General features: G+C 57.4%; 55 protein-coding genes and 1 pseudogene. 26 read left to right on the top strand and 30 right to left on the bottom strand.

Annotation, left to right across the window (positions count from 1 at the left end; translation table 11 throughout):
• Window positions 1-118: 118 nt before the first annotated feature.
• The 3 genes from AC2FFB_RS15070 (at window position 119) to msrA (ending at window position 2,542) form a co-directional block, all read left to right on the top strand.
• Complete coding sequence (locus AC2FFB_RS15070; protein ID WP_142637390.1) at window positions 119-1,345, top strand: argininosuccinate synthase; 1,227 nt, start codon at window positions 119-121, stop codon at window positions 1,343-1,345.
• Between the two features lie 147 nt (window positions 1,346-1,492).
• On the top strand, window positions 1,493-1,774 hold the full coding sequence (locus AC2FFB_RS15065) for an SCP2 sterol-binding domain-containing protein (RefSeq protein ID WP_142637392.1): 282 nt from the start codon (window positions 1,493-1,495) through the stop codon (window positions 1,772-1,774).
• 96 nt (window positions 1,775-1,870) lie between these two features.
• Complete coding sequence (gene msrA, locus AC2FFB_RS15060) at window positions 1,871-2,542, top strand: peptide-methionine (S)-S-oxide reductase MsrA (RefSeq protein WP_496678658.1); 672 nt, start codon at window positions 1,871-1,873, stop codon at window positions 2,540-2,542.
• On the opposite strand, the gene AC2FFB_RS15055 is transcribed toward msrA, so the two are convergent.
• A complete protein-coding gene (locus tag AC2FFB_RS15055; RefSeq protein WP_496875115.1) occupies window positions 2,539-3,408 on the bottom strand; it encodes a ribokinase in 870 nt (289 codons plus the stop codon). The genes msrA and AC2FFB_RS15055 overlap by 4 nt on opposite strands.
• Window positions 3,409-3,411: 3 nt before the next feature.
• Complete coding sequence (locus AC2FFB_RS15050) at window positions 3,412-5,667, bottom strand: NADP-dependent malic enzyme (RefSeq protein WP_142637398.1); 2,256 nt, start codon at window positions 5,665-5,667, stop codon at window positions 3,412-3,414.
• Window positions 5,668-5,827: 160 nt separating this feature from the next.
• Here AC2FFB_RS15050 and mutS point away from each other — a divergent pair, with 160 nt between their 5' ends.
• Window positions 5,828-8,440: a DNA mismatch repair protein MutS gene (gene mutS, locus AC2FFB_RS15045; RefSeq protein WP_496875135.1), complete on the top strand. Its 2,613-nt coding sequence runs from the start codon at window positions 5,828-5,830 to the stop codon at window positions 8,438-8,440.
• 32 nt (window positions 8,441-8,472) lie between these two features.
• Here the strand turns inward: mutS and AC2FFB_RS15040 are convergent, their stop codons facing one another.
• A complete protein-coding gene (locus AC2FFB_RS15040) occupies window positions 8,473-9,036 on the bottom strand; it encodes a nucleotide exchange factor GrpE (RefSeq protein WP_142637400.1) in 564 nt (187 codons plus the stop codon).
• A gap of 10 nt (window positions 9,037-9,046) precedes the next feature.
• A complete protein-coding gene (gene hrcA / locus AC2FFB_RS15035) occupies window positions 9,047-10,111 on the bottom strand; it encodes a heat-inducible transcriptional repressor HrcA (protein ID WP_281995819.1) in 1,065 nt (354 codons plus the stop codon).
• Between the two features lie 112 nt (window positions 10,112-10,223).
• On the opposite strand from hrcA, the gene rph reads away from it, so the two are divergent.
• Genes rph through AC2FFB_RS15015 form a run of 4 tightly spaced genes read left to right on the top strand, consistent with a single transcriptional unit; the run spans window position 10,224 to window position 13,049 of the window.
• Complete coding sequence (gene rph / locus AC2FFB_RS15030) at window positions 10,224-10,937, top strand: ribonuclease PH (protein WP_496692602.1); 714 nt, start codon at window positions 10,224-10,226, stop codon at window positions 10,935-10,937.
• Window positions 10,934-11,548 carry an RdgB/HAM1 family non-canonical purine NTP pyrophosphatase gene (rdgB, locus tag AC2FFB_RS15025; RefSeq protein ID WP_496875114.1) on the top strand — a complete coding sequence of 205 codons (615 nt, stop codon included), beginning with the start codon at window positions 10,934-10,936 and terminating at the stop codon, window positions 11,546-11,548. The genes rph and rdgB overlap by 4 nt, the downstream gene beginning before the upstream one ends.
• Window positions 11,538-12,692: a radical SAM family heme chaperone HemW gene (gene hemW, locus AC2FFB_RS15020; RefSeq protein ID WP_496875113.1), complete on the top strand. Its 1,155-nt coding sequence runs from the start codon at window positions 11,538-11,540 to the stop codon at window positions 12,690-12,692. The genes rdgB and hemW overlap by 11 nt, the downstream gene beginning before the upstream one ends.
• A 3-nt stretch (window positions 12,693-12,695) precedes the next feature.
• Window positions 12,696-13,049 carry a YbaN family protein gene (locus tag AC2FFB_RS15015; RefSeq protein ID WP_142637410.1) on the top strand — a complete coding sequence of 118 codons (354 nt, stop codon included), beginning with the start codon at window positions 12,696-12,698 and terminating at the stop codon, window positions 13,047-13,049.
• Here AC2FFB_RS15015 and AC2FFB_RS15010 read toward each other — a convergent pair.
• The 7 genes from AC2FFB_RS15010 to AC2FFB_RS14980 form a co-directional block, all read right to left on the bottom strand.
• Window positions 13,039-13,935, bottom strand: coding sequence for a ParB/RepB/Spo0J family partition protein (locus AC2FFB_RS15010; RefSeq protein ID WP_142637412.1), 897 nt, complete (start codon window positions 13,933-13,935; stop codon window positions 13,039-13,041). The genes AC2FFB_RS15015 and AC2FFB_RS15010 overlap by 11 nt on opposite strands.
• Before the next feature lie 19 nt (window positions 13,936-13,954).
• Window positions 13,955-14,758: a ParA family protein gene (locus AC2FFB_RS15005; RefSeq protein WP_142637414.1), complete on the bottom strand. Its 804-nt coding sequence runs from the start codon at window positions 14,756-14,758 to the stop codon at window positions 13,955-13,957.
• Window positions 14,751-15,365, bottom strand: a complete 615-nt coding sequence (gene rsmG, locus AC2FFB_RS15000; RefSeq protein WP_496875112.1) for a 16S rRNA (guanine(527)-N(7))-methyltransferase RsmG — start codon at window positions 15,363-15,365, stop codon at window positions 14,751-14,753. Before rsmG ends, AC2FFB_RS15005 begins: the two co-directional genes overlap by 8 nt.
• Window positions 15,362-17,230, bottom strand: coding sequence for a tRNA uridine-5-carboxymethylaminomethyl(34) synthesis enzyme MnmG (gene mnmG, locus AC2FFB_RS14995; RefSeq protein ID WP_281973387.1), 1,869 nt, complete (start codon window positions 17,228-17,230; stop codon window positions 15,362-15,364). The genes rsmG and mnmG overlap by 4 nt, the downstream gene beginning before the upstream one ends.
• A 12-nt stretch (window positions 17,231-17,242) precedes the next feature.
• Window positions 17,243-18,529, bottom strand: coding sequence for a tRNA uridine-5-carboxymethylaminomethyl(34) synthesis GTPase MnmE (gene mnmE, locus AC2FFB_RS14990; RefSeq protein ID WP_496875111.1), 1,287 nt, complete (start codon window positions 18,527-18,529; stop codon window positions 17,243-17,245).
• A gap of 31 nt (window positions 18,530-18,560) precedes the next feature.
• Complete coding sequence (rho, locus tag AC2FFB_RS14985) at window positions 18,561-19,832, bottom strand: transcription termination factor Rho (RefSeq protein WP_142637421.1); 1,272 nt, start codon at window positions 19,830-19,832, stop codon at window positions 18,561-18,563.
• A gap of 124 nt (window positions 19,833-19,956) precedes the next feature.
• The gene (locus AC2FFB_RS14980) at window positions 19,957-20,406 is read right to left on the bottom strand and encodes a CopD family protein (RefSeq protein WP_496690201.1); all 450 of its coding nucleotides are present in this window, start codon (window positions 20,404-20,406) and stop codon (window positions 19,957-19,959) included.
• 404 nt (window positions 20,407-20,810) lie between these two features.
• Here AC2FFB_RS14980 and AC2FFB_RS14975 point away from each other — a divergent pair, with 404 nt between their 5' ends.
• From AC2FFB_RS14975 to dnaQ, 4 genes are read left to right on the top strand one after another with little or no spacing between them, the layout of a single operon-like run.
• Window positions 20,811-21,410: a Maf family protein gene (locus AC2FFB_RS14975; protein WP_142637605.1), complete on the top strand. Its 600-nt coding sequence runs from the start codon at window positions 20,811-20,813 to the stop codon at window positions 21,408-21,410.
• A complete protein-coding gene (locus tag AC2FFB_RS14970; protein WP_271950622.1) occupies window positions 21,407-22,240 on the top strand; it encodes a shikimate dehydrogenase in 834 nt (277 codons plus the stop codon). The genes AC2FFB_RS14975 and AC2FFB_RS14970 overlap by 4 nt, the downstream gene beginning before the upstream one ends.
• On the top strand, window positions 22,237-22,830 hold the full coding sequence (gene coaE / locus AC2FFB_RS14965) for a dephospho-CoA kinase (RefSeq protein WP_496875110.1): 594 nt from the start codon (window positions 22,237-22,239) through the stop codon (window positions 22,828-22,830). Before AC2FFB_RS14970 ends, coaE begins: the two co-directional genes overlap by 4 nt.
• Window positions 22,823-23,545, top strand: a complete 723-nt coding sequence (gene dnaQ, locus AC2FFB_RS14960) for a DNA polymerase III subunit epsilon (RefSeq protein WP_496875109.1) — start codon at window positions 22,823-22,825, stop codon at window positions 23,543-23,545. Before coaE ends, dnaQ begins: the two co-directional genes overlap by 8 nt.
• A gap of 26 nt (window positions 23,546-23,571) precedes the next feature.
• On the opposite strand, the gene secB is transcribed toward dnaQ, so the two are convergent.
• Together secB and AC2FFB_RS14950 are read right to left on the bottom strand one after the other, a co-directional pair.
• The gene (gene secB / locus AC2FFB_RS14955) at window positions 23,572-24,069 is read right to left on the bottom strand and encodes a protein-export chaperone SecB (protein WP_142637430.1); all 498 of its coding nucleotides are present in this window, start codon (window positions 24,067-24,069) and stop codon (window positions 23,572-23,574) included.
• Between the two features lie 54 nt (window positions 24,070-24,123).
• Window positions 24,124-24,624, bottom strand: a complete 501-nt coding sequence (locus AC2FFB_RS14950; RefSeq protein ID WP_496690198.1) for an FxsA family protein — start codon at window positions 24,622-24,624, stop codon at window positions 24,124-24,126.
• Between the two features lie 108 nt (window positions 24,625-24,732).
• Here AC2FFB_RS14950 and AC2FFB_RS14945 point away from each other — a divergent pair, with 108 nt between their 5' ends.
• From AC2FFB_RS14945 to AC2FFB_RS14935, 3 genes are read left to right on the top strand one after another with little or no spacing between them, the layout of a single operon-like run.
• Window positions 24,733-25,392: a Tim44/TimA family putative adaptor protein gene (locus AC2FFB_RS14945; protein ID WP_142637434.1), complete on the top strand. Its 660-nt coding sequence runs from the start codon at window positions 24,733-24,735 to the stop codon at window positions 25,390-25,392.
• Complete coding sequence (mltA, locus tag AC2FFB_RS14940) at window positions 25,389-26,423, top strand: murein transglycosylase A (protein ID WP_496875108.1); 1,035 nt, start codon at window positions 25,389-25,391, stop codon at window positions 26,421-26,423. Before AC2FFB_RS14945 ends, mltA begins: the two co-directional genes overlap by 4 nt.
• Window positions 26,423-27,010 carry a Smr/MutS family protein gene (locus AC2FFB_RS14935; protein WP_271950630.1) on the top strand — a complete coding sequence of 196 codons (588 nt, stop codon included), beginning with the start codon at window positions 26,423-26,425 and terminating at the stop codon, window positions 27,008-27,010. The genes mltA and AC2FFB_RS14935 overlap by 1 nt, the downstream gene beginning before the upstream one ends.
• Here the strand turns inward: AC2FFB_RS14935 and AC2FFB_RS14930 are convergent.
• The 3 genes from AC2FFB_RS14930 to hslU form a co-directional block, all read right to left on the bottom strand.
• Window positions 27,007-28,224 carry an MFS transporter gene (locus AC2FFB_RS14930; RefSeq protein ID WP_496875107.1) on the bottom strand — a complete coding sequence of 406 codons (1,218 nt, stop codon included), beginning with the start codon at window positions 28,222-28,224 and terminating at the stop codon, window positions 27,007-27,009. The genes AC2FFB_RS14935 and AC2FFB_RS14930 overlap by 4 nt on opposite strands.
• Window positions 28,224-29,318 carry an alpha/beta hydrolase gene (locus AC2FFB_RS14925; RefSeq protein WP_142637442.1) on the bottom strand — a complete coding sequence of 365 codons (1,095 nt, stop codon included), beginning with the start codon at window positions 29,316-29,318 and terminating at the stop codon, window positions 28,224-28,226. The genes AC2FFB_RS14930 and AC2FFB_RS14925 overlap by 1 nt, the downstream gene beginning before the upstream one ends.
• Window positions 29,319-29,415: 97 nt before the next feature.
• Window positions 29,416-30,723: an ATP-dependent protease ATPase subunit HslU gene (gene hslU, locus AC2FFB_RS14920; protein WP_142637444.1), complete on the bottom strand. Its 1,308-nt coding sequence runs from the start codon at window positions 30,721-30,723 to the stop codon at window positions 29,416-29,418.
• Between the two features lie 180 nt (window positions 30,724-30,903).
• Here hslU and AC2FFB_RS14915 point away from each other — a divergent pair, with 180 nt between their 5' ends.
• On the top strand, window positions 30,904-32,145 hold the full coding sequence (locus AC2FFB_RS14915) for an MFS transporter (protein ID WP_496690194.1): 1,242 nt from the start codon (window positions 30,904-30,906) through the stop codon (window positions 32,143-32,145).
• Between the two features lie 14 nt (window positions 32,146-32,159).
• On the opposite strand, the gene hslV is transcribed toward AC2FFB_RS14915, so the two are convergent.
• Complete coding sequence (gene hslV, locus AC2FFB_RS14910; RefSeq protein ID WP_142637447.1) at window positions 32,160-32,711, bottom strand: ATP-dependent protease subunit HslV; 552 nt, start codon at window positions 32,709-32,711, stop codon at window positions 32,160-32,162.
• Window positions 32,712-32,909: 198 nt separating this feature from the next.
• On the opposite strand from hslV, the gene AC2FFB_RS14905 reads away from it, so the two are divergent.
• Window positions 32,910-33,104 carry a DUF1127 domain-containing protein gene (locus tag AC2FFB_RS14905; RefSeq protein ID WP_496875106.1) on the top strand — a complete coding sequence of 65 codons (195 nt, stop codon included), beginning with the start codon at window positions 32,910-32,912 and terminating at the stop codon, window positions 33,102-33,104.
• A 166-nt stretch (window positions 33,105-33,270) separates the two neighbouring features.
• On the opposite strand, the gene trxA is transcribed toward AC2FFB_RS14905, so the two are convergent.
• The 8 genes from trxA to regB all read right to left on the bottom strand — a co-directional run bounded on the left by trxA (window position 33,271) and on the right by regB (window position 45,090).
• Window positions 33,271-33,591 (bottom strand): thioredoxin, encoded by a 321-nt coding sequence (trxA, locus tag AC2FFB_RS14900; protein WP_271950641.1) that lies wholly within the window; start codon window positions 33,589-33,591, stop codon window positions 33,271-33,273.
• A 60-nt stretch (window positions 33,592-33,651) separates the two neighbouring features.
• Window positions 33,652-37,011 (bottom strand): double-strand break repair helicase AddA, encoded by a 3,360-nt coding sequence (gene addA, locus AC2FFB_RS14895; RefSeq protein WP_496875105.1) that lies wholly within the window; start codon window positions 37,009-37,011, stop codon window positions 33,652-33,654.
• Complete coding sequence (gene addB / locus AC2FFB_RS14890) at window positions 37,008-39,935, bottom strand: double-strand break repair protein AddB (protein WP_496875104.1); 2,928 nt, start codon at window positions 39,933-39,935, stop codon at window positions 37,008-37,010. The genes addA and addB overlap by 4 nt, the downstream gene beginning before the upstream one ends.
• Window positions 39,928-40,614, bottom strand: a complete 687-nt coding sequence (locus AC2FFB_RS14885; RefSeq protein ID WP_496875103.1) for a nucleotidyltransferase family protein — start codon at window positions 40,612-40,614, stop codon at window positions 39,928-39,930. Before AC2FFB_RS14885 ends, addB begins: the two co-directional genes overlap by 8 nt.
• Window positions 40,611-41,615: an aminoglycoside phosphotransferase family protein gene (locus tag AC2FFB_RS14880; RefSeq protein WP_496694375.1), complete on the bottom strand. Its 1,005-nt coding sequence runs from the start codon at window positions 41,613-41,615 to the stop codon at window positions 40,611-40,613. Before AC2FFB_RS14880 ends, AC2FFB_RS14885 begins: the two co-directional genes overlap by 4 nt.
• Complete coding sequence (gene tsaE / locus AC2FFB_RS14875) at window positions 41,612-42,085, bottom strand: tRNA (adenosine(37)-N6)-threonylcarbamoyltransferase complex ATPase subunit type 1 TsaE (protein WP_496690190.1); 474 nt, start codon at window positions 42,083-42,085, stop codon at window positions 41,612-41,614. Before tsaE ends, AC2FFB_RS14880 begins: the two co-directional genes overlap by 4 nt.
• A 41-nt stretch (window positions 42,086-42,126) precedes the next feature.
• On the bottom strand, window positions 42,127-43,632 hold the full coding sequence (locus tag AC2FFB_RS14870) for a PAS-domain containing protein (RefSeq protein ID WP_496690189.1): 1,506 nt from the start codon (window positions 43,630-43,632) through the stop codon (window positions 42,127-42,129).
• 63 nt (window positions 43,633-43,695) lie between these two features.
• A complete protein-coding gene (regB, locus tag AC2FFB_RS14865) occupies window positions 43,696-45,090 on the bottom strand; it encodes a sensor histidine kinase RegB (protein WP_496690188.1) in 1,395 nt (464 codons plus the stop codon).
• Window positions 45,091-45,182: 92 nt separating this feature from the next.
• On the opposite strand from regB, the gene AC2FFB_RS14860 reads away from it, so the two are divergent.
• The 3 genes from AC2FFB_RS14860 to AC2FFB_RS14850 all read left to right on the top strand — a co-directional run bounded on the left by AC2FFB_RS14860 (window position 45,183) and on the right by AC2FFB_RS14850 (window position 47,879).
• The gene (locus tag AC2FFB_RS14860; RefSeq protein ID WP_496694377.1) at window positions 45,183-45,803 is read left to right on the top strand and encodes an SCO family protein; all 621 of its coding nucleotides are present in this window, start codon (window positions 45,183-45,185) and stop codon (window positions 45,801-45,803) included.
• A gap of 86 nt (window positions 45,804-45,889) precedes the next feature.
• Window positions 45,890-46,444, top strand: coding sequence for an ActR/PrrA/RegA family redox response regulator transcription factor (locus tag AC2FFB_RS14855; RefSeq protein WP_142637470.1), 555 nt, complete (start codon window positions 45,890-45,892; stop codon window positions 46,442-46,444).
• 358 nt (window positions 46,445-46,802) lie between these two features.
• On the top strand, window positions 46,803-47,879 hold the full coding sequence (locus AC2FFB_RS14850) for a CapA family protein (RefSeq protein ID WP_496694378.1): 1,077 nt from the start codon (window positions 46,803-46,805) through the stop codon (window positions 47,877-47,879).
• A gap of 6 nt (window positions 47,880-47,885) precedes the next feature.
• Here the strand turns inward: AC2FFB_RS14850 and AC2FFB_RS14845 are convergent, their stop codons facing one another.
• Complete coding sequence (locus tag AC2FFB_RS14845; RefSeq protein ID WP_496694379.1) at window positions 47,886-48,485, bottom strand: HD domain-containing protein; 600 nt, start codon at window positions 48,483-48,485, stop codon at window positions 47,886-47,888.
• Window positions 48,486-48,689: 204 nt separating this feature from the next.
• Between AC2FFB_RS14845 and AC2FFB_RS14840 the strand changes: the two genes are divergently transcribed.
• The 4 genes from AC2FFB_RS14840 (at window position 48,690) to AC2FFB_RS14825 (ending at window position 51,873) form a co-directional block, all read left to right on the top strand.
• Window positions 48,690-49,007: a hypothetical protein gene (locus AC2FFB_RS14840; protein WP_142637476.1), complete on the top strand. Its 318-nt coding sequence runs from the start codon at window positions 48,690-48,692 to the stop codon at window positions 49,005-49,007.
• Window positions 49,008-49,108: 101 nt separating this feature from the next.
• Complete coding sequence (ahcY, locus tag AC2FFB_RS14835) at window positions 49,109-50,497, top strand: adenosylhomocysteinase (RefSeq protein WP_281995843.1); 1,389 nt, start codon at window positions 49,109-49,111, stop codon at window positions 50,495-50,497.
• Between the two features lie 13 nt (window positions 50,498-50,510).
• Complete coding sequence (locus AC2FFB_RS14830; RefSeq protein WP_496875102.1) at window positions 50,511-51,260, top strand: extensin-like domain-containing protein; 750 nt, start codon at window positions 50,511-50,513, stop codon at window positions 51,258-51,260.
• Between the two features lie 271 nt (window positions 51,261-51,531).
• A complete protein-coding gene (locus tag AC2FFB_RS14825; protein ID WP_271950663.1) occupies window positions 51,532-51,873 on the top strand; it encodes a DUF2853 family protein in 342 nt (113 codons plus the stop codon).
• A 204-nt stretch (window positions 51,874-52,077) separates the two neighbouring features.
• Here the strand turns inward: AC2FFB_RS14825 and AC2FFB_RS14820 are convergent, their stop codons facing one another.
• The 4 genes from AC2FFB_RS14820 to tsaD are packed head-to-tail and all read right to left on the bottom strand — an operon-like array spanning window position 52,078 to window position 54,827.
• The gene (locus tag AC2FFB_RS14820; RefSeq protein WP_496713954.1) at window positions 52,078-52,500 is read right to left on the bottom strand and encodes an EVE domain-containing protein; all 423 of its coding nucleotides are present in this window, start codon (window positions 52,498-52,500) and stop codon (window positions 52,078-52,080) included.
• A complete protein-coding gene (locus AC2FFB_RS14815) occupies window positions 52,500-52,769 on the bottom strand; it encodes a YciI family protein (RefSeq protein WP_142637484.1) in 270 nt (89 codons plus the stop codon). The genes AC2FFB_RS14820 and AC2FFB_RS14815 overlap by 1 nt, the downstream gene beginning before the upstream one ends.
• Window position 52,770: 1 nt before the next feature.
• On the bottom strand, window positions 52,771-53,733 hold the full coding sequence (locus AC2FFB_RS14810; RefSeq protein ID WP_142637486.1) for an NAD(P)H-dependent glycerol-3-phosphate dehydrogenase: 963 nt from the start codon (window positions 53,731-53,733) through the stop codon (window positions 52,771-52,773).
• Window positions 53,730-54,827 carry a tRNA (adenosine(37)-N6)-threonylcarbamoyltransferase complex transferase subunit TsaD gene (gene tsaD, locus AC2FFB_RS14805; protein ID WP_496713953.1) on the bottom strand — a complete coding sequence of 366 codons (1,098 nt, stop codon included), beginning with the start codon at window positions 54,825-54,827 and terminating at the stop codon, window positions 53,730-53,732. Before tsaD ends, AC2FFB_RS14810 begins: the two co-directional genes overlap by 4 nt.
• Window positions 54,828-54,924: 97 nt before the next feature.
• Between tsaD and AC2FFB_RS14800 the strand changes: the two genes are divergently transcribed.
• Together AC2FFB_RS14800 and AC2FFB_RS14795 are read left to right on the top strand one after the other, a co-directional pair.
• Window positions 54,925-55,638, top strand: coding sequence for a uroporphyrinogen-III synthase (locus AC2FFB_RS14800; RefSeq protein ID WP_496694383.1), 714 nt, complete (start codon window positions 54,925-54,927; stop codon window positions 55,636-55,638).
• A 54-nt stretch (window positions 55,639-55,692) separates the two neighbouring features.
• A pseudogene (locus AC2FFB_RS14795) lies at window positions 55,693-55,903 on the top strand (hypothetical protein); the annotation flags it as partial.

The raw sequence follows: 55,903 nt of genomic DNA, 5'->3' as shown, positions 1-55,903 counted from the left end.
TCCTTGTTTTCTTTCCTTCTGTTTCACCCCAAATCCCGACCTGCGTCAACGCAGATAACTTGCCCCCGCGTTCAAAACCCGCTAGGGGCCAGTCGTTCTACGCATAAAGGGAAGTCAGATGTCCGCGCCCAAGAAAGTTGTTCTGGCCTATTCCGGTGGCCTTGATACCTCGATCATCCTGAAATGGCTGCAGACCGAGTATGGTTGTGAGGTCGTAACCTTCACCGCCGACCTGGGTCAGGGCGAGGAGTTGGAGCCCGCCCGCAAGAAGGCCGAGCTGCTGGGGATCAAGCCCGAAAACATCTATATTGAGGACATCCGCGAAGAATTCGTTCGCGATTTCGTCTTTCCGATGTTCCGTGCGAATGCGCAGTATGAGGGCCTGTACCTGCTGGGCACCTCGATTGCGCGCCCGTTGATCTCGAAACGTCTGGTCGAGATTGCCGAGGCGACCGGAGCGGATGCCGTATCTCATGGCGCGACCGGTAAGGGCAACGATCAGGTGCGGTTCGAACTGGCCGCTTACGCGCTGAACCCTGACATCAAGGTGATTGCCCCGTGGCGCGAGTGGGACTTGTCCAGCCGCACCAAGCTGCTGGAATTTGCCGAGGCCAACCAGATTCCGATCGCCAAGGACAAGCGGGGCGAGGCACCGTTCTCGGTTGATGCCAACCTGCTGCACACCTCATCCGAAGGCAAGGTTCTGGAAGACCCCGCCGATATGGCGCCCGATTACGTCTATCAGCGCACGGTCCACCCCGAGGACGCGCCGAATAAACCTGAATTCATCGAGATCGGGTTCGAAAAAGGTGACGCGGTCAGCATCAACGGCGAGGCGATGAGCCCCGCGACCATCTTGACCAAGCTGAACGAATATGGCGGCAAGCACGGCATTGGGCGTCTCGATCTGGTCGAAGGTCGCTTTGTTGGCATGAAATCGCGCGGCATCTATGAAACACCGGGCGGCACTATCCTGTTGGAAGCACACCGTGGCATCGAGTCCATCACCATGGATCGGGGCGCGATGCATCTGAAAGACCAGCTGATGCCTCAATATGCAGAGCTGATCTATAACGGCTTCTGGTACTCGCCCGAGCGCGAGATGCTGCAGGCCGCGATCGACAAATCTCAGGATCATGTCACCGGCACCGTGCGCGTGAAGCTGTACAAAGGTCTGGCATCGACCGTGGGCCGCTGGTCGGAACACTCGCTGTATTCCGAGGCGCACGTGACCTTCGAAGAGGATGCTGGTGCCTACGATCAGAAAGACGCTGCGGGATTCATCCAACTGAACGCCCTACGCCTGAAACTGCTGGCAGCACGCGACAAACGGCTGTCAAAGTAAGACAGCTGAGATTTTGACCTGAAGACCCGGCAGCCCCTCAGGATGCCGGGTTTTTTATGCGCCCATTTTTGCCACCTCCCGTCAGGTCACTCTTGCTCCACCGCAGGATATGTCTTTACCCAAGTCACAACACTGAAAGGAGGGGGCATGTTGCAGGATATCGCAGAAGGTATTCAGAGCGGTCTGAATGGCAAAAACTTCGATGGGTCGTTGAAATTCGATTGCGGTGATGCCGGTGTGATTGTTCTGGCCGACAATCAGGCGACGACGCAGGATCGGGACACTGATTGCACCATTCGTATCTCACAAGAGAACCTAACCAAGCTGCTGACCGGCAAGCTGAACCCGATGACCGGTATTGCCATGGGCAAGCTCAAGATCTCGGGCAATATGGGTGTGGCGATGAAACTGGGGCAGTTGCTGGGCTAAGGCGATAAACTCGTCTCACCAGCGCGTGAGAACAGATGTCAGCGCGTTGCGCCCGGGGGTTTCCCAAGGCAGTCTGATCATGGAAGGAGACCCACCATGATCCGAACCACATACATTGACGCTGTCAAACCTTGGCTTCTGTTTGCGCTGATCCTCATCGTCGCAATGCTGCGCGCCGCGCCTGCACCGGCTGCCGGAACCGAGACGCTGACCGTGGCCGGGGGGTGTTTCTGGTGCGTTGAATCCGATTTCGAATCCGTGCCGGGCGTGGTTCAGGCGGTCTCGGGCTATACCGGGGGCGCAACGGCGGACCCGACCTATGGCGAGGTAACCAAAGGCGGCACCGGCCATTATGAGGCTGTTCAGATCACCTTTGATCCGGACCGTGTTTCCCGTGAAACCTTGCTGAGCCTGTTTTTCCGCTCGGTCGATCCCACGGATGCGGGCGGCCAGTTCTGCGACCGGGGCGAGAGTTACCGGACCGCGGTATTTGTCTCTAACACAGGCGAAAAGGCGTTAGCCGAGGCTGCAAAATCCAAAGCACAGAACGTCCTGCGTCAAACGATTGTCACCCCGATCCTGCAACAGGACCGGTTTTACCCGGCCGAAGCCTATCATCAGGATTACTATAAGGGCGAAAAACTGGTCTTTACGCGGTTCGGTCCCAAACGCCAGCGCAACGCCTATAAGGCCTATCGCAAAGCATGCGGTCGCGACGCCCGCGTCAAACAGCTGTGGGGCAGTGACGCGCCCTTTGCCGGGTCTTAATCAAAGCGCGCTTCGCGCACTTCTTTCAGATCAGGAATGACATCCGCCGTACCGTGCCGTGTCACCATCAACGCGGCAGCCCGGTTTGCCTGCAATATTGCCTGCTCCATCGGCATGCCACGATCCATTCCTGCCAGAACGTAACCAGTGAACGTATCGCCCGCACCAGTTGTGTCCACCGCCTGAACCTTGTGAGCCAAAAAATCCGAGGTCGTCCCCTTATGATGATATCGCGCGCCCTTTGATCCGAGGGTCACAATGACATGCTCTATCCCCAACTCGGACAGGCCCTGCCCGGTTGCCCGCCGCAGCTGCTCGGCCTCGACCTCATTTAGGATCAGGAAATCCAGATACGGAAGAACCGCCCGCACTGCATCGGCTTGAAAAGGGGCCGCCGCGTAACAGACAGTCAGCCCCATTTCGCGGCCCATTTTTGCGGCTTCGACCTGCAAGTTGGTTTCGTTTTGCGTCACAATCAGATCACCCTGATCCGCCGATGACAGCGCCTGGCCCAGTTGATCTGACGTAATTGCATGATTTGCGCCTTGAAACAGGATGATATTGTTTTCACCCTCGGCGTCTACGGCGATAATGGCGTGCCCGGTAGGATCTGAAACCTCGGCAATCCACCGGGTATCGACGCCATATTCGGTCAGCCTGTCACGCGCCCAGCGCCCGTCGGGCCCTATGGCCCCAATATGCGCCACCCGTGCGCCGGCCCGCGCGCCGGCGACGGACATATTCGCGCCCTTGCCGCCCAGAAACCGATCCAAACGGTTGGCCGAAAGCGTCTCACCCGCGCCCGGCAGGTGTGGCACATCATAAATCATGTCTGCGTTGATCGAGCCTAGATTCCAGATTGTCATGGCTTAACCAATATCGCAGGAGGCCAGAATGGCCATGTTCAGAATGTCATTGGCCGTCGATATGGTCGAACAGATCTGAATCGGCTTGTCGATGCCCGACAAGATCGGGCCGATCACCGTGGCCCCACCCATTTCCTGCATCAACTTGGTCGAGATCGAGGCCGAATGCCGTGCTGGGACAATCAGGATATTCGCCGGTCCGGTCAGGCGCTGGAACGGATAGTTTGCCTGCTGGTCGACATTCAGCGCCACGTCCACCGTCATTTCACCTTCGTATTCGAAATCTACGCCACGCTGATCCAGAACGGCAGGAGCGCGGTGCATCTTTTCGGCCCGCTCCGACACCGGGTAGCCAAACGTCGAAAAGCTGACAAAGGCAACGCGCGGCTCCAGCCCCATATGGCGGGCAACGGCTGCTGAGCGCTCGGCGATATTGGCCAGATCGTTTTCGTCCGGCCATTCATGGACTAGAGTGTCGCCGATCAGCACGATCCGCCCCTTGTGCAACAGCGCCGTCACACCGGCCGCGCCACGGGCCGCATCTGCATCGAACACATGGTTGATCCGATCCAGCACATGCGCCGATTTACGCGTCGCGCCCGAGACCAAACCGTCGCCATGCCCATGTGCCAGCATCAGCGATGAAAACACATGCCGGTCGCGCGCGGCAAGTCGATGAATATCCTTTCGATCAAAGCCTTTACGCTGCAGGCGATCGTACAAAAAATCAGAATAGGTATCGAGATGCGCAGTGTTGGCGGCATTCACGACCTCCAGCTCACGCACAGCATCGCCCAGCCCGGCCTCTTCCAGCTTTTGCTTGACGTCATCCGGGCGGCCTACGACCAGCGCCTTACCAAAGCCCGAGCGTTGATACATCACCGCAGCCCGCAGCACACGCGGATCGTCGCCCTCGGCAAAGATCATTCGGCTTTGCGCCTGACGGGCCCGCGCGTTCAGGCCGCGCAGAATGCTGGCGGTCGGATCCATGCGGGATTTCAAGCTCAGCTCATACGCGTCCATGTCGATAATCGGGCGCCGCGCCGCGCCGGTATCCATCCCGGCCCGCGCAACGGCGGGCGGAATGCGGTGAATCAGGCGCGGATCGAAAGGTGTCGGGATAATATAATCGCGCCCAAAGGTCAGCGACTTACCATAGGCCATCGCGACCTCATCAGGGACATCTTCGCGCGCGAGGTTGGCCAGGGCGTGGGCACAGGCAATTTTCATCTCGTCATTGATGGCGCGGGCGTGGATATCCAGCGCACCGCGGAACAGGTAGGGAAAGCCCAACACGTTGTTGACCTGGTTCGGATAATCGCTGCGCCCTGTGGCGACGATGGCATCAACGCGCACTTCGTGGGCCTCTTCCGGCGTAATTTCCGGATCGGGGTTTGCCATCGCAAAAATCACCGGGTTATCGGCCATGCTGGCGACCATATCCTGCGTCACAGCCCCTTTGACCGACACGCCCAGAAAGACGTCTGCGCCTTTCATGGCGTCTTCCAGCGTACGCAGATCTGTGGTGATCGCATGGGCCGATTTCCACTGGTTCATGCCCTCGGTCCGGCCCTGATAGATCACGCCTTTGGTGTCACACACGATGCAGTTCTCATGCCGCGCGCCCATCGACTTGAGCAGTTCGATACACGCTATCCCAGCAGCCCCGGCACCGTTCAGAACAATCTTCACATCTTCGATCTTCTTGCCCGAGATACGCAGCGCATTCAGCAGGCCCGCCGCACAGATCACCGCCGTGCCATGCTGATCATCGTGGAAGACGGGGATATCCATTTCTTCCTTCAGGCGCTGTTCGATGATGAAACACTCGGGCGCCTTGATGTCTTCCAGATTGATGCCGCCAAAGGTTGGCCCCATCAGTCGCACGGCGCGGCAGAACTCATCCGGGTCTTCGGTGTCCAGCTCGATATCGATCGAGTTTACGTCAGCGAAACGCTTGAACAGGACTGACTTGCCCTCCATCACCGGTTTTGAGCCCAGCGCGCCCAGATTACCAAGACCCAAAACCGCCGTCCCATTCGAAATCACGGCGACCAGATTTCCCTTGTTGGTATAGTCATAGGCCGTTTCTGGATTTTCCGCGATTGCTTCACATGGAACAGCCACGCCGGGGCTGTAGGCCAGCGACAGGTCGCGCTGCGTCGTCATGGGAACGGTGGCTTGTACCTCCCACTTGCCAGGAGTTGGGTCCAGGTGAAAGGCCAGCGCCTCTTCGTTGGTGATCTTCGCTTTGGGCATTTGATACGTCGTTTCTCTGCAACTTCGGGGCTTCTGCCTCATAGCGCAGGCACGCGCGCGCCTCAACGAGAATACTTTTGCCTTTCGCACCAGATGGCGGATTTGTAAGGTCGCGACCGAACGCCGTCAAAAGGGATCAGCCTTGTCCACAGTCACGCCGATGATGGCGCAATATCTCGAAATCAAAGAGGCCCATGCCGACGCCCTTCTGTTTTACCGGATGGGCGATTTCTACGAGATGTTTTTCGAGGATGCCGTCAACGCCGCCGAGGCGCTGGACATCGCCCTGACCAAACGCGGCAAGCACAACGACGCCGACATTCCGATGTGCGGTGTGCCGGTCCATGCCGCCGAAGGGTACCTGCTGACGCTGATCCGAAAAGGCTTTCGCGTGGCCGTTTGCGAACAGATGGAAAGCCCGGTTGAGGCAAAGAAGAGAGGCTCTAAATCAGTTGTAAAGCGCGGTGTTGTCCGGCTGGTGACACCCGGAACACTGACCGAGGACGCGCTGCTAGAGGCGCGCCGCCACAACTTTCTGGCCTGTTATGCCGAGGTGAGGGATGAAGCGGCGCTTGCCTGGGCCGATATCTCAACCGGGGCGTTTCACGTGATGCCTTTGACCTCTGTGCGCCTAAGCCCTGAACTGGCCCGGCTGGCCCCGTCGGAGCTGATCGTGGCTGACGGGGCCGAACAGGTCCTGCACGAACCTGCCCGCGATCTGGGCATCTCGCTGACGCCCATTGGCCGCGCCAGTTTCGACAGCACGGCGGCTGAAAAGCGCATCTGCGCTTTGTTTCACGTGGGCGCGCTGGACGCGTTTGGAAATTTTGGCCGGGCCGAAGTGTCCGCTATGGGCGCATTGATTGACTATTTGGAGATCACGCAAAAAGGCAAATTGCCCCTGCTGCAAACGCCGCTGAAAGAATCCGAGGACCGCGTGGTGCAGATCGACGCCGCAACGCGCCGCAATCTGGAGCTGACCCGGTCGCTGTCTGGCGGGCGCGCCGGATCGCTTTTGTCGGTGGTTGACCGTACAGTCACGCCGGGCGGCGCGCGGTTGTTGGAACAGCGCCTGTCCAGCCCCTCGCGCAATCTGGATGTGATCCACGGGCGGTTGGATGCGGTAAGTTTTGCAGCCGATGACAGCCTGATCGCCCAAGATCTGCGCGATGCCTTGCGCAAAACCCCCGATTTGGACCGCGCCTTGTCGCGCCTGTCGCTGGAACGCGGCGGTCCTCGCGATCTGGCCGCCATCCGCAACGGGCTGGCGCAGGCTGCAACCATAGCCGAACTGTGCAATGCCGGAGATCTGCCGGTATTGCTGGCCACTGCGGTGCAAAACCTGACAGGGTTTGATGATCTGCTGACCCTGCTGGATGAGGCGCTTGTGGCCGAGCCGCCTCTGATGGCGCGCGACGGCGGCTTCATTGCCCCCGGCTATGACGCGGAACTGGATGAGGCGCGCACCCTGCGGGACGAAGGCCGCTCGGTCATCGCCGGGTTTCAGCAGAAATATTCCCAGCACACCGGCATCACCTCGCTGAAGATCAAGCATAACAACGTGCTGGGCTATTTCATCGAAACCACGGCCACACATGCCGAAAAGATGTTGAACCCGCCGTTCTCCGAAACCTATATCCACCGGCAAACCACGGCCAATCAGGTGCGGTTCACGACAGTAGAACTGTCCGAGATCGAAACCCGTATCCTGAACGCCGGAAATCATGCTTTGGAGATCGAAAAGCGGCTCTATCAAAGGCTTTCTAATGAGATTCTTACCCGTGCTGCGCAACTGAACCAAGCCGCGCGCGGGCTGGCAGAGCTGGACCTAACCACTGCGCTGGCCGATCTGGCACGGGGCGAGAACTGGTGTCGCCCGCAGGTCGATGCCTCTCGTGCCTTTGATATTCAGGGCGGGCGGCATCCGGTTGTTGAACATGCGCTGCGCCAACAAAGCGGTGACGCGTTTATCGCCAATGATTGTGATCTCAGCGCCGAAGATGGTGCTGCAATCTGGTTGCTGACCGGCCCCAACATGGCGGGTAAATCAACCTTCCTGCGGCAGAATGCGCTGATCGCCCTGCTTGCACAGATGGGCAGCTATGTTCCAGCCGAACAAGCCTATATCGGTGTAGTCAGCCAGCTGTTCAGCCGTGTCGGGGCATCTGACGATCTGGCCAGGGGTCGGTCGACCTTTATGGTTGAAATGGTCGAAACCGCCGCCATCCTCAATCAAGCCGACGATCATGCGCTGGTCATTCTGGATGAAATCGGACGCGGGACGGCCACCTATGACGGGCTTTCCATCGCCTGGGCCACGCTCGAACATCTGCACGCCGCCAATAAATGTCGCGCGCTGTTTGCAACGCATTATCACGAGCTGACCGCGCTGGCCGGAAATCTGGAAGGTGTCGACAACGCCACCGTTGCGGTCAAGGAATGGGAGGGCGAAGTGATCTTTTTGCACGAGGTTCACAAAGGCGCCGCAGACCGGTCCTATGGTGTCCAGGTGGCGCAACTGGCTGGCCTGCCGGCATCCGTTGTCGAACGTGCCCGCGTTGTGCTGGACCAGCTGGAGAAAACCGAACGCGAAGGCGGCAAGCAAAAGGCTTTGATCGACGATCTGCCGCTGTTCTCGGCTGCCCCGCCGCCACCGCCTCCCCCAAAAGCTTCACCCGTTGCGGATATGTTGGGTGAGATCTTGCCGGATGAGCTAAGCCCGCGCGAGGCATTGGACCTGATCTATAAATTGAAAGAGGCGGCCAGATCCTGACCGCCTCAATAATTGAATGATATCTTAAGCGCTTAGCTTGCCGGCGTGGACGACACACCCACCTGCGCGGGGCGCAAGAGCCGGTCGTACAGCATAAAGCCTTCTGCAGATACCTGGATGATGTCACCGGCGCGTGTTCCGGGCACGGGGGCCTCGAACATCGCCTCATGCACATTGGGGTCAAACCGATCGCCAACTTCTGGCGTGATCACCTGAATCCCGTGTTTCTGAAACACGTCCTTCAGCGCGCGCATGGTCAGTTCAACACCTTCCAGCAAAGCGCCTGCGACCTCTTTCTGCTCGTCGGTTGCGGCCTCAAGCGCGCGTTTCATATTGTCATAGACCGGCAGCATGTCACGGGCCAGTTTCGAGCCGCCATACTGTTCGGCATCGCGCCGTGCCTTGTCGCCGCGCTTGCGCGCGTTTTCCGCATCGGCCAATGCACGCATGAATTTGTCTTTGTAGTCGTCGCGCTCGGCGCGCAGCTCATCCAGCTCCAGCGCTTCTTCGCTGATCTCAGCAAATTCATCTGCCAGCTCTTCGGCCTCGGCCGTTGCGATATCGTCCAGAAAATCTTCGTTCTTGGGCTCTGCCATCTCTTACCCTCTAGCTCCGGTCGGATATCAGTTTGCCGACCAGTTGCGCCGTATAATCCACGATCGGCACGATCCGTCCATAATTCAGACGTGTGGGCCCGATGACCCCAACCGCACCGATTATCTTACGATCAGCGTTCATATATGGAGACACCACCAAAGAGGAACCCGAAAGTGAGAAAAGTTTGTTCTCAGACCCGATAAAAATGCGCACACCTTCGCCTTCTTCGGTCAATTCCAGAAATTCGGCGATGTCGCGCTTGCGTTCGAGGTCGTCAAACAGGGTGCGAATGCGCTCCAACTCATCTGCTTCGCCACGTTCACCCAGCAGATTCGCCCGCCCTCGGACGATCAAACGAGCCGAGTCGCCATCATCCCCGTCCCATGCGGCCATGCCGCTGTCGACCATTTCACGGGCCAGCACGTCAATTTCCTGTTTCCGCGCATCGATCTGGGTCAGCATCTGACGGCGAACCTCGCTGATTGTGCGGCCCTCGATCAGGGCGTTCAGAAAATTCGCCGCTTCCCGCATCGAGCTGGGCGTTTGCCCGGGTGGCGGCTTGAACAGCCGGTTTTCCACCTGACCGTCGGAAAAGACCAAAACCACCAGGGCCCTGTCATGCCCAAGCGACACAAATTCGATATGTTTGATTTCCGCTTCGTGTTTCGGCGTCAAAACCAGTGAGGCCCCTTGTGTCACGTGTGACAAGGCCGCACCGACACGGTCAAGCATCCCGCCGACATCCCCCGAGTTAGCGCCCAGTGTGTCGTCCAGCTTCTGCCGGTCATCCGCGCCCAGATCACCGACCTCCAGCAATCCGTCCACGAACATCCGTAACCCGTGTTGCGTCGGAATCCGCCCCGCACTGACATGAGGGCTGTCGAGCAGGCCCAGAAACTCAAGATCCTGCATCACATTGCGAACCGTCGCCGCACTGACTTTTTCCGACAAAGTGCGCGTCAGGGTACGGCTGCCGACAGGCTCACCGCTATCCAGATAGCTTTCGACAATCAGCCGAAACACCTCGCGCGACCGGTCATTCATCTCGTTCAGAATTTTGCTAGCGTCACTCATCGGCAATCCTCTGCTGGATGGCCATTAAATAGCAGGTAGGCGAAAGGTCAATCAGGGTTGCATCCTGACGCTGCGGGGCGGTATCCCCAAACCAGCAAACAAAGGAATTCCCATGCGACCCTCAGGACGTGATCTAAACGAAATGCGCGCCGTTTCAATCGAAACGGGATTTACCAAACATGCCGAAGGTTCCTGCCTGATTAAGATGGGCGATACCCATGTGTTGTGCACTGCCACGATCGAAGATCGCGTGCCACCGTTCATCAAGGGTTCGGGCCTGGGCTGGGTTACCGCTGAATACGGCATGCTGCCCCGTGCGACCAATACACGGATGCGGCGCGAGGCTGCCAGCGGTAAGCAGGGTGGTCGTACCGTGGAAATCCAGCGTTTGATCGGCCGTGCCCTGCGTGCAGGTGTCGATCGAGTTGCCTTGGGTGAACGCCAGATCACCGTCGACTGCGATGTGATCCAGGCCGATGGTGGCACCCGATGTGCCTCGATCACAGGCGGTTGGGTTGCGCTGCGTCTTGCGGTCAACAAGCTAATGAAAACGGGTGACGTGATCTCGGACCCGCTGGTTGACCCGGTTGCGGCCGTGTCCTGCGGTATTTACGCCGGTCAACCGGTGCTGGATCTGGATTACCCCGAAGACAGCGAAGCCGGCGTGGACGGCAACTTTATCATGACCGGGTCCGGCAAATTGATCGAAGTTCAAATGAGCGCCGAAGGCTCGGTCTTTAGCCGCGTTCAGATGGATCAACTAATGGATCTGGCTGAACAGGGCGTTAGTGAACTGGCTGCTGCGCAAAAAGCCGCCACCGCATGACCCGCAAGTTCGACGGCGACAGGTTGCTGGTGGCCACGCATAACAAAGGCAAGCTTGAGGAGATGGCACATCTGCTTGAACCCTTTGGTGTCACCGTTATCGGCGCCGCCGACATGGACCTGCCTGAACCGGAAGAGACCGAGGATACATTCGTCGGCAATGCCCGGATCAAGGCCCATGCCGCCGCCAAAGCCACCGGCCTTCCTGCCCTGTCGGACGATTCCGGGATCACCATCGACGCGCTTGACGGGGCGCCGGGCGTCTACACCGCCGATTGGGCAGAAACCGGCAATGGCCGCGATTTCCTGATGGCCATGACCCGCGCACATGAGGAGCTTGATGCGAAGAACGCCGCCCATCCCCGCACCGCGCAATTCCGTTGCACTCTGGTTTTGGCCTGGCCCGACGGCCATGACGAGGTGTTCGAGGGTATCGCCCCTGGCCATCTGGTCTGGCCAATCCGTGGCGCGGACGGCTTTGGTTATGACCCGATGTTTGTGCCCGAGGGCCATGACATCACCTTTGCGCAGATGGATCGCTGGGAAAAGAACAAGATCAGCCATCGCGGTCGCGCGGTTGAGATGTTCGTGAAAGGCTGTTTTGGCGGATGATTGGCGCAACGGGGGCTTTGGCCTGTATGTGCATTGGCCCTTTTGCGAGGCCAAATGCCCCTATTGCGATTTCAACAGCCATGTTTCCCGTGAAATCGATCAAAAACAATGGCTTGAGGCCTATCTGACCGAGCTGCACCGCTGCGCCGCCGAGACCCCCAACCGTGTTCTGAACACGATCTTTTTTGGCGGCGGCACCCCGTCTCTGATGGATCCCGAAACCGTCGCCGCAGTGATTGATACCGCCCGCGCCCTTTGGCACCCCGCCAATGACATGGAAATCACACTTGAAGCCAATCCCAGCTCGGTCGAGGCGGGACGGTTCGCAGCCTACCGGGAAGCAGGCGTCAACCGTATCTCAATGGGGGTTCAGGCGCTGAATGATGACGATCTGCGCCGGTTGGGCCGCATTCACAGCGTGGCCGAAGCGCGGGCTGCTTATGACATAGCCCGTCATTGTTTTGAACGGGTCAGCTTTGACCTGATCTATGCGCGGCAACATCAAACCCTTGATGCCTGGCGCGCAGAGTTGACCGAAGCCCTGTCGATGGCGGTCGATCACCTGTCGCTGTACCAACTGACCATAGAAGACGGAACCGCCTTTGGTGATCGCTATGCCGTGGGCAAGCTACGCGGCCTGCCCTTGGATGATAGCGCCGCCGATATGTATCTGGCCACGCAAAAGATCTGCGAGGCTCATGGTCTGCCCGCCTATGAGGTATCGAACCACGCCCGCCCCGGCGCGGAATCACAGCACAATCTGATCTATTGGCGCTATGGTGACTATGTCGGCATTGGCCCCGGCGCCCATGGACGGATCACCCAGAATGGCCAGAAATACGCGACTGAAACCTATCTGAATCCGCAGCGGTGGTTGGATGCGGCTTCCTGTGGTAGCGGAGAGAAAGAACGCGCCGCATTGTCGCGTGAAGATCAGGCAAGTGAATACCTTATGATGGGTCTTAGAGTTTCCGACGGGCTAGATATAGATAGATATATGGGAATATCAGGCCACCCCTTACCACAAGACCCATTGGGCCATCTTCAGGATATCGGCATGGTTCAAATGCTGGATGGTAGACTGATGGCTACAACCGACGGGCGGGCCGTCTTGAACGCCGTGATCCGCGAACTTTTGGGATAGACCATGCAATATCTGTGGGCAGGGCTTGGATTGTTATGCGTCGGGCTGGCCGCTGTTGGGGTGGTACTTCCCCTACTACCAACGGTTCCATTTCTGCTTCTCGCCGCCTTCTTCTTTGCCCGCTCGTCTTCACGGCTGCATAGCTGGCTGATAACGCACCGACTGTTTGGCCCAATGATCGTCGATTGGCAGAGTTCAGGCGCGATTCGTCCGGCCGCAAAAAAGGCGGCCACCCTGTCGGTCACCGCCGTATTTGGACTATCGGTCATGATGTCTGCGCCGTCTCATGTCCTGATCATCCAGGCGATTGTACTAGGCGGCGTGATGTTCTTTATCTGGACCCGCCCTAGCGGCTGAGCTTGGAACAAAGATCATCCAGTTGATCCAGGTTCTCATAGGTCAGGACCACCTGCCCCGTTTCCGAGCCCGCTTTGTGATTGATCGCCACTTTCATCGCCAGAATCGCGGAAAGATCCTTTTCCAGCGCCCGGGTATCCGCATCTTTACCCGCATTCAGATCCCGAGACCTTGGTGCCGGTCGGGCCGCATCCCCCTGCTGTTGCTTCTTCACCAGCGCTTCCGTTGCCCGCACCGACAGCCCGTCTTTGACAATTTGCTTTGCAAGATCCGAGGCATTCTCGGCCGTGATCAGCGTTCGTGCATGGCCAGCCGATAATTTTCCTTCTATTACAAGGGTTTGTACATCCATTGGCAGGGACAACAGGCGCAGCAAATTGGCAATATGACTGCGGCTTTTGCCCAATGCTTCAGCCAGCTTTTCTTGCGTATGACCAAAGCGGTCCATCAGCTGCTTATAGCCGGCCGCCTCTTCCACCGCATTCAAATCCGCGCGCTGAATGTTTTCGATAATGGCGACTTCCAGAACCTCAGTGTCATCAAAATCGCGAACGATAACGGGGATATCATGCAACTGCGCCATTTGCGCCGCGCGCCAGCGGCGTTCACCCGCGACGATTTCATAATCGCCTTCGGCAATCTCGCGGACGATCAGCGGCTGAATGATCCCCTTCTCTTTGACCGAAGCGGCAAGCTCATCCAGATGCTCCCGGGCAAAGGTGCGGCGCGGCTGATTTGGGTTTGCGTGAAGCTTTTCGATTGGAATCGTCAGGTCCGGCCGCCGTGAATCAGTTGGCACGCGTCCCTGGGGCTCTTGTGTGACATCTGCCATCAACGCCGAAAGCCCGCGACCCAACCCTCTTGGTTTTGATTTTCTGGCTGTCACAGGGTCCTCCTAGTACCGCTCAGACTGCGGTTTTATTGTTCTTATGCATGACTTCCCGGGCCAAATGCCGATAGGCCATCGCGCCCAGAGACCCCGAGTCATATTGCAAAACCGGCAACGCGTATGACGGAGCCTCACTGACCCGCACATTTCTGGGTATTTTGGTTTTAAATACCATCTCGCCCAGATTGTCACGTGCGTCTTTTTCGACCTGACGGGACAAGTTGTTGCGGTTGTCATACATAGTCAGCACAACACCTTCGATTCTGAGGTCTGGGTTCGCAGTCTGTCGCACCTCGCGAATGGTCAGCATGAGCTGGGACAAACCCTCTAATGCGAAGAACTCGCTTTGCAATGGCACCAGTACGGAATGCGCTGCGACCATCGCGTTTACCGTCAGAAGATTCAGCGATGGCGGACAGTCAATCAGGACGAAATCCAGATCGTACTTATCAATAGCAGTCTGGCGCAACGCGTCATGCAGTAAATAGCTGCGTTTTTCGTTCGAAATCAGTTCGATATCGGCGGAACTGAGATCTACCGTAGCGGGGACAACGAGAATACCTTCAATCTCCGAGTCCTGAACGACCGCATCCAAAGGCGCATCATCCAGAATCAGATCATAAGTTGTCCAATCTCGATCCTCGACGCCTAAACCGGTTGAAGCATTTCCCTGTGGATCCAGATCAACCACTAAAACCCTGCATCCGGCCTCGGCCAAGCCTGCTGCCAAGTTTATGGCTGTTGTCGTCTTCCCAACTCCGCCCTTCTGGTTGGCTACCGCTATGATCCGGGGGCCTGAGGGACGAGATAGATCAACCACGTGATACTCCTTTGACCTTGAGGATGACGGCTTGGGGTTCTGTTAAACTTGTAATCGGATCACAGGTGAAATTCCATTCTTCCTGCGCATCCTGTACCTCTTTTTTCCAGCTTACACCTTTCGGCAACAAAGCGACGCCAGAATCGCCTAAATGTCTGTCACAAAAAGATAATAATACCCCGAGATCTGCCAAGGCGCGGGCAGACAAAACATCTGCATTCAGGGGGTCCACCGCTTCAATGCGTTTCGCCACCACTTTACAGTTTGCGCCACATTCCCGGGATACATTGCGTAAAAACGCAGATTTTCGCTGATCGCTTTCAACAAAGGTAAATTTTGCGTCTGGCGCTTCTTCAATCGCCATGATTACACAGACCATACCAGGAAACCCGCCACCACTTCCAATATCAACCCAATGCGAAAAGTTCTCGGCACATCGAAAAACCTGAACGGAATCCAAAATGTGCCGTGTCCAGATTTCGGACAAGCTTTTGCGCGATACGAGGTTGATTTTCGGGTTCCAGCGCTCGACAAGGGCAACATATGTTGCCAGTCGATCAAATGTTTCACGTGAAACATTCAGACCGTCAAACAGCTCTTCCTTCATGCTTTGCGCACCCTCTGATCTCGGCGAAGCTTGGCCAACACCAAAGTCAGCGCTGCCGGCGTCACACCCTCTATCCGGCTTGCCTGCGCTACATTCTCGGGACGGGCGTTGGACAACTTCTGCTTCATCTCTGACGACAGCCCATCCAATGCGAAGAAGTCAAAATCACGCGGAATCTCATAGGCTTCATCGCGTTTCATCGCTTCGACATCACGTCTTTGCCGCTCGATATAATTCGCATACAGCGCATCGCGTTCCACTTGCTGCCGAATGCCTGATTCAACGTCCTGCAACTCAGGAATCAAGGGAACAAGGTCCTCAAAGCTCACATCAGGAAAGGCCAAAATCGCCATACCATCGCGGCGATTGCCATCCTGATTGACCTTGATACCAGCTTCTCGCACTTCTTTCGGAGTATAGGTATGATCTGTGAGCTTCTTTTTTGCAGCCTCCAACTTCTCCATTTTTTCAGAGAAGTGCTTGCGGCGCGTCTCGCTTACGCAACCTAGGCGTATGCCAATAGGTGTCAGTCGTTGGTCGGCATTATCGGCGCGCAAAGACAATCTAAACTCTGCCCGTGAGGTAAACATCCGATAAGGTTCCGCCACTCCGCGAGTAGTCAGGTCATCGACCATGACGCCAATATAACTGTCGGAACGCGTGAAATGGATTGGATCCCGACCCGAGACCTGAAGGGCAGCATTGAGGCCAGCCACCATTCCCTGAGCTGCAGCTTCCTCATATCCTGTGGTGCCGTTAATCTGACCCGCAAGATATAGTCCTGGCGCCTCAGGCAACGACAGTGATGATGTCAGAACGCGAGGATCTACGTAGTCATATTCGATGGCGTAGCCAGGTTGGAGGATCTCTGCCTTTTCCAGCCCCTTAATGGATCTGACATAATCGACCTGAACATCCTGTGGCAGTGAGGTAGAAATTCCATTCGGATAGATTGTGTGATCATTCACACCTTCTGGCTCGAGGAAAATCTGATGAGATTCCTTATCCGCAAACCGCACAATCTTATCTTCGATCGAAGGGCAATATCTGGGGCCTATACCGTCAATATGTCCCCCATACATCGCCGATCTGGAAAGATTCTTTTCAATGATCTCATGTGTTCTGGCATTGGTATGCGTAATCCCGCAAGAAATCTGTGGTGCCACCACCCCCATCGAAAGGAATGAGAACAGCGTAGGTTCATCATCGCCGTCCTGACGTTCGAGACCTGACCAATCAATCGTCCGACCATCCAGCCGGGGCGGTGTCCCCGTTTTCAAGCGTCCTAGCGGCAGGTTAAGGCGATCCAAACGCTCGGCCAGCTTTACCGAGGGACGGTCCCCCATACGCCCGCCAGGGCGCGATACGTCACCAATGTGAATAACGCCTCTCAAAAATGTCCCAGACGTCAGGATCACAGCGCCGGCCCGTATTTCAGACTCATCCGCCAATCGAATTCCGGTAACAGCAGGTCCATTCACCAGGAAATCTGTCACCTCGCCGACTACGACGCTGAGGTTCGGCTGTGCCGTGGTTTCTCGCTGCATCGCAGCTCGGTACAAAGCCCGGTCTGCCTGCGTTCTGGGCCCCTGAACTGCGGGGCCTTTACGGCGATTCAGCAAACGAAACTGAATTCCCGCCTGGTCTGCGACGCGCCCCATCACCCCGTCCAACGCGTCAATTTCGCGAACAAGATGCCCTTTGCCGAGGCCCCCAATAGCGGGGTTACAGGACATTACGCCGATATCAGTGGCCGACAGAGTCACAAGGGCGGTAGTCGCACCCATCCGGGCGGCCGCATGGGCCGCTTCTGTTCCGGCGTGGCCCGCTCCGATAACGACGACGTCAAAATCCGAATGTTTCACGTGAAACACTCCTTACTTTCCCAGGCAGAAGCTTGAGAATATTTCATCCAACAAGTCTTCTACACCAATTCTGCCAACCAGAGCTTCCAAAGCGCGGATCGCGGTTCTCAGTTCCTCGGCTGCGATATCATACAGGTCGGGACCTGATTCCAGAACAGCGATTGCAGCACTAAGTGCATCGCGCGCTGTGATCAGCGCTATACGATGCCTTTCACGCGTAGCGATACCATGGGTAGTAGTACGATCACCTAAAACACGCGATATGTTGGAAATCAACCGATCCACACCCTGCCCGGTTTTCCCTGAGATTCCTTCATCAGAACTGTTTCTCAGATCGGATTTCGGAAGAACCTGAATATCTCCCTCCAACAGCTGAACGCCCAGCTCTTTTGGATCATCAGTCAGAAATACGCGCAGATCGGCGGCCTCGGCGCGCTTTTTGGCCCGCTCAATTCCCAGGCTTTCGACGTGATCGTCGGTTTCCCGCAAGCCCGCTGTATCCAACAAAGTAACGGGAAGTCCCTCAAGGTCCATTCGAACTTCAATCACATCGCGCGTAGTGCCGGCATGTTCCGACGTGATCGCTGCTTCGCGACCGGCCAGAGCATTCAGCAATGTCGACTTTCCAGCATTTGGCAAGCCAACAATCGCAACCTCGAACCCGGTTCGAATGCGTTCCGCAATACGAACCCCTTCAGCTTCACTTTGTAGATCTGCAATGACATCTGTGATCAACTGGCGCACTTCAGGGGTAACATCGGTTGGCACCTCTTCATCGGCAAAATCAATCACTGCCTCAAGCAGGGATGCGGCGCGAATCAAATCGCGCCGCCAGCGTTCAGCCAAATTCCCAAGCTCTCCGGCCAGAATGATCTGTGCTTGCTTGCGTTGAGCTTCTGTCTCAGCGTCGATCAGATCGGCAAGGCCCTCGACCTGTGTCAAATCCATTTTGCCGTTTTCCAAGGCACGGCGGGTGAATTCCCCGGGATCGGCCAGGCGCAAACCGTCCATGTCCGCAAGGCAGCGCATGACGGCGTTGACCGCCGCTGTACTGCCGTGAATCTGTAGCTCTGCCACGTCCTCGCCAGTAAAGCTGGCCGGGGCCTGGAAGGTCAGAACTACCCCATCATCCAGGCGCGATCCGTCTTTGCCATACAGGCTGCGCACCCGCATCCCGCGGGAGGGCAAAGCAGCACCGGAAAGAGCAGCCGCGGCAGGATGCGCCAAGGGGCCCGAGAGACGGATGACCGCCACCCCTGCCTTGCCTTGCGCGCTGGCCAAGGCGAATATCGTATCCATTCGACCGCCTCGCTTGCGTCCAGGACCTGTGTCAGGTGTTCATCGAATCGAAGAACTCGCCATTTGTCTTGGTCTGTTTCAACTTGGACAACAGGAACTCGATCGCATCGGTAGTGCCCATCGGGTTCAGGATACGGCGCAGAACAAAGGTCTTGGCCAGATCACCCTTATCGACCAGCAAATCCTCTTTCCGCGTACCGGATTTGAGGATGTCGATAGCCGGGAACACGCGCTTATCTGCGATCTTACGATCCAGAACAATTTCCGAGTTACCGGTGCCTTTGAATTCTTCGAAGATGACTTCGTCCATCCGGCTGCCGGTATCAATCAGCGCAGTGGCGATGATGGTCAGCGAGCCGCCTTCTTCGATATTCCGTGCCGCACCAAAGAATCGCTTAGGTCGTTGCAGAGCGTTTGCATCCACACCGCCGGTCAGAACCTTACCCGAGGATGGAACCACGGTGTTAAATGCCCTACCAAGTCTTGTGATCGAGTCGAGAAGAATAACAACATCTCGTTTATGCTCGACCAAACGCTTGGCTTTTTCGATAACCATCTCAGATACGGCAACGTGGCGGGTGGCGGGTTCGTCAAAGGTCGACGACACGACCTCGCCCTTCACCGAACGCTGCATGTCGGTCACCTCTTCCGGCCGCTCGTCGATCAGTAGGACGATCAGATAGCACTCAGGGTGGTTCTTTTCGATCGAGTTCGCAATATTCTGCAGGATCACCGTCTTACCGGTCCGTGGCGGTGCCACAATCAACGACCGCTGACCTTTACCGATCGGCGAAACCAGATCGATGACACGGGCGGACTTGTCCTTGATGGTTGGGTCTTCGACCTCCATCTTCAGGCGCTCATCCGGATAAAGCGGTGTCAGGTTGTCGAAAGCAACTTTATGCCTGGCTTTCTCGGGATCTTCGAAATTGATTTTGGTGACCTTGATCAGTGCGAAATACCGTTCGTTCTCGTCCGGCGCCTTGATATCACCTTCGACCGTATCACCGGTGCGCAACGAATGCTGGCGGATCATTTCTGGCGAGACATAGATATCATCAGGACCGGGCAAATAGTTCGCCTCGGGCGAACGCAGGAACCCGAACCCATCTTGCAGAACTTCAAGTACGCCATCGCCGCCCACGGTCCAGCCTTCATCTGCGCGTTCGCGCAGAATCTGGAACATCATCTCGCCTTTTCGCATGGTCGAGGCGTTTTCGATCTCAAGCTCTTCGGCCATCGCCAAAAGGTCTTTGGGGCTTTTGGCTTTCAGATCGGCCAGATTGAGGGATTCATTAGACATGATGATGAGAACCTTGGCCGCATGGATGCGGCTCGGACTGGAATTTCAATACGGAAGATACGCCGCCCGGACGGGCGTGTTACGCGATAAATAAGCGCTTACCTACAAAGAGTCAAATAGCTGCTCAGAACTTCAGAACGACCGCCAGAACGATGATAACCATCAAAATGGTAGGCACCTCGTTCATCATGCGATACTGCCGCCCAGTGAGCGTATTTCGGCCCTCTAAGAAGTCCTTTCGACGTACCATCAGCCAGTAGTGGAACCAAGTCATCGCAATCACTGCTGCGCCTTTGACCCAGGGCCAGGCAAAATCCCAGCCGACTATGCCTGGAGTGAATACCATGATCAGGCCGCAGGTCCAGGCCATGTACATCGCCGGGCGCATGATCACCCGCAGCAGCTTTTCTTCCATTTCAAAGAAGATCTCCTGCGCCCCGTCAACGCCTTGGGCTTTTTCTACGTGATAGACGTACAATCTAGGCAGATAGAACAAACCGGCCATCCAAGAGATCACGGCCATGATGTGCAGGGACTTCACCCAAGGGTAGATGGTGAAAAGAAGATCAGTCATTCCAGCTCCGGGCGTGGTTTGGATCTCTCCCTATAAAAAAAATAGGAAAAGAGAAAGGATGATGGTTTTGTAGGGAGATCAAATTCCGTGGATTACTTATTTACCCATCTGTTTTCCCCAGGTGGATAGTTTCACCCGAGAACTGGGTAATACTGTTGATTTCATAAAAAACAACAATAAAACAATATGTTATGATTATATAGGACGTAGAATTCAGGGGATAACTTGATGAATAAGCTGGGATATCCCGCTTGTCCCGATGTTCAAAGTTATCCTTGTCCAGACTGGACAGGGTTCGGGCGACTCATAGAAGTTTTCCGCGAAAACACCGGGCTTGCGTGTCAACAGGAAAACCATACAAACCATCCTTGAACGATCAACCATTTGCTCAGGGGGTTTTCCACATTTCTGTCCCCATCATATTGGCCTCGGGGTCATCCATTCGCGCGCAGTTGCTAGAGAATGCGGGCGTGCGGTTTACCGTTCAAACTGCACGCGTGGACGAAGAGACCGCCAAACGGGCTTTGCTGGCCGAAGAGGCATCTCCACGTGATATTGCCGATACTCTGGCAGAGATGAAAGCCCGCAAGGTCAGCGACAAGGTGCCGGGGCCGATGGTTCTGGGATGTGATCAGGTGCTGGATTTCGAAGGTCAGCTTTTGTCCAAACCGCAATCGCCCGAGGATGCGCTGGCGCAGCTCAAAGCGATGCGGGGCAAGCGGCATATGCTGTTATCCGCAGCCGTCATCTATCAGAATGGCGAGCCGATCTGGCGACATGTAGGCCAGGTGCGCCTGCGGATGAGGATGAGTTCGGACGCCTATCTACGCGACTATGTTGCGCGCAACTGGGACAGCATCCGCCACGCAGTCGGGGCCTATAAGCTTGAGGAAGAAGGCGTGCGGCTGTTCGCAACCATTGACGGTGACTATTTTAACGTTTTGGGTATGCCCCTATTGGAGCTGTTGAATTTTCTGGCGGTCAAAGGGGTGATTGATCAATGAGTGGCAAGCAGATCCCGCTGGCGGGTGTGATCGGGCATCCGATTTCCCATTCGAAATCCCCAATACTGCATGGCCATTGGCTGAAAACTTATGGCCTGGCCGGTCACTATATCCCCATGGATGTCGCACCGGATGATCTTGAGGCTGTTCTACGAACCTTGCCCAAAGCCGGATTTGTCGGGGCCAACATCACAGTGCCCCATAAAGAGGTGGCCTTGGATCTGGCGGATACGGCTTCGGACCGGGCCAGGCAGATCGGGGCTGCTAATACGCTTGTGTTTCAGCCCGACGGTTCGATCCATGCGGATAACACCGATGGGTACGGGTTCATGCAGAACCTGCGCAGCGGCGCCCCAGATTGGATTCCAGCGGATGGCCCCGCGGTTGTCTTTGGTGCCGGGGGCGCGGCGCGTGCGGTTCTTCAAGCGTTGGTCGATGCCGGTGTGCCCGAGATTTTGTTGACCAATCGGACGCGCTCACGTGCAGATCGCCTGAAGGAAGAGTTTGGCACGACCATAACGGTGGTGGATTGGTTGAAAGCGGGCAACGTGGTTGAAGATGCGGAACTTGTGGTCAACACAAGTTCGCTTGGGATGCACGGCCAGCCCGAGCTGCGGGTGCCTCTGGACGGGTTACAGCCCGGTGCCATAGTCACCGATCTGGTCTATGCGCCACTTAAGACACGTTTGCTGCAAACAGCAGAACAGGCGGGATGCACACCCGTAGATGGCCTTGGCATGTTGTTGCATCAGGCCGTACCTGGATTTGAAAGCTGGTTTGGGGTGCGCCCTGAAGTCACTTCTGATTTGCGTGCTGCGGTGCTGGGATGAGCTTTGCACTTGGCCTGACCGGTTCTATCGGCATGGGAAAAAGCACAACTGCCAGCATGTTCGTCGACGAAGGCTGTGCGTTGTGGGACGCAGATGCCGCCGTGCATCGGCTATACGCGCGTGGCGGGACAGCGATCAAGCCGATGCGTAGGGCGTTTCCTGAGGCCATTATCGACGGCGCGGTTAGCCGGGAAGTATTGAAACGGTTCATTTCGGCAGACCCAGCGGCGCTGAAAGCGATTGAGGCCATTGTTCACCCGCTGGTGGCGGCGGATCGAGCGGTGTTCCGGGAACAAGCCACCGCAGATATTCTGGTTTTCGATATTCCCCTGCTATTTGAAACCGATGGAGATGTGGCGATGGATGCGGTCGCCTGTGTCTCGGTCCCGGCTGACGAGCAGAAACGCCGCGTGATGGCGCGCGGTACCATGACCGAGGCGCAGTTCGAGCAGATCAAAGCCAAGCAGATGCCGAATGACGAAAAATGCGCGCGGTCTGATTTTGTGATCGTCACGGACAGTCTGGACCACGCCCGCGCGCAAGTGCAGGATGTGGTCAGACAGATACGGGCAGGGCTGACAGATGCGTGAGATCGTACTCGATACAGAAACCACAGGCTTTGATCCTGAAAGCGGCGACCGGATTGTGGAAATCGGTGCGGTTGAGCTTTGGAATCACGTCGCCACGGGCGAAACCTATCACGTCTATATCAACCCCCAACGGTTTATGCCCGAAGAGGCGTTTGGCGTGCATGGCATTGGCCCGGACCTGCTGGAACCGCCCCGCCCGGTGGAAAAAGGTCAGGTCACGCTGAAGGACAAGCCGGTTTTTGCCAAGGTTGGTCAGGGGTTTCGGGATTTTGTCGCTGACTCGAAACTGGTGATCCACAACGCGTCATTCGACATGAAATTCCTGAATGCCGAGCTAGGCTGGATGGGTCTGGCGCCGATCCCGATGGATCAGGCGCTGGATACGCTGGCGATTGCGCGCAAACGGTTTCCGGGCTCGCCCGCCTCGCTGGATGCGCTGTGCCGGCGGTTCAACATAGACAACTCGAACCGGGTCTTGCACGGGGCGTTGCTTGACTCTGAAATTCTGGCTGAGGTCTATCTTGAGCTGATCGGCGGACGTCAGCCAGATTTCGGGCTGTCGACCTCTGCGTCTTCTTCGGTTGGCGGAGCAGAAGAGTGGCGGCCATCGCCGCGCAAAGATGCCTTGCCGTCCCGGATCACCCGAGACGAACGCGCGGCGCATGAGAAGTTTATTGATAAACTGGGCGAAAACGCCCTTTGGTCCCGCGCCTGAGGTCACTCCGGCGCGGGGAAGGCTGATTAGGCCTGAGTCTTTTGCGTCTCGGCCTGACGACGCATCAATTCATTCCGGTACAGGCTGACAAAATCAATATTGTCCAGGTTAACCGGCGGGTATCCTCCATCGCGCGTGATGTCGCTGACGATGCGGCGCAGGAACGGGAACAGCATGCGCGGGCATTCGATCATCAGGAACGGATGCAGCTGGTCTTCGGCGACACCTTCCACATGGAAAAGGCCGCAATAATCCAGCTCGCACAGGAACAGGATGTCTTCCATGCCCTTGGCTTTGGATTTGAGGTTCAGCTTGATCGACACCTCGTATTGATGCTCAGCCGGGCGCTTTTTGGCGTCCAGATTGACCTGAACCGCGATCTCGGGCTGGACATCGCCAGACACGCCTTTTTGCGCCATCACGTTTTCAAAGGACATATCGCGAATGAATTGTCCCAGAACGCGCATCTGGATCTGGGGTGCGGTCTGGGCCGCGGTGTTTTCTTGGGCGCCGTCTTCGGCCATGGGTCTACTCCGAAACTGAAATTCGCCACTGCTTAGCAAGTTGGGCGAGGCACCTCAATGCTGGTGCGGCCCTTCGACCCATTTCGATGGCTTTGACGGGTTCTGACGGGGGCGAACCTCGGTGTATTCACCGTCGATCACATCGCCCTGGGTCGATGCTTGGGGCTCGGTCCTGAACTGCGTCCCGCCGCCCATCTGAAACTGCGTGATTGTGACCTTCGAGCGGAGATAACGGAATACAGAGACCCGGACGCCAGGGATTAACAGCGCAAATCCAACGGCATCGGTGAAAAACCCCGGTGTCAGCAGCAAGACACCAGACAGCAAGATCATCGCGCCATGGGCCAAAGGTTCGGTCGGGTCGTCAAGCTCTGCAAAGGATCGTTGCAGGTTTTCCAGCGCCATGCGACCTTGTGTCCGCACCAAAGCGGTACCCAGAACGGCCGTTAGAACCACGATCGCAAGGGTTGGCCACAGTCCGATTAGCCCACCAACCTGAATGAACAGGCCGATTTCGATGATCGGAACAAGTAAAAAAGCCAGGAACAGGTACATTTGCATTATCCTTTACTGCAGGTCGGGCGGTAGACTTGTCCCGAACTGTCACCTACATAGTGGCAAGAGGCCGTGTATACAAAGTCGCGGTCTGACCAAGAGGATGAAATGAACGAACCAATGATCCAGTTGCTGGTCCTGGCCGGAATTGCCGTTTTCCTGATCCTGCGCCTGAAAAGCGTACTGGGTACACGTGAGGGTTTTGAGAAACCCCCGCTTCAACAACAGTCCGAAGCCAATAAGTCGCGCCGTGATTTTGAGGTGATTGAGGGTGGGCCAGATCACGACATTACCGATCACGTGCCCGAGGACAGCGAACAGGCGCAGACCCTATCCGCTATGAAACGGATCGAGCCGGGCTTTTCGGTGGGTGAATTTGTTCAGGGCTCTCGCGGCGCTTATGAGATGATCGTCATGGGGTTCGAAAAGGGCAATCTGGATGAAATCCAGCCCTTCCTGTCGGAAGAGGTATTTGAAACCTTTGTTTCGGTCGTTGCCGCGCGCGAGGATCAGGGGCTGACCATCGAGGCCGAATTTATCGGTGTGCGCGAAACCACACTGGCAGATGTGAGCTTTGACAAGGATACCAACCAGGCCGAAATCACCATGAAATTTGTTGGTGAGCTGACTTCGGCCGTGCGGGATCGTGGTGGCGATATCATCGAGGGCAACCCAAACACGGTTAAACGTCAAAAGGACAGCTGGACCTTTGCCCGCGTTATGGGCTCGGACGATCCGAACTGGCTGCTTGTTGCCACGGACGCATGATTGCAGCGTTTCGGTCGCTTTTCCTGGTGGCTGTCATGACCACCTCTGCCAGTGCCGAGGTGACACGATCCATACTGTCCTATGATGACCTGAATGGTTGGGCCGCCGATGATCACGGGGCGGCCCTTTCGGTTTTTCTGAACACGTGCGGTGATCTGGATGATCCGGACTGGCAGGCATTGTGCGGCGTGGCACGCACCTATAAGCCCGATGCGGCCCGGTCATTTTTTGAGCTGTTCTTCCGTCCCGTTCTGGTCGAAGACGGGAAGGATGGCCTGTTCACAGGCTATTTTGAACCCGAACTGGACGGGTCCAAAACCAGATCGGAGCGGTATAAATACCCGATCTATAAAATGCCTCCTGAGGCGCGCGGAGCCGAAAAATGGTTATCCCGTCGCGATCTGCTGACCGGTGATGTCATGCAGGGCCGCGGTCTTGAAATCGCCTGGGTGGACGACCCAGTCGAGCTGTTCTTTCTGCAGATTCAGGGCTCAGGCCGTATCCGGTTGCCCGATGGGAGGGCGCTGCGGGTCGGTTATGGGGGCGCCAATGGGCATCCTTATCGTTCGATCGGGTCCGAACTGATCCGGCGCGGTGCCCTAGGTGCGCATCAGGTCAGTGCGCAGATGATCAAATCCTGGGTCCGCAAGAACCCCGAGGCGGGTACCGAATTGCTGTTTCACAACCCGTCTTATGTGTTCTTCCGCGAGGTGAATCGTGTTGCACCCGAATTTGGCCCTCTGGGTGCGATGAACCGTTCGGTCACCACCATGCGCAGCATTGCCGCCGATCCGGTATACACACCGCTGGGTGCTCCAGTCTGGGTCGAAAAGGATGGCAAGGACCCTTTGCGCAGGCTGATGATCGCTCAGGATACCGGGTCGGCCATCAAGGGCGCACAACGGGCTGATATTTTCTTTGGAACCGGCGATGCCGCTGGGGCCGCAGCGGGGCGCCTGAAAGATCCGGGTCGCATGGTGGTTCTGCTGCCGATTCAGCGCGCATATGCTCTTTTACCGGACGAGTTCTGATGTCGCGCCGCAAATTGACCCCTGACGAAATGGATCTGTGGCGCAAGGTGACCAAACAGGCAGATCGCCTGCATCCCGAACTCCCGCAGTCGGTGCACCCCACCTCATTGCCCAAGCCGAAACCGACAAAGACATTTAAGCCCCGGATCGAGGCGTTTGAAGTCGGGCAGAACGCGGCTGGCAGGGGTGTGCGGCATGTGTTGAAACCATCCGTTACCGAAGGGTTACGCGCCAACCCGGTGCAAATGGACAGCAAGGCTTTTGCCCGGATGAAACGTGGCAAGCTCCGGCCCGAGGGCAAGTTGGACCTGCATGGCTTGCGGATGGACACGGCCTATCCGGCGCTGGTGCGCTTTGTGCTGACGGCGCAGGCTTCGGGCAAGCGTCTGGTTCTGGTGGTGACGGGAAAGGGCAAGGACCGGGATGAGCCCGGCCCCATCCCCACTCCGCGCGGCGTCTTGCGTAATCAGGTACCGCAATGGCTGTCACTGCCGCCCTTGGCACAGGCTGTGATGCAGGTGACGCCCGCGCATATCAGCCATGGTGGCGACGGGGCCTATTACGTCTATCTGCGTCGCAGTCGCTAAAGCGTGCGTGCGGCGCGGCCGATGCCAATCCAGGTCAGCAGACAAACCAGCAGGAAGAATACTCCGATCCACAGGAACTGCGTGTCCAGCGGAACCCCCTGATCAATCAACACGCCGGTCAGTCCGGGGCCAATCGCCGACCCAAGGACCATGACCGCAGTGGCCATGGCCTTGATCGCGCCAATATGACGGGTTCCATAGAATTCCGCCCAGAACGCACTGGGCAAGGTGCTGTTTGCGCCGACGGTAAGCCCCAGAAAGACCAATGCAGCAACCGCACCCCCAATCGAGGTGCTTGCAGCCGCCAACATGAAGCCGATAGCTATTGGCACCTGATAAAAGGGCATCATTCGGGCGGTTCCCCATTTATCCAGTGCCCATCCCGCGACAAACATCGAGATCAGGGAAACACCTGTGTAGACGGGAAACAGCGCCACCAACTCGATATGTTGCCAGCCTTTGACCTCGGCCAGATGGACCTGATGAAAGAAGAAGGCGGTGATAAAGGCAGAAGGACCCAGCAAGGCGGGGGCCATGAACCAGAACAACGGGTTCAGCAAAGCGTCGGTGCGTGTCCAGTGCCGCCCCTGCATACCTGCCGCCGAGTACTCGCTGGCCAGACTTTGCGGTGTGCGCTCTTGCCGAAGCAAGCGCAGCAGAATCGGAATGCCGGTCACACAAATACCTGCCGAGATGATCCAGAGCAGGCGCCAATCCAAAAACACCATCGCAGCGACAAAGATTACGGGCAAAAGCGCTTCACCAACCGCAAATCCGACCGAGGCGATCGACAAGGCCTTGCCGCGCGTTGTGGTAAACCAACGCGCCATCGCGACCAAGGCAAGATGGGTGCTCATCCCCTGCCCGAACAGGCGCAACAGGAAGATCACCAGCGGTAGCAGGATCAGCCAGCGGTTCAACGCCATCGCTAGCGCCGCCACGGCTAGCCCAGCCAGGACAGCGGGGCCGAGCACACGCACCCGGAAGATATCCGTAAGCCCGCCCGCCCAGATCATGATGATGGCGGATGCGGTTGTACCCAGCGAATAGATCCCACCCCAGGCCCCATGGCTCAGCCCGAACGCCGCACGAATTTCGCCGGAAAAGATCGAGATGAAGAACGTTTGCCCAAAACAGGACAGAAAAGTCAGCAGAACTCCGGCGCCAAGCCATGAGGCATTTGCTTTCAGATAATGCCCCAGGTGAAAGGACATTACGGAGAGCTGACCTTGGCCTGCCCGGTCTCGGTCAGCTCAATCTCGGTCGCCCCGGTCGGGTTGCGGACCTCGGCGGGGGCGATCACGTCAATCCCGCGTTGCCTGCCAAAGGTACTGCTGACCCGGCGGGCGGAATTGATAATCGCCAAAAGCGCCGGAGAGGTTGCAGCCACGAAATGAGACGACCCGGCATCGCTGTTGAAGGCGGTCGTATCCAGAATACTGATCTTATATTCGGACAGCGCATCGGCCGAGCTGATATTTCCCAGACGTTCGCTTTTGGCGGTACCGCGCAGGCGTGCGGATATACTCAGCAGCCTGTCTTTGCGTGAGATCATCACAATGAACGGGTCAGGCAGCGTTTTGATGCTGTCCATCTGCGACCGGAACAGATCGACATCCAGATCCGGTGCGATCAGAACAACCCCTTCGATATTCCGATGCGACCAGCCCGGTTCGCGCAGCTCGGCCTGCCGCATCATCTCCATCGTCAGGGCGGTGCCCATGGAATGCGCCACAAGGATAACCCGATCGACCCCCATTGATTTCAGCTGGCGAACAGTTTGTTCCAGACCATCACGGGCGAACAGCATGCTGTCGATGTCATAGGCATAGCCATAACCCGTTGCCTGGCTTGGCCAGGAATAGACCATGGTTTCACCCGGTATTTCCAGATCATGTTCCAACTGCGCGGCGCGGAACACTGTTTCCGACTGGGTCGTGTTATAGCCGTGGATAAAGATCGAAACCTCGTCCACACCTCTTAGTCGCGAGGCAAGGCCCTGGGGTCCGGCAAGCTCGTCTTCATCAGCCATCACGAACTGATTTTCCGGGTCCGGGTCGGCATAGGAAAAATCCAATGTCCCGGGTGTGTGATTGGGTGGAATCGAGACCGTCATCTCGAGAAATTGCAGCTGATCGCTGCGGCGGTACCCATAGGATCCGTCCGCTTCGCGCGCGCGGGTGGTTGCTGCGTAAATGGTTTTGGGCGTGCCAATGTCCAGTGCCGAGGGCACGGTTTGAGATACGGTCCGGTCGACACATGCGGCAAGCGTTGCCGCAGTCAGGACAAAAATAATATAGCGCAGCACCTGTCGCCCCCTAAGGAATTTGCGCACACGCTACTCTATTCTGATCCCAGGTCCAGCGGGGTCAATGACGCGGACCGGCAAAAACCGGCTGGAGATATTACAGAACGTAACGGCTGAGGTCCGTAGACTTTGTCAGCTCACCAAGATTGTCGTCAACGAACTGTGCATTCACGGTGATTTCCAAACCGGCCTGATCGGGGGCTGTGAAAGACAATTCCTCGAATACGCGCTCCATCACGGTGTAAAGTCGACGTGCGCCGATATTCTCGACACTTTGGTTCACATCCGCTGCGATTTTCGCCAGGGCTGCGATGCCGTCCTCAGTAAAGCTGACCGTGACATCCTCGGTGCCCATCAAGGCAGTGTACTGGCGGGTCAGCGCGTTGTCTGTCTCGGTCAGGATGCGGACGAAATCCTCTTCGGTCAGTGCGCGCAGCTCGACACGGATCGGCAGGCGCCCCTGCAGTTCCGGCAACAGGTCGGACGGTTTGGCAATATGAAACGCGCCTGAGGCAATGAAAAGAATGTGGTCGGTTTTGACCGGCCCATGCTTGGTGGAGACGGTTGTGCCTTCGATCAGAGGCAACAGGTCACGCTGCACCCCCTCTCGGCTGACATCACCGCCGCGTGCGTCCGAACGGGCGCAAACCTTGTCGATCTCGTCCAGAAACACGATGCCGTTCTGTTCAACCGATTCCAGCGCCGCGCGGTTTACGGTTTCGTCATCCAACAGTTTGTCGGCCTCTTCTCCGATCAGCATGTCATAGCTTTCGGCGACGGTCAGGCGTTTCTTGACGGTGCGCCCGCCAAACGCCTTGCCGAAAATATCGCCCAGATTCATCATCCCCATCTGACTGCCGGGTTGGCCAGGGATATCGAACATCGGCATCTGGCTTGAGGTATCCGTCAGTTCCAGCTCGATCACTGTGTCGTCCAGCTCTCCGGATTTGAGCTTTTTGCGGAACATCTCGCGGGTGCCCTCACGCGCGTCTTCCCCGGCAATGGCAGTAATCACCCGGTCTTCGGCGGCCTGATGGGCCTTGGCTTTGACGTCCTCACGCATGAATTCACGGGTCTGCAGGATCGCGGCATCGGCCAGATCACGCACGATCTGTTCCACATCGCGGCCAACATATCCAACCTCGGTGAATTTGGTGGCCTCGACCTTGATGAAGGGTGCGCGGGCCAACTTGGCCAGACGCCGGCTGATCTCAGTCTTGCCAACGCCGGTGGGGCCGATCATCAGGATATTCTTGGGATAAACCTCATCCCGGATGTCATCAGCCAGTTGCTTGCGCCGCCAGCGATTACGCAGCGCCACGGCGACCGCGCGCTTGGCATCCTTCTGCCCGATGATAAAGCGATCCAGTTCCGAGACAATCTCGCGCGGGGTCAGGTCGGTCACGGGGGCAGTCCTTTCGGTCGGCATAAGTTGGCTGCGGTCTAGGTAATCACCGCAACGGCGAAAACAACGGCGGCAGCGTTGGTTAGCAATGCCCCACCCGGTTTGCAAATGCTTTCCATAGGTAAAGCGCCCGGCCTCTGGTACAGTGATTTCAAAGCGTTGAGGGCCCGGAGCGCGGAAATGACCAAGATTGCCAAGATCACCCTGCTGTTTGTCGTGTTTGTCGACCTGATCGGGCAAGGGTTGGTCTTTCCGATCATCAACTCACTGATCATGGAGACGAAATCGGGGTTCCTGCCTGAAAACACGGCCATGGGCACCCGGCATTTCTACTACGGCTTGGTGATTGGCTGTTTCTTTCTGTCCTGGTTTCTGGGCGTGGTCTATGTCTCTAAGGTTTCAGATTCCATTGGTCGCAAGAACGCGCTGTTAGTGTGTCTGGGAGGGGCATTGATAGGTTATGCGCTGACCATCGCCGCGCTGTATCTCAACAGCCTGCTGCTGTTGATTGTCGGCCGGTCGATCACCGGGTTTACAGCTGGCAACCAGCCGATCGCGCAGGCGGCAATGATTGACGGCAGCACCGATGCCGCCGACCGCGACCGCAACATGGGCTATATCGTGACAGGTGTCAGCTTTGGCCTGGTTGGCGGTCCCATTATTGGCGCGGTCCTGTCGGACTCGGCCCTGCTGGGCAGCGCGGCGACGCTGAAAACGCCATTCTACGGCGCCTTTGTTCTGGTGTTGATCGCCATTTTCCTTGTCGCCGCGTATTTCAAGGATACCCGGACCGAGCGTGAGCCCTTTGTCTTTCGCCCCCGCGATATCACCGACAGCCTGATAGCGGTGCGCGAACATCCGATGGTTCTGAAAATCATGCCGGTCTATGGCCTGTTCATGATCGCCAATGTGACCTTCTATGTGTTTGTCGACAACTTCTTGACTAGCGCATTTGGATACGGGGTCATCGGCGGCAGCATGGCCATGGTCGTCATTGGGGTTGCGCTGGCCTTTTCCAGCACCTTCCTGGTCAAACCTGCGCAGGAACGGTTCAGCAAACACCAGATCATCTATGTCTCACTGGTTGTGATGGTGATCAGCGGCCTAGGTTTCGCCTTCAGCCCCAGCGGTGTGCTGAGCTATGTCCCGGTCTTTTTCTTCTATTTTTTCTTTGGCGTCTCATACCCGACACTGCTGGGCCTGTTTTCCTCCAGTGTCAGCGACACCGATCAAGGCTGGGTCATGGGGGTGACCACGGCTGTCTTCTGTTTGGCCGGGGGCGTCATGTCCCTGATCGGCGGCGGGTTGATGAGTATCGACATCCGCCTGCCCTATTACATCGTGATCCTGACCGCCCTGTTGGGGCTGGTCGGGATGCATAAGCGGTGGAAAGGCAAAGAGATCCGAGAGCTGTTGGCCTGAGACAGTTCTGCGTCTTAGATCGTCTCAACCGTGAGATTGCCATTGGTATAGACGCAGATATCGGCGGCGATGGCCATGGCTTCGCGGGCGACTTGTTCCGCCGGTTTGTCGCCATCCATCATCGCGCGCGCCGCTGCCAGGGCAAAATTGCCACCCGATCCGATGGCAGCCACGTTGTGTTCCGGCTCCAGCACATCCCCTGCCCCGGTAATCACCAGCAGATCCTTGCCATCAGTGACGATCAGCATCGCCTCAAGCTTTTGCAGGTATTTGTCGGTGCGCCAGTCCTTGGCCAGCTCGACCGAGGCGCGGGCCAGTTGGCCGGGTGTGGCCTCAAGCTTGGTTTCCAGACGTTCCAGTAGGGTAAAGGCATCGGCGGTTGATCCGGCGAAGCCTGCGACAACCTCGAACCCGCCGGGTGACAGGCGGCGTACCTTGCGCGCGGTCCCTTTGATCACGGTCTGGCCCAAGCTGACTTGCCCGTCCCCGGCAATGACCACCTGCCCGCCTTTTTTGACGCCAATAATGGTTGTGCCGTGCCAACCGGGAAAGTCGCTGTCTGCCATGGGGGCCTCCGTTTTCGCCTGCTGTTCTATATGGGCTGGTCTCATCAGCAGCGCAACAGTTCACAACTTGCTTATAAGATATGCAAAAAACGCAAATCGGGGCTGTAAAACCAGCAATTGTGGGACTCAGTTGAAAATCCTACATGAGGCTCACAACCGACAACGGGTCGGCTGTTTCTGTTTATAAGGAATGCGCAAATGGCAACTACCGCAAATATCCATGCGCCGCTCGGAGCAGCTACCATCCTGCAAGTAGTGGACGCGTTTTTTGGCGCTTTTGAAAAAGCCGCCGATTGGAATGAATCCCGCAAAACCCGCAATGCCCTGTCGGCTCTCAGTGATGAACAGCTGGACGATATCGGCCTGTGCCGCGCGGATATCACCACCCTCTGATCCACGAGAATTCGTGAATTCAAGATAAGCCGCCCGGGTCTGGGCGGCTTTTTCTTTTTCTGCGCAGCTTTTTCCAGTCAGACAATTCAGGCGGAAGCGCTTTGCCCCAGATACGAAAAAAGGCGCCCCGAATGAGGCGCCTTCAAACGTTGTTTCCCGAACCGGATCAGAGCGCTTCTTCGATCCAGCTTTGCAGCGCGGCTTTCGGTGCGGCGCCTGCGCGGTTCGAAACGACCTGACCATCCTTGAAGATGAACAGCGCCGGGATGCCACGTACGCCCATGGCGGCGGCAGAGTTCGGGTTGCTGTCTACATCGACTTTGGCGATCTTGACCTTGTCGCCATATTCAGCCGCCAACTCTTCCAGAGCGGGTCCGATCTGTTTACAGGGGCCACACCATTCGGCCCAGAAATCGACAACTACGGGGATGTCGGAATTCTTGACTTCGGCGTCAAAAGTATCGTCGGTAACAGCTACGGTCGACATATTCTGTCTCCTGAATGGGGAATGCTTGGTCACTGAAACTAGGTGTCGGGTATGCCAAGGTCAAGGCGTCAGCGCACGGGTTAGCGCAGCTTTCACCAGATCGTGTGGCAGCCACATCAGCTGGGCTGTTCGGGTCCACAGAATTGCAGTTCTGACTTCGCGGTCCGGATAGATCTGCGACAATGAATCAGCATAGGCACCCATCTGTCGCAGCAGTCCTTCGGGGCAGGTTGCTGCATTGTCTGGAACTGTCATATTAGATTTAAAATCAATTACTTGGACGTTCGTTTCAGTGACGATCAGCCGGTCAATGACACCATGGATACGCCGCCCGCCCAGATCGGCCGTTACCGGGACTTCGGCCAAGGTATCGGGGGCGAACACGGCCTTCAGGTGATCCGCCGTCAACACATTTTGCGCCTCGGCCAGCAATCCTTGCCGCTCGGCCTCACGCATATCGGGAAGAACCCGCGCGCAAAGCTGCGGCCAGTTCTCAGGAAGGACCCGCGGCAAATGCTCCAGCAGCAGGTGCAGGCGGGTGCCGCGCAGCTTGGCGGCCTCTTCATCCTGGCCCATGTCCCCGGGCAAGGCCTTGGCCCCGCCCAGATCAGACGGGCTGAGGGTTTCCGACGCCGCATCAATGGCGGGGGCGGAATTCAGGAAGGTCGGCGGCAATTCGCTGCGGGCATGAACAGCGCCTGTGTGTTCGATAAATTCCGGACCATGCCAATCTCCGTGCGACAAGCGCAGGATCTCACTGTTGGGCAGAGCTGTTGCCCCTGCCCGCGCCATAGCCGCCTGAACCAGTTGATACCAACTGGTTCCGTCCTTGCCGACATCCCCTGCCGCACCTACGATTAGCCACTTCTCTGCACGGGTCAGCGCCACGTATAACAGGCGCAACCGTTCATTCTCTTCCCGTTCGCGCGCTTCGGCTCGCGCCTGCGCGATCAGCGCCGGGGACGCGTCTGCCGGTACTTTCCATAGTGGCTTAGCATCCGTCACCATGATCTCGGCATCGCGCGGTGCTTGCCGTCTGCCGGTATCCGGCAGGATCACGATGGGGGCTTCCAACCCCTTCGATCCGTGCACGGTCATCACGCGGATCATGTTGCCGACACCGCTCATCTGCCGTTTGATCTCCAGATCGTCCGTCTGCATCCAGACCAAAAAACCTGTCAGGCTTGGAATGTCGGTGCGTTCATAGGCCAGCGCCTGTGACAACAGCGCGTTGATGCCGTCTTCGGCCTCGGGGCCCAGCCGACCCAGCAGCAGGCGCCGCCCGTGATGACGGGTCAGAATCCGCTCGATCAGGTCATATGGGCGCAGAAAGTCGATTTGGCTGCGTAGGTCATTCAGAATGGCTAGCGTCTCGGGAAACTCCTCGGCCCGATTTCGCAGCGCTGCCCAAAGGAATTGCTCTTGTCGCCGATGTGCCAGATCAAAAAGCCGCTGTTCGGACCAGCCAAACAGAGGCGATTTCAGTACCGTGGCCAGCGACAAGCTGTCCTCGGGCGTGGCCAAAAAGCTCAGCAGAGCCGCCAGGTCCTTGACCGCGAGCTCGGCTCCGACCTTCAACCGGTCAGCCCCTGCAATCGGCAGTTCGGCAGCCTTGCAGGCGCGGATGATCTCAGCAAACAGGTCCGAGCGGCGCTGGACGAGGATCAGAAAATCCCCCGGCTGTACCTTTCGCCGGAAGAAACTGCCCGGTGCCTCGCCATCTTCGGGGATGGTTTCCCCCTGTTCGATCATATCCCTGATCGACTGTGCAATCTGCTCGGCCAGAACAACGGTATGGTGGCGCGCACCAGGGCGGTCCACCGGGTCGGTCCATTCGGTATCTTCCTCGTCTTTGACTTTTTCGACCACCGGCCACAGGTCGACGCGCCCTGGCAGATCGGACTTGAAGGCGCGGTGCTGGCTTTCTTTGTGAAACCCGGCCTCGGCATGGTTTTCGAACAGAATATCGACCAGAGACAGAATGGCGCTGGAGGAGCGGAACGAGTACTCCAGCGTAGAATCCCACAGTTTAGAGCCTGATTCTTCCAGTTTCCGCCCAAATTCGGCCTGCATCCTGTCAAAGGCCTGAGGGTCGGCCCCCTGGAAGGAATAGATCGATTGCTTCTTGTCACCCACCACGAAAATAGTGCGCTCAATCCCGGACCGGGCCCCCTCCCCGCTGGTGAATTCCTGCGCCAACTTTTCGACGACGTCCCATTGGTCCGGGCTGGTATCCTGGGCCTCATCCACAAGGATATGGTCAATCCCGCCGTCCAGCCGGTACAATACCCAAGACGCTACCGCCGGGTCGTTCAGTACGTTTCGGGCGCGCAAGATCAGGTCGTCAAAGTCCAGCCAACCGCGCAGTTGCTTGCGCCGCTCATATTCTGGCAGAAAGGCCATTGCGAACCGCTGAAGCGCCAGCGTTTTGCGGGCCGCAACCAGTGCAAGCCGCTGTTCACGCGCGGCTTCAATGCGCAACATCAACGCCTCTAGCTGTGGCATCTGACCCGCCAGAACACCTTCGCGCAGGGGTTTGGTCGGGAAAGCGTTAATCTTGGCGGTAAACGGGTCCTTGGCCGCCTTTCCGGTCAGAAATACATCTTCAAGCACCGGCAGCGCGCCGATTTCGGCGCGGGTGAAGGCCGCAAGCCTGGTGGCTGCCCTGGCGTTGTTCCCGCCGCTTTCGGTCAGTGCGGGCAGGACGCTGCGAATAAGGTCGACCTCGCCCCCCAAAAACACCTGACCCAGCAAGAGCTGTTCGTCAAAACCGGCGGGCAGATTGAATTGCTGCAAAACCTGCGACCAATCGACGGCCTGCGCAAACAGATTGCGCTTTTGCGTGATGGCGGCGGTCAGTTTGTCGAACCCTGTGTCAGTCACAAAACGGGCGACATCGCCGATCAGATTGGCCATCGGCCCTTGGGCAAAATCCTCGACGATTTCTTCGCGCAGCAAGGCGGCGGCCCGATCCTCCATCTCGGTGAATTGAGGGCTCACTCCGGCCTCAAGTGGGAAACGGCGCAGTAGCGAGGCGCAGAAAGAGTGGATGGTCTGAATTTTCAGCCCGCCGGGCGTTTCGATCGCACGGGCAAACAATGTGCGGGCCTGCGCCAGGCGGTCCGGGTCAATCGCGCCCTGAACGCCCAGATCGGTCAACTGCGCCAATAGCGGTGCATCCCCCAGCATGGCCCACTCACCGAGGCGTTTGAACAACCGGTTTTGCATCTCGCTGGCTGCAGCCTTAGTGTAAGTCAGGCAGAGGATGTGTTGCGGCTGCACCCCGTCCAGCAACAGCCGCGCCACCCGATCGGTCAGAACCCGCGTTTTGCCAGATCCCGCATTTGCCGCCAGCCAGGTCGAGGCATCGGGTCGTGCGGCCTGCACCTGCCGTTCGGTGGCGTCGTTGCGGGCGCTCATTTCAGGTCCTCGGGGGCGCTGTTGCTGGTTCGGTCCCACTCACCGAAACGTGCCAGATGATCATAGTCCCCGATATCGGTATCCTTGTGCAGCATGCGGCGCGAGGTGAAGCCCTGGTCAGGCTCTAAATAAGAGGAAATCAGCTGTTTCAGCTCAGCCAGGACCTTGTCGACCGGCTCTTTGGTCAGAGGCGCGGGTATCTCTTTATAGGTGCCGCCCATGCCGACAAAAATTGCTTCGGCCACAGGCAGCGGGTCAAACCCTTCGATCCCGCCCTGCTCGGCCATTGCGGCTTCGATCAGCAACTGTTTGTCAAACTTGGCCTGCTGGCTTTCGGTCGGAGGCGCACCGGTTTTATAGTCGACCAGCCGCAGCGCCCCGCGGCTGTTCAGGTCAATGCGGTCGGCGCGCCCGACTATGGTGAAATCCAGCGGACTGAGCGCCAGTTTCATCGCGGCCTCAAAAGCCACAGGCCCACCATCGCTGCGCCGGGTGTTCTCGGCCCGCAGGAAATCATCCGCAATCCGTTCCAGCCGCGCGAGCCATAATTTGCGCGCTGTGGGCCATGGGACATGCTGGACCAGCAGGCTTTCGGCGCGTTTCAGGAAGCTTTCGCGTGTCAGCAAGGCCGTGTCCAGCACGCTGTCCTTGACGAATTGCTCCAAAATCTCGTGGATCACGATCCCGCGCAGCAGCGCATCCGGGGCCTGAACCAAAGGGTCCAGAGGTTTTAACCGCAGCACATGTTTGGCGTAGATCGCATAAGGATCACGGATCAGGCGCTTGATCTCGGTGACGCTCAGTCGGCGCGGGCGCGACCCGACCGGAGGGCGCGGAGATGGGCGCGGTGCCGCCTTGATTTCTGGAGCGTATTCTAGTTGTTCGGACCACCCCAGATATTGCCGCCCTCGGCCGCGCATTTCTGCAAGGGCGGTTTGGCCACCCTGTTCTGCCAGGCCACTCAACAGGTTGGTTAACCGATTCAACCAGCGGGAAGGAACGGTTTCGGCATCGTCGGACCGGGTCGACCGGGTCAGCCAGACCTCGGGCGCGCCGATAGCCTGCTGAAAGTCATGTGCCGACAGGCCAATGCGCCGCTCTGGCAGCAACAGCCCGGCCTTATCGCGCATCTGCCTGTTCAACCAGGGATCGGGCGCGGGCGCCTCGGGCCAACTGCCCTCGTTCAAACCGCCAAGGATTAGCAAATCGGCGCCCTGCACCCGGGCCTCGAGCGTGCCCCAGATCATGATCCGGGGGTGTGGCGCGTCGCGGTCGCGGACTTCTTCTCCGGCCAGCAAAGCACCCAGCAGATCGGCAAAGTCATGGGCGGTCATAGTGCCGCCATGCTGAGCCTCATTTCGCAGCTCGGTCACAACCGCCAGCGCCTTTTGACCGGCGTTCTTGTCCCATAGGGTGCCGGAATCGCCGGTGTTGCCCGCGGAAATGGCCTGAGCCAACCCGCAGAGGCGATCAACCCAATCCGCCAGTGGCAACTCATCAGCGATTTGCTGGTCGCAGAAATGCTGCACCAACCACTGGACCCAGCCTTCGGGCACCTCTTTGCGGATGGCAAATGCCGTCAGGCTGGCGGCATCCGGGAATGGTGGCCCGTGGCGGCGCAGGTCCAGTTCCAGATCGCGGGTGTGCAACAGATGAGAGCCACGCTCGCCCCCGTCATGGCAGAGCGGATGTTTCAGCAGGGTCAACAGCGCTTCGCCGTCCAATCGGCGCGCGAACAGGGCCGCGACATGGCGCAGGAACCGTCCGGGCGGGGACAGCTGCAGCGGCAGGCCAGCACTGTCATCGGGCAGGATGTTCCACCGATCCAGCGCAGCGCTGACCTGACGGGTCAGCATGCGGTCGGGGGTGATCAGAGCGGCGGTCTGGCCGGTTTCAGCCGCCTCTCGCAAGCGGAGTGCTATGGCCAGGGCCTCGGCCCGGGGGGACTGCGCCTCGACCAGGGTCAGGTCCTTGGTTGCACCATGCAGATCGGTCAGTTGTGGACCTTCGGACATCCATGCATCCGTGATCGGGGCAGGGCGTAACGCAAGCGATATCAGTTTGTTACGGGCGGGTGAGGGTGGATTGTCCTGGGTCCAGGCTGTGATTTGATCCGGGTTCTGCCCAAGCTGGTTCATCAGCTTCCGGAACCGGTATTGCGGGTGATCCTCAGAGGTTAACGCCGCATCCAGCTGAGCCCAAACCTGATCGGGCTGGTCAAAGTCAAAACCCGGCAGGATCAATGCGCCCTGCGGCAGGCAGGCAACGGCTTGCATCAGCATCAGTGTCGTTCCCCGTGACCCCGTCGAGCCGGCAAGAATGACCGGGTGCTGAGGTGGATCCACTCGCCAATGTTTGATTAGGTTCTCGACCACGCGGCGCTGCCGGGCCTGCGTGTCCAGGATGTCGTCTTCTGAGTCGATGAACTGATCCGCAATCCCGATAAACGCCTGCGCGCGGGCCCAATGCCCGGACATGTCGGTGACATCCAGCCGCCGGATCGCTTCGGGTGAAACGCCTTCGCCCTGCATCTCATCTATCAATGCGGCCAGACTGTCTGACAGGTCAAACAAAGACGAGCGCGCCGCCAGATCCGGTTGTTGATCCAGCAGCTTCGAGACAAGCTGCGTCAATTCCAGCCGCCGTCGCAGGGGCGGGATTGCGGGTGGTATCTGCGCCAGATTCACGCTTTCACCCAGATCAGTCACCAGTGATAGGCGCGGCAACAAACAGGCAGGGCCCTGGTCGAACAGCTCACGCACCCTGCGAGCCATACGCCGCGTGTTAACAACCAGCTCCACTCGGGCCAAAGCCTCGGGCGGAAGAGCGGCACAGCGATTTCTCAACCCCCGGACCAGCGCCTTTGGAAAATCCACACCCGAAGGTACGGCAAAGACGCGGGGCAGGGGTGAGGGGTCAAACATCCGCCAACAGACCTTCAGCAAGGGCGATCCCTTCCGGATGGCCAACATCGCACCAGCGGCCGGGATAGGTTAGGGCAAACAGCCGGTCTTTCTTTTGCATCCGATCCCAAAGCAAGTTCAGCGAAAACACCTTGTCTGGAATTTCGACCAGCCCTTCCGTCTTCATGATCTGCGCACCTCCGTAGATCAATCCGGGGCCGCGGGTAATCCGGCCCGTTTCATCAGCAATAAAGTCCCCGGCCCCGGCATGACCAATCGCCTGCGCGGTCGGGATGCACATTAGCAATGCGTCCATCAAATCAGGATTCCAGGCGGCCCGCAGCATTGTCAGCGGGTTCGGGCCGGACCATATGGCATCTGAATTCAACGTGAACACTGAATCAGACCCTAATAAGGGCAAAGCTGCCCGTAATCCGCCCCCAGTATCCAGAATGTCGGGCTGTTCGTGTGAAACAAATACGCCTTTCGGTGCCAAATGCGCCTCAAGCTGATCCGGCAGATAGTGCAGGTTGGCCACTTTGCGAACCGACCCAAGCGCGTCAACCAGATCCAGCGTATGGTCGATCAGCGGGCGCCCGGCTACCTCGATCAGCGGCTTGGGGCGGTTCAGGGTCAGGGTGCCCATGCGGGTGCCGAACCCGGCTGCGAACAGCATGACGGCATTGGGGGGCTGGGTCATCTCTGTATGAGCCTGTTCAGGTTTTCGGGTGTCGGCGCGGGCAGAGCCACGCGCAGCAGGTCGGCAACATTCACCAGCGCCGGGTGATCCAGATCCCGCATCAGATGGCCCCACGCAGCGGGGATCAAATCGACATAATGGGGTTTGCCATACTCGGTCGCAAGCCGTGTAAACACACCAAGAATCCGCAGATTTCGCTGGGCCCCCAGCACAGCATAGGCACTGCGGAAATCATGATCGTTGACACCCGTAGCCGAGATATAGTGGCTGACCATCCGCATTTCCGTACCCGGCGTCACTTTGCGGCGCACATCCTGAAGCAAAGACACAAGATCATAGGCAGGATGGCCCAGCATGGCGGTCTGAAAATCCAGCAATCCAACGCGCTCAACCCCTTGGCGGTCAGGGAGCCAGATCAGGTTTTCCGCGTGGTAATCCCTTTGGACAACAACTTTGGTGCCGGATGTTTCTTGATGCAGGATATCAGCAAATCGGTGTTCGAACCGATCCTGTGCATCCCGGTCATATTCGCCAAGAACCCCTTGGGCGTATTTGGTGAAGGATAGGGCCGCCAGTTCGGTCATCAGTGCCGGGCCGTAAGATTGCAGCGACAGGGTAGGGGCCTCGTGCAACTTGATCAGGACATCTGTTGCCGCCTCGTATAATTCCCGCTCCATATCGGGATGTTTGACCAGAACCCGCGCGAATAGGTCATCGCCAAGGTCTTCCAGAAGAAGAAACCCATATTGCGTGTCTTCGGCGTAGATCTGTGGGGCGCTTAGCCCGATAGATTGTAAATGCCGGGCCATCCGTACGAAGGCTTCGACCGGTTCCGCCTGCCCCGGGGGCGAATCCATCAGAACAGCGGACTTGCCCGTGACCGGGTCGGTCAGGCGCTCGTACCGGCGGTTCGAGGCATCCCCCGCCAAAGGCTCTCGGCGGGCCTTGGACCACGGCGTGTGTGAAATCAGAGCTTCGGCAAGGACGGCGCGGTTTGTCATTCGCTGACCTCCAGTTTTTGAGCCCATTTTTCGTCGGTCCATGTGAGGGTGATGTGGCGCATATCCAGCATGTCCGGGTCTGTTTCAAATGTCATCGTCAGGGCAGAACCGGGTGTCAGCGGGCCCAGTTTCTCGGGCCACTCAATCAGGCAGATCGCTTGCTCCATCGCTTCGGCCAGCCCAAGCTCTTCGACTTCCTCCACCGCGCTCAGCCGGTATAGATCGCAGTGCCAGATCTCACCTTTACGGGTGTCATAGACCTGAACCAGCGTGAATGTGGGCGAGGGCACATCCTCGGGCCGGGTCATCAGCGATTGGATCAGACTGCGCGCGAAATGGGTCTTACCGGTTCCGATCTCACCCTGCAGCAGCAGGATGTCGCCCGGATGCAGAATCGCGCCCAGCCGACTGGCAAAATTTGTCGTATCTTCGGGCGAATTCAGGGTGATCCTGAGGGGTGGTAACGTCATGGCGCCACAATGGCCCCACGCAGGATTGGCTGCAACCCGGTTCAGGCGCTGATTTGCTGTATCTCGCGCTGCGGAATTGCTTCGTTGGTGGCAAAGCGAATGATGGTGGCCCCGTTTTGCAATGGGCAGATGGTGCAGTTCAGATCGGTTCCGTTACGCATTTGGATTCTGGCTGACCACTCAGCCCGGCTGTCCCGCATTTCCACGAAATCACGGATTTCACCCAAAATTGGAGTGGCCGTGCAATGTTTTTGCCAGTTGCGGGTCACGTCCAGAACCGTGTCGGGTTCAAATCCGGCACCATCGGCTTCACCCCATAATTTCTGATAGGCATAATTGGTGAAGGCCAAGGTACCGTCATCACCGAAAACGGCAACCGCGTCGGCCAGCTTATCCAGGATGGATTGCATCAAATCCATTTCCGCCCGAAAGCGGCGGGTCAACGTGATCTCGGCCGTGATATCTTCGAACAGAAAGGCCACCGCACCATCCGGGTGCGGGCGGCCGCTGACGGAATAGACCGAGCCGGATGGCAGCGACCATGTTTCCTGGTAATTTCCGTCTTCTGCTGCCTCCAGCAGATCGTTCATCTGATTACGCCAGCTGCGATAGTTCTTGGGTTCCGGCATCATGTGCTGATCGCGCAGGCGGTCAAAGAAACTGGACAGGTTGGGGCGGCAGCTCAGGAAATCCGGGGGCAGGGTGGTCAGGTCAATCAAGGCGGGGTTGAACAGGGCAAGCTGGCGATTTCTGTCAAAAATGGCCAAGCCGATGGACAGCTGTGCAAAGGTTTTGGTCATCGTCTGTACGAATTTTCGCTGCGCTGTCTCGGCGGCGACGATGGCGTTGATGTCCACAGCGTAGCATAGGCTGCCTTCCGGGTGGTCCACCATCGTCAGGTCAAACCAAAGCTTGTTTGCACTGTCTTCGGACGAAATGAATACACGGGTCTTGGCGCTGATACGCGCGCCATTTTCGGGCCCGGGAAAAAGAGGTGCAGTCAGGTCGGTATCGCCACCGCGCACTTTGCGGACAAGCGAGACATAGGCGGCGTTGCACCAGCGGATCTTGTTTTGATAATCCAGATGCCAGACCGGGTAGGGCGCCAGTTCCATCGCCAGGCGGATCGGATCGCTATTCTCGCGCAATACGGTTCTGGGGTAATCAGAGCTTTCCCGCAGCTGTACGCGTACGACCCCGTCGATCCATTCGCACAAAACGTCCCGCTCGACCGAACAATCAATGGCGGGGATGATAAGATTCCCTTCGTGCCTGACGCGTTCAGGGGTTTCAGGAAAGCCCGGAAAATCTCGCTGCAGCAGCCGACGCAGATCTGACCAGTCGCGCACAGCCTCAAACCCTTCCAGAGCGATGTCTGTGTGGCTGATCAGGCGGTCACCGTCGAACAGAAACACGACATTGAACAACGAGGCCGGCTCGGACAGGCCGAAATTGTCACTTGTCTGCTGACGACGGGGCAAAAGCCATTGAACCGCCAGACTGGCAGACACCACACTGATGACGGCCAATATGATCCAGTCGACCATGTGCTCTCCCGCGGTGAATTCACGGGTATAGCTATGGGTGGAAATGGTTAACGGGGTCTTAACTCAGACTTGGATATGCTGATTTACACCTGAAGGAACGGGGGTGTCGCCGGTCTGTGCATCCACAAGTTTTCGCGGCCAAGATACCCGGACGATGGCCCCTATACGTTCGGGATTGTCCGACAAGGTCTGATATGGATCAGAGCCATTGGCGAAATCCAAATGCGCACCGCTGCGTTCCAGCAGGGTTTTTGCGATGAACAGGCCCAGGCCCATACCTTCATATTCCGGCCGGGCCCGCTTTTCCGATTCTGCCCGCCGTCGGCGCATGAACGGATCCCCGATCCGGCCAATCATTTGCGAAGGATACCCGCGGCCGTCATCCATGATGTTGATCGTAATCCTTTCGGCTGTCCATTCCGCTTCGACCCAGACGTTGCTGCGCGCGAAATCCACAGCATTCTGGATGAGGTTGCGCATTCCGTGGATGATCTCAGGTTTACGCAGGATCGAAGGCTGTTGAACATCGCCATCCCCGACCGGACCTTCGGCAAAGTGTACCTGCTTGCCGCGGTTGATATGTGGCTCGGCGGCCTCATGGATGACAGTGGACAGGGGGGCCTGTCTCAGGTGGAGGTCGTCTTTGCCAGCCCGCCCCATGTCGCGCAGAATGTCGCGGCAACGATTGGCCTGTTCGCGGATCAAGGCGGCGTCTTCTTTCAGGTCAGGGCGGTCGTCCAGCTCTTCGATCAGTTCGGCACTGGTCAGTTTGATTGTTGCCAGAGGTGTTCCAAGTTCGTGCGCGGCGGCGGCGACAACTCCACCAAGATCGGTCAGTTTCTGTTCACGTGCGAGGGCCATATGCGTGGCCGACAGCGCTTGAGACATCGACTGCACCTCAGAGCTTACGCGGTGGGAATAGGCCCCCAGGAAAACGATCGCGATAACGATGGCAGCCCAGTTTCCGAACAGAAGGATACCGGGGATCTCAAGATCCACACCGCCATCCGTGTGCAGGGGAAGGTGAAATTCGGCTAGCAGCGTGGTCAGAATGATGGCCACCGTACCGATGATCAGCGTAGACCGGGTGCTCATGACATTGGCCGAGATCGTCACAGGACCCACCAACAGCAAGGCGAACGGATTATTGAGACCTCCGGTAAGATACAGCAGGATGGTCAGCTGCAACAAATCGAACAACACCATCAGAAAGTTTTCGAACTCGGACAGGCGTTTGTTGCGTGGAAAGACAAGAATCGCCGTCAAGTTGCCCATGACCGAAATACCGATGGCCAGATAGCACAGCGTCACATCCAACTGCACATCATAGGTCTGTTGCGCCACGGTGATTGCGGTGATCTGGCCAAAGATGGCCACCCAGCGCAGCAGGATCAGCGTCCGCAGGCGAATCCAGCTGCGTTCCTGACCAGGCCAAAAAGTGATGTTGGAATCTGCCATTGGTCCATTATGTCCTGTTGCATCGGCTGTTCATCTTGATAGGTGTCCCGGCCGGAACGATCAACAACTCCTCTATCGTCAGGTAAGATGCCATGGTCCGTCTATACGCTATCCTTGCAACAGTTGTTTTGGCCGTAGGTCTGGGGGCCATGTGGCTGCTGACGCGCGGCGCAGGCTCGGACGACAAATTCGCGCAGTGCCGGTCCAGCCAGATCGCAGGGGGTACGGCCACGATTGGCGGGCCCTTCGAACTGATCAACGGCAAGGGCGAGACTGTGACCGACAAACAGGTGATAACCGAACCTACGCTGGTCTACTTCGGCTATACCTTCTGTCCGGATGTTTGCCCCTTTGACATGTCCCGCAATGCCGAAGCGGTGGATATTCTGGCCGAGCGCGGGCAATCGGTGACGCCTCTGTTCATCTCGATCGACCCGGATCGCGATACGCCCGAGGTCATGGCCGATTACGTCTTTAACCTTGGTGGTAAGACCATCGCCCTGACCGGCACGCCCGAGCAGGTCAAGGCCGCCAGCAAGGCCTATAAGACCTATTATAAGGCCCATGACAAAAGTGATGAGTACTATCTGGTTGATCACTCGACCTTTACTTATCTGGTCACACCCCAGGACGGGTTTATCGAATTTTTCGATCGCAATGACACAGCCGAGCAGATGGCTGACAAGGTGGGCTGCTTTCTGGACAAGATCTAGAACGCAACGGTCTGTTTGACCTTTGCAATGGCGCTGCTATTACTCATGTTTAAGCCAACGGCGTGAATTAGCGGAAAGAATAGAATATGGCGGACAGCTCTGACCTCGACATCGGCCCGGATAAATCGCTGTTATTGGTGGATGATGACGAACCGTTTCTGAGACGTCTGGCCAAGGCCATGGAAAAACGCGGGTTCGAGGTTGAAACCGCGGGCTCTGTCGCCGCTGGCCGCGCCATTTCCACAGCCCGCCCGCCTGCATATGCGGTTGTTGACCTGCGGTTGGAGGATGGCAACGGCCTGGATGTGGTCGAAGTGCTGCGCGAAAAGCGCCCCGACAGCCGGGTTGTGGTTCTGACCGGGTACGGCGCTATTGCCACCGCTGTGGCCGCAGTCAAGATTGGTGCCACCGACTATTTGTCGAAGCCCGCCGACGCCACCGACATCACCAACGCATTGCTGGCCAAGGGCGACGAACTGCCCCCGCCGCCGGAAAACCCAATGAGCGCGGATCGCGTGCGCTGGGAGCATATCCAGCGGGTCTATGAGCTGTGTGATCGCAACGTCAGTGAAACCGCGCGACGCCTGAACATGCACCGCCGGACATTGCAACGGATCTTGGCGAAGCGTAGCCCGCGATGAGGTCGTGGGTTTAGCTTGCGCATAACAGACCAGAACTCATCAAGCCGGAAAACCGAATTGAGTCTCGACAGGCGGCCACCAAACATATGCTTTGTCGCGGCTGATGGCCCGCAACCCATGAAGACTTTAATTTAGTGTCTGTTAACCAATTTGTGTTGTCGTTAAGTTCAATATTTATATTGTTCCGAACAAATAGTTGAGATGTATCGAAGTGTCGCCGCTCCCTAATACGCCATACGAAAGCCTCCGTATTTCCAACCCTGCCCTTAAAGTCATTGTCTCTGTTGTCACCTGGGCAGCAGAGAGATTTGGGTTTTGGGCGCGACCACGAAAGGGCGCTGCGGGTGAGCTCTCCGAAATGAACATTTTGGACAACCTGTACTGGGTCTATAAAAGTAAGAACCCCATTCAGCAGCCTGAAGCGGAGCTGGATCAGTCCGGGTTTATGACTAAAACGGCCGTACGACTTTCAACCGCTGGCATCAGTGACACATCAAATTCGGTCACTCTGAGCTTTGCCGGGGACATTCTAAGAACCCACAGGGCCAGTGTCGCAAAAGATCAAGTATATGCTGAGATTGAAGATCTATTGTTTCAGGACGATATTTTGGTCGCCAACTACGAGTCACCTGTAACGACACAGCCCTTGATTGACGAAGTGATCGGGGACGCTGGCCCGCCGATCGAATGTGCGTCGGAAGAACAGTTCGATGCTTTGACCAGCCATAACGAGAGGTTCATTGATGTTTTGAACCTTGCAAACAACCATATTCTTGACATGGGTGTTGAGGGGCTTGAAACGACTCTGAACGTCTTAAGTGACAGAAATATCATGCAAATCGGCGTGAATGAGAGTTTGGCAGAAGCCACAGCCGTCAAAACGATCGAACGAAAAGGGATAAAGTTCGGATTTGCGTCCTGCGCTTTTGGTACCAACGGCCACGCGCTTCCTGAAGGTCAAAAGCAGAGCATCAATATCGCCAAGCTGACTTCAAAACATCAAGCGCCGGACACCACCCTTCTAAAGACACAGATTTCGAACGCAAAAGCGGCTGGCTGTGATCTGGTTATTGCGATTATTCATTGGGGTCATGAGTTCGAGCTGTTCCCGCGCCGAGCGCAGCAAGAGGCCGCACAGGACTTGGCCGAATTCGGAGCTGATCTTATCGTCTGCCACCACCCCCATGTCCCTCAGCCCATTCAGCTGTATCGCACACAGACCGGAGATCGGACGGTGCCAATCGCCTATTCCCTAGGAAGTCTGCTGTGGGGTTTCGCCGATAGAGACATTGCCAGCAGTACGATTATGCAGATTGAAGTACAAAAGACTGAGGGCAAGGCCGAAATAACAAATCTGAAGGCGACGCCAGTGCGTTGGCATGCCCATGAGATTGACGGTAACGTCTTTCAGAAGGTGGCGCGATCAGAAGGCTGATAGTGGTCAGGGCCCAATCTCGGCCATCAATGCCGAATGTCTATGCGTATAGGCACATCTTACTTCAACGGGTGGCCGCAATTTGATCTGCAGCCCTTCCATAATAGCCCTGTCCGGGCGGCCGAAGAATTTTGTCGCCTCGGTCTCGGAAAAGCCCGCGATCTGGGTGGCTTCCATCCAGGCGCTGATCTTGTCAGCCTTTTTGATTTGCCGTTTTACCGTTTTAGGCACCGCAGCGGGCAGTCCAAACCGGATGTGGATTGCCGCAGTCAGCCGGTCATCCAGTGCGCCATAGTCGGGACCGACAGCGGATTTGACCGGAGAGATCATATCTCCGATCACGTATTCCGGCGCATCGTGCAACAGGGCCGCCAGCCGCCATTTGACCGGTGCCTTGGGGGCAATACGACCAAAAAGCTCTTCGACCAGCAGCGAATGCTCGGCCACCGAATAGGCGAAATCGCCATGTGTCTGCCCGTTCCAGCGGGCCACAAAGGCCAGCCCATGCGCGATATCCTCAATCTCGATATCCACCGGTGTTGGGTCCAGCAGGTCCAGCCTGCGCCCGGACAGCATTCTTTGCCATGCGCGGGGTTGTGTTGCCATTCTGCCATGCCTTGTGAAGTGGGACACATTAAATTCGCATTTTTGTGGTAAGCTGTACCTGTCAAGATCACCAGCTGCCAACTTTTTCTTGAGCAATCGTGCTTTGAACAAGCGCGCGGTGATACCGACATTTGTACCGAGGGGGGCGCATGCTCCTCCCGGTGTGCCCCTCTCGGACGTAACTCGTATCGAAAGGAGCTTGCTATGTTCAAGCGTTTGTTAGGAATTGCTCTGGCCTTTGGTATGGCCGCCACTGCACCGCCTGCCTTTGCCCAGCAAAGCTGTGCGTTGCGTGATCAACTGATTTCAACGCTACAGGACAATTATTCCGAGGAACTGGCCTTTGGTGGATTGCAAAAATCCCGTGGCTCGCAATCGGTGATGGAGGTCTGGACCTCTCAGGAAACGGGTAGCTATACCGTTTTGGTGACACGTCCGAACGGCATCAGTTGCATTGTCGCCGTTGGGACCGACTTTTTCCAAGCGATCCCCAAAATCAAGGTAGAGGGCATACCAAGTTGATTTTGGCGGCTTAAAACCCCGTTTCCGGCCATCTGCGTTGCCACGTCCCAAAAGGGATGCTAGGGCAACCCGGATTGAATTATACCGGAATGGAGCACCTGATGGCCGGGGACTATATCGTCAAAGACATTTCGCTGGCCGGGTTTGGCCGCAAAGAACTGGATATTGCAGAGACCGAGATGCCGGGCCTGATGGCCCTGCGCGCGGAATACGGTAACGCAAAGCCCCTGAAGGGCGCGCGTATTGTTGGGTCGCTGCACATGACCATCCAGACAGCCGTTCTGATCGAAACACTTGTGGCGCTGGGCGCGGATGTGCGTTGGGCGTCGTGCAACATCTTCTCAACCCAGGACCACGCGGCGGCGGCGATTGCCCAAGCCGGTATCCCGGTGTTCGCCATCAAGGGCCAGACTCTGGAAGAGCATTGGGATTATCTGGACAAATCCTTCCTGTTCACCGACGGCCCCAACATGATCCTGGACGATGGCGGCGATGCGACGCTGTATATCCTGCTGGGAGCTCGCGCCGAAGCGGGCGAAGACATTATCCCCGTACCGGGCTCGGAAGAGGAAGAGGTGATCAAAAAGCAGATCGCCAAGCGGATGGCCGCGTCCCCGGGTTGGTTCACCAAGATGCGCGACCAGATCCAGGGCGTGTCCGAAGAAACCACGACCGGTGTGAACCGCCTGTATCAGCTGGTGAAAGACGGCCAACTGCCGTTCCCAGCGATCAACGTCAACGACAGTGTCACCAAGTCGAAGTTCGACAACAAATATGGCTGTAAGGAATCGCTGGTCGACGGTATCCGCCGCGCCACCGACACTATGATGGCTGGTAAAGTTGCCGTGGTCTGTGGCTATGGTGACGTGGGCAAAGGCTCGGCCGCGTCGCTGCGCGGTGCCGGTGCCCGTGTGAAAGTGACCGAAGTTGATCCGATCTGCGCCCTGCAGGCCGCGATGGACGGGTTCGAGGTTACGCTGCTGGAAGACGAAGTTGACAGCGCGGATATCTTCATCACCACGACCGGCAACAAGGACGTGATCCGCATCGAGCATATGCGCGCGATGAAGGACATGGCCATCGTCGGCAACATTGGTCACTTCGACAACGAGATTCAGGTGGCTAGCCTGAAGAACCACAAATGGACCAACATCAAGGAACAGGTGGACATGATCGAGATGCCTTCGGGCAATCGTCTGATCCTGCTGTCCGAAGGCCGCCTGTTGAACCTGGGCAACGCCACCGGTCATCCGTCTTTTGTGATGTCGGCTTCGTTCACCAATCAGGTGTTGGCCCAGATTGAGCTGTTCACCAAAGGCGATCAGTACGAAAACAAGGTCTACATCCTGCCTAAACATCTGGACGAGAAGGTTGCACGCCTGCATCTGGACCGTATCGGCGTGAAGCTGACGCAGATGGACAGCGAACAGGCATCGTATATCGGTGTGAATCCGGAAGGCCCCTATAAGCCTGAACATTACCGCTATTGATTGCGGGTCAGGCATGACCAAACCTTCTGGACGCCGTCGGATATTGCATCTGGCGGCGTCTTTCGTTTTCTCAGCACTCGCCTTGGTGGTTTTGATGGGTGGGGGTGGCTACTGGCTTTTGTCCCACCCGCAATCACCGGTTCCGGACCACTGGAACCCTTTGCGAGATCTGACCATTACGGCTCGGGTCACGCCGGTCACACCTGTGCAAATGCGACGAGCTTTGGCCGATGAAACGCAGTGCAGGGCCGCATTGGCCGGGGCGGGGGTAAGCTTTTCCCTGGTCGAGGATCTGATTGTCGACGAGAAATGCGGAATAGCCGGGCGCGAGGTTCTCTCGGGCTTAACCACGGCCAGCGTCAATGGCGTCGAGACCCGTTGTGCCACGGCTCTGCGATTGGCCATGTGGGAACACCATGTGGTCCAACCCGCCGCGCGCGAGATGTTGGACAGCAGGGTGCGCAGCTTGCGCCACCTGGGCAGCTATAACTGCCGGCGAATGCGCACCGCGCAGGGAAAGGACAGCGGTTGGAGCAGTCATGCCACCGCTGATGCCATCGATATTGTCGGGGTCGAGTTGGCAGATGGGCGAAGCCTGAGCCTGCTGTCGGACTGGACAACACCCGGACCCGAAGCAGATTTTCTACACCGGATTGGCCGGGGTGCATGCGAATGGTTTCGGGTGGTACTTGGGCCAAACTACAACCGGCTGCATGCGAACCACTTCCATCTTCAGGGACCGGGTTGGGGATATTGCAGATAACCACCGGTCGGTTAGCAGGTGCCATGTCGGCACGCTGCACTAGTTTCAACATTTTCCCGCTGCGCCCTGAATCCAAACCACCTGACCCTTACAGAAGGCCAGAATCAGGCATAGTTGTACGCGGAGTCTATCTGTGCTGCCATAATTTCGCTTACGGGGAATGACCAGAAATTTTCCCTTTGTGTAAACAGAACAACTGACTAACCTTCCGACACCTGTTCATAGGCGCATTGAAAATCGCAGCCAAAGCTGCTCAACGGGAGAAATATTCATGGGAAAACGCGACGAACTGATCGCCAAATACGCAGATGATCTGAAAAACAAATGCGGGATGGACCCCGACATGGACCTCTTGACCAAGGTCACGATCGGATGTGGTCCGGCGATTTATGACGCCGACGCGTCGACCGTGGCAGCAACTCAGTCAGGTGAAATTGAGACCGTCAAGAATAACTTCCTGATCAAGAAGCTGGGGCTTTCCGACGGTCCCGAGCTGATAGAGGCGATCAACAAAGCGCTGGAAACCTATGGCATGTCCGAGCGCAACAAGTATCGTGCTGTCGTTTACTATATGCTGACCAAGCATTTCGGCAAAGAGTCGGTCTATAGCTAAATCCGGGTTTCGACCAATCAGCGCCCGCCCGATCTGTGGCGGGCGTTTCCAATTTTAGGTACTTGTTGTTTGTGCCAAACCGGCCAAATGGGTTAGTGTCAGTTTGTGACCAGGACGGTCAGAACCGAAATTCTATACGCGTGTGGTGAGTCGGGAGCACGCGGGGTAGGGAAGGTTCTGCATCTGTCAGGACCTTCCCTTTGATCAATCCGCTTTCGTCTGCCCCAGATCGCAAATCACCTGCCATTCGGCATCGCTGACCGGTTGCACGGACAGGCGGGAGTTTTTGACTAAAACCATCTCATCCAGACGTTCGTCCATTTTGATCTGATCCAGCGTGACCGGGATGGTGAACGGGCGCACGGCTTTGATATCCACACATTCCCAACGCTCATCCTCGGTGGTGCTGTCTGGATGGGCTTCGGCGCAAACCTCAACAATGCCGACAATCGCCTTGTCTTTTTGCGAATGATAGAAAAAACCACGGTCGCCCACGGCCATCTGCCGCATGAAATTGCGTGCCTGATAGTTGCGCACCCCATCCCATTCTTCGCCCTCTGCGCCCTTGGCGACTTGCTGGTCCCAACTCCAGGTCGAGGGTTCGGATTTGAACAGCCAATACGCCATCAGCCGACCACCTTTTTCCAGACGATCAGATCAACTGACTGGAACAGTCCTGCATTGGCATAGGGATCATTGTCGGCCCAGTTTTGCGCCGCCGTCATATCCTCGACCTCGAGGATGATCAGTGATCCGATCATCGCATCGCCTTCCAGAAGGGGTCCGGCCTGGGCAACAACACCGGTTTCTTCGATATAGGCCAGATGGGCGGAACGGTTATCCAGCCGGGTTTGCAGCGCGTCGGGTTTATCCTTGGCGATAAGGGCGATCAGCATGTTATTCCTCCTTCAGGGGTCGGTTCAGCAGCCAGCGCATGGCTTCACCAACGCTGCATTTTCCGGTGCTTATTTCTGAAACGATTGTGCTTATGGGCATGTCCAGGTCTTCGGCCTTGGCAATTTTGGCCAAAGCCTTGGCCGTGGCAACACCTTCGACGGTTGTGTTTGTGTCAAAAGCATCCTGGCGCCCAAGCGACAGGCCAAATCGATAGTTCCGGGACAGTTCGGAACAGCAGGTCAGTACCAGATCACCCATACCCGACAGGCCCATCAATGTTTCAGGGCGGGCCCCGCGCATCAGCGCAAAGCGCTGCATCTCGGCAAAGCCCCGCGTCATAAGGGCGGCACGGGCGCTTTCGCCCATGCCTTCGCCAATGCAGGCCCCGCACCCGATGGCCATGACGTTTTTTAAGGCCCCACCAAGTTCGGCGCCGATAGTATCCGCGGTGCGATAGAGGCGCAGATTTGTGGTGCTCAATTCATGCTGCAGGTCACGGCCAATCGCATCATCCGCACAAGCGAGGGTCAATGCGGTGGGAAGGCCGCGCGCGATGTCGTTCGCAAAGCTTGGCCCGGTCAACAGCGCAGCGCGCGCCTCTGGGACGGTTTCACGGATAACGGAAACCGGCCCAAGGCCCGAGGTCAGCTCTATCCCTTTGCAGCAGGCGACCAGCGTTTTATCTCTGAGGGTAGCGGAATGCGCACACAACGCGCTCCGCAATTTCTGCATCGGCACGGACAGGAGGATGATTTCGCTTTCTGCCGCCAGATCAGCGTCCGAAGTAACCGTAATCGCCTTGGGCAAAGGTGCATTCGGCAGGCGCGCGCTGTTTACGCGATGGTTCTGCATCATCTGGGCCTGTTCCGGATCCCGAGCCCATAGCGTGACGGGGCCTTTCCCGGCCAGCGAAATCGCCAGAGCTGTTCCAAACGCTCCGGATCCCAGAACCGACACGCTCATGCTTTGGCTCCTTTTTTGCCGCTGCCCAACATGGCCGGGCTGGTTTGATCCAGAGGCCAACGCGGACGCGCGGTCAGGGTCAGATCATCGCGGGCACCAGTGCGGAAACGTTCAATTCCGGCATAGGCGATCATGGCGGCATTGTCGGTGCACAGGGCTAACGGAGGGGCGGTAAATCGGGCACCTTTTTCGACGCAGATAGACTCTAACACGGTACGAATGGCCGTATTTGCCGCAACGCCGCCCGCAACAGACACAACCGCCTCCGCAGGGCCTTCCAATAGGTAAAGGTCGATTGCGCGGCGGGTTTTCTCGGCCAAAGTGTCCACGATGGCCTGTTGGAACCCGGCGCAAAGATCGGCGCGGTCCTGTCGCGTCAGGCCACCTTTTTCGGCCACGATCTGGTCGCGCATTCGCATCAGCGCGGTCTTGAGCCCGGAAAAGGACAAATCGCAGCCCGGACGGTCCAGCAGTGGCCGCGGAAACCGGAACCGTTTGGGATCGCCCGTGCTGGCTTCGACCTCGACCAAGGGGCCACCGGGTTGCGGTAGGCCCAGCAGGCGGGCGGTTTTGTCAAAGGCCTCGCCCGGGGCATCGTCGATGGTGCCGCCAAGGCGGGTGAACTCCTCGGGCCCATGGGCAATCAGGTATTGGCAGTGCCCGCCCGAAACCAGCAGCATCAGGTAGGGAAACGCGATCCCGTCCGTCAGGCGTGGCGTCAGCGCGTGACCGGCCAGATGGTTGACTCCGATCAATGGCAGGCCCGTGGCGGCACTGATCCCTTTGGCGCACATGACGCCTGACATAACCCCCCCAATCAGGCCGGGACCGGCGGTTACGGCAATAGCGTCCATGTCGGCAAGGCCCAAACCTGCGGCCTCTAACGCCTGCATCACACAGATATCCAGCTTTTCCGCATGGGCGCGGGCGGCAATCTCAGGCACCACGCCACCAAATGCGCTGTGCAATTCGGTCTGGCCATAGACAACCGAGGACAGCACCTCGGCGGCTGTATCATCGGATTGGCGCACGACTGCGGCGGCCGTGTCATCACAGCTGCTTTCCAACCCGAGGACAGTAAGTGTTTGCACCATTGGCCTGATCCGTTACACCTTGGTTGCCAAGCGGGGTATCACCCTGCGCGGATGCAAACAATCCCAAGGCCGAAGGCGCCAACTGTTGTATTTGTTGATGACCCGCCCGCGCGCTGCGTCTGAAAGGTTCGTCGCGCAGTTGCCAACCCGCATCAGAAGCCGGGTAGAGGTTATCCATTCGCCGATTCTGGAAATCAAACCTTTGGCGGTGCAAGTGCATGCGGATGAAGCAAAGGGGCTGATCTTTACTTCGGCCAACGCCGTTAATGCGGCGACGTCTTTAGATGTATCTCGAAAGATGCCGGCCTTTTGTGTCGGTCCTGTTACCACCGGAACGGCCAAAGGCGCGGGCTGGGATGCCCGGATGGTGGGTGCTACCGCCGAAGAGCTGATTGCAAACCTGCTAAAGCACCGGCCCCAAAGCCCGCTGCTTCATCTTCGGGGGGAACACAGCCGGGGTAACATTGCTGAACGGTTGACCGAATCCGGTCTGGCTGTGCGTGAACAGCCTGTCTATAAACAGCACCTGTTACCGCTCACAGATCGGGCAGGCGCCGTTGCTGAGGGCAATGAACCGGTGATTGTCCCCATATTTTCACCCAGAACAGCGCGACAATTTGCCGACATCTGGGTGGGTTCGGCACCACTTTGGCTGGCTGCAATCAGCGAGGCCACGGCTGAACCCCTTTATTCCTTGGATTATGTCCGCCTGAAGATTGCCAAAGAGCCGACACCGAAGAAAATGCGGAAAGCCGTTAAAAAGCTTGTGAAACATGCGATGCGGGTTGAGGGCGGCGAGGCCACAGATTAACTTAGTCTGGTTAGTTGTTCAGGTTGTTTTGGATTCGAAAAGGGGAACATTGCGGTGGCTGGTAAGAAGAAAACCGATCAAAAGCCGGAAGATGACCCCAAGGCTGACGCAGTCGAGGACATTGTCCAGACCCCGGATGAGGCACCTGTTGACGATGCTGACCCCGTAGACGAAACGCCTTTCGAAGCCGAAGCCGAAGCCGAAGCCGAAGCCGAAGCCGAAGCCGAAGCCGAAGCCGAAGCCGAAGCCGAAGCCGAAGCCGAAG

Source organism: Ruegeria sp. YTSA219, assembly GCF_059609985.1.
This window is presented reverse-complemented; position numbering and strand designations above follow the sequence as displayed.

Excerpts from the sequence above, each read along its gene's own strand:
- AC2FFB_RS15070 (WP_142637390.1), top strand. The coding sequence starts at position 119 with ATGTCCGCGCCCAAGAAAGTTGTTCTGGCCTATTCCGGTGGCCTTGAT.
- AC2FFB_RS15065 (WP_142637392.1), top strand. The coding sequence starts at position 1,493 with ATGTTGCAGGATATCGCAGAAGGTATTCAGAGCGGTCTGAATGGCAAA.
- msrA (WP_496678658.1), top strand. The coding sequence starts at position 1,871 with ATGATCCGAACCACATACATTGACGCTGTCAAACCTTGGCTTCTGTTT.
- AC2FFB_RS15055 (WP_496875115.1), bottom strand. The coding sequence starts at position 3,408 with ATGACAATCTGGAATCTAGGCTCGATCAACGCAGACATGATTTATGAT.
- AC2FFB_RS15050 (WP_142637398.1), bottom strand. The coding sequence starts at position 5,667 with ATGCCCAAAGCGAAGATCACCAACGAAGAGGCGCTGGCCTTTCACCTG.
- mutS (WP_496875135.1), top strand. The coding sequence starts at position 5,828 with ATGATGGCGCAATATCTCGAAATCAAAGAGGCCCATGCCGACGCCCTT.
- AC2FFB_RS15040 (WP_142637400.1), bottom strand. The coding sequence starts at position 9,036 with ATGGCAGAGCCCAAGAACGAAGATTTTCTGGACGATATCGCAACGGCC.
- hrcA (WP_281995819.1), bottom strand. The coding sequence starts at position 10,111 with ATGAGTGACGCTAGCAAAATTCTGAACGAGATGAATGACCGGTCGCGC.
- rph (WP_496692602.1), top strand. The coding sequence starts at position 10,224 with ATGCGACCCTCAGGACGTGATCTAAACGAAATGCGCGCCGTTTCAATC.
- rdgB (WP_496875114.1), top strand. The coding sequence starts at position 10,934 with ATGACCCGCAAGTTCGACGGCGACAGGTTGCTGGTGGCCACGCATAAC.
- AC2FFB_RS15015 (WP_142637410.1), top strand. The coding sequence starts at position 12,696 with ATGCAATATCTGTGGGCAGGGCTTGGATTGTTATGCGTCGGGCTGGCC.
- rsmG (WP_496875112.1), bottom strand. The coding sequence starts at position 15,365 with ATGAAGGAAGAGCTGTTTGACGGTCTGAATGTTTCACGTGAAACATTT.
- mnmE (WP_496875111.1), bottom strand. The coding sequence starts at position 18,529 with ATGGATACGATATTCGCCTTGGCCAGCGCGCAAGGCAAGGCAGGGGTG.
- rho (WP_142637421.1), bottom strand. The coding sequence starts at position 19,832 with ATGTCTAATGAATCCCTCAATCTGGCCGATCTGAAAGCCAAAAGCCCC.
- AC2FFB_RS14980 (WP_496690201.1), bottom strand. The coding sequence starts at position 20,406 with ATGACTGATCTTCTTTTCACCATCTACCCTTGGGTGAAGTCCCTGCAC.
- AC2FFB_RS14970 (WP_271950622.1), top strand. The coding sequence starts at position 21,407 with ATGAGTGGCAAGCAGATCCCGCTGGCGGGTGTGATCGGGCATCCGATT.
- coaE (WP_496875110.1), top strand. The coding sequence starts at position 22,237 with ATGAGCTTTGCACTTGGCCTGACCGGTTCTATCGGCATGGGAAAAAGC.
- dnaQ (WP_496875109.1), top strand. The coding sequence starts at position 22,823 with ATGCGTGAGATCGTACTCGATACAGAAACCACAGGCTTTGATCCTGAA.
- secB (WP_142637430.1), bottom strand. The coding sequence starts at position 24,069 with ATGGCCGAAGACGGCGCCCAAGAAAACACCGCGGCCCAGACCGCACCC.
- AC2FFB_RS14950 (WP_496690198.1), bottom strand. The coding sequence starts at position 24,624 with ATGTACCTGTTCCTGGCTTTTTTACTTGTTCCGATCATCGAAATCGGC.
- AC2FFB_RS14945 (WP_142637434.1), top strand. The coding sequence starts at position 24,733 with ATGAACGAACCAATGATCCAGTTGCTGGTCCTGGCCGGAATTGCCGTT.
- mltA (WP_496875108.1), top strand. The coding sequence starts at position 25,389 with ATGATTGCAGCGTTTCGGTCGCTTTTCCTGGTGGCTGTCATGACCACC.
- AC2FFB_RS14935 (WP_271950630.1), top strand. The coding sequence starts at position 26,423 with ATGTCGCGCCGCAAATTGACCCCTGACGAAATGGATCTGTGGCGCAAG.
- AC2FFB_RS14930 (WP_496875107.1), bottom strand. The coding sequence starts at position 28,224 with ATGTCCTTTCACCTGGGGCATTATCTGAAAGCAAATGCCTCATGGCTT.
- AC2FFB_RS14915 (WP_496690194.1), top strand. The coding sequence starts at position 30,904 with ATGACCAAGATTGCCAAGATCACCCTGCTGTTTGTCGTGTTTGTCGAC.
- hslV (WP_142637447.1), bottom strand. The coding sequence starts at position 32,711 with ATGGCAGACAGCGACTTTCCCGGTTGGCACGGCACAACCATTATTGGC.
- AC2FFB_RS14905 (WP_496875106.1), top strand. The coding sequence starts at position 32,910 with ATGGCAACTACCGCAAATATCCATGCGCCGCTCGGAGCAGCTACCATC.
- trxA (WP_271950641.1), bottom strand. The coding sequence starts at position 33,591 with ATGTCGACCGTAGCTGTTACCGACGATACTTTTGACGCCGAAGTCAAG.
- addA (WP_496875105.1), bottom strand. The coding sequence starts at position 37,011 with ATGAGCGCCCGCAACGACGCCACCGAACGGCAGGTGCAGGCCGCACGA.
- addB (WP_496875104.1), bottom strand. The coding sequence starts at position 39,935 with ATGTTTGACCCCTCACCCCTGCCCCGCGTCTTTGCCGTACCTTCGGGT.
- AC2FFB_RS14885 (WP_496875103.1), bottom strand. The coding sequence starts at position 40,614 with ATGACCCAGCCCCCCAATGCCGTCATGCTGTTCGCAGCCGGGTTCGGC.
- AC2FFB_RS14880 (WP_496694375.1), bottom strand. The coding sequence starts at position 41,615 with ATGACAAACCGCGCCGTCCTTGCCGAAGCTCTGATTTCACACACGCCG.
- tsaE (WP_496690190.1), bottom strand. The coding sequence starts at position 42,085 with ATGACGTTACCACCCCTCAGGATCACCCTGAATTCGCCCGAAGATACG.
- AC2FFB_RS14870 (WP_496690189.1), bottom strand. The coding sequence starts at position 43,632 with ATGGTCGACTGGATCATATTGGCCGTCATCAGTGTGGTGTCTGCCAGT.
- regB (WP_496690188.1), bottom strand. The coding sequence starts at position 45,090 with ATGGCAGATTCCAACATCACTTTTTGGCCTGGTCAGGAACGCAGCTGG.
- AC2FFB_RS14860 (WP_496694377.1), top strand. The coding sequence starts at position 45,183 with ATGGTCCGTCTATACGCTATCCTTGCAACAGTTGTTTTGGCCGTAGGT.
- AC2FFB_RS14855 (WP_142637470.1), top strand. The coding sequence starts at position 45,890 with ATGGCGGACAGCTCTGACCTCGACATCGGCCCGGATAAATCGCTGTTA.
- AC2FFB_RS14850 (WP_496694378.1), top strand. The coding sequence starts at position 46,803 with ATGAACATTTTGGACAACCTGTACTGGGTCTATAAAAGTAAGAACCCC.
- AC2FFB_RS14845 (WP_496694379.1), bottom strand. The coding sequence starts at position 48,485 with ATGGCAACACAACCCCGCGCATGGCAAAGAATGCTGTCCGGGCGCAGG.
- AC2FFB_RS14840 (WP_142637476.1), top strand. The coding sequence starts at position 48,690 with ATGTTCAAGCGTTTGTTAGGAATTGCTCTGGCCTTTGGTATGGCCGCC.
- ahcY (WP_281995843.1), top strand. The coding sequence starts at position 49,109 with ATGGCCGGGGACTATATCGTCAAAGACATTTCGCTGGCCGGGTTTGGC.
- AC2FFB_RS14830 (WP_496875102.1), top strand. The coding sequence starts at position 50,511 with ATGACCAAACCTTCTGGACGCCGTCGGATATTGCATCTGGCGGCGTCT.
- AC2FFB_RS14825 (WP_271950663.1), top strand. The coding sequence starts at position 51,532 with ATGGGAAAACGCGACGAACTGATCGCCAAATACGCAGATGATCTGAAA.
- AC2FFB_RS14820 (WP_496713954.1), bottom strand. The coding sequence starts at position 52,500 with ATGGCGTATTGGCTGTTCAAATCCGAACCCTCGACCTGGAGTTGGGAC.
- AC2FFB_RS14815 (WP_142637484.1), bottom strand. The coding sequence starts at position 52,769 with ATGCTGATCGCCCTTATCGCCAAGGATAAACCCGACGCGCTGCAAACC.
- AC2FFB_RS14810 (WP_142637486.1), bottom strand. The coding sequence starts at position 53,733 with ATGAGCGTGTCGGTTCTGGGATCCGGAGCGTTTGGAACAGCTCTGGCG.
- tsaD (WP_496713953.1), bottom strand. The coding sequence starts at position 54,827 with ATGGTGCAAACACTTACTGTCCTCGGGTTGGAAAGCAGCTGTGATGAC.
- AC2FFB_RS14800 (WP_496694383.1), top strand. The coding sequence starts at position 54,925 with ATGACCCGCCCGCGCGCTGCGTCTGAAAGGTTCGTCGCGCAGTTGCCA.